General features: G+C 30.0%; 49 protein-coding genes and 2 pseudogenes. 13 read left to right on the top strand and 38 right to left on the bottom strand.

What is annotated here, in order from left to right; all coding sequences use genetic code 11:
• The 7 genes and pseudogenes from RSF37_RS07235 to RSF37_RS07265 all read right to left on the bottom strand — a co-directional run.
• Positions 1–295: pseudogene (locus RSF37_RS07235) on the bottom strand (bifunctional phosphoribosylaminoimidazolecarboxamide formyltransferase/IMP cyclohydrolase); the annotation flags it as partial.
• A gap of 15 nt (positions 296–310) precedes the next feature.
• Positions 311–922 carry a phosphoribosylglycinamide formyltransferase gene (gene purN, locus RSF37_RS07240; RefSeq protein ID WP_332563732.1) on the bottom strand — a complete coding sequence of 204 codons (612 nt, stop codon included), beginning with the start codon at positions 920–922 and terminating at the stop codon, positions 311–313.
• Positions 910–1,911, bottom strand: a complete 1,002-nt coding sequence (gene purM, locus RSF37_RS07245; RefSeq protein WP_332563733.1) for a phosphoribosylformylglycinamidine cyclo-ligase — start codon at positions 1,909–1,911, stop codon at positions 910–912. The genes purN and purM overlap by 13 nt, the downstream gene beginning before the upstream one ends.
• A 12-nt stretch (positions 1,912–1,923) precedes the next feature.
• Complete coding sequence (gene purF / locus RSF37_RS07250) at positions 1,924–3,360, bottom strand: amidophosphoribosyltransferase (protein WP_332563734.1); 1,437 nt, start codon at positions 3,358–3,360, stop codon at positions 1,924–1,926.
• Positions 3,361–3,364: 4 nt separating this feature from the next.
• Positions 3,365–4,078 (bottom strand): phosphoribosylaminoimidazolesuccinocarboxamide synthase, encoded by a 714-nt coding sequence (purC, locus tag RSF37_RS07255; RefSeq protein ID WP_332563735.1) that lies wholly within the window; start codon positions 4,076–4,078, stop codon positions 3,365–3,367.
• Positions 4,078–4,557 (bottom strand): 5-(carboxyamino)imidazole ribonucleotide mutase, encoded by a 480-nt coding sequence (gene purE, locus RSF37_RS07260; RefSeq protein ID WP_332563736.1) that lies wholly within the window; start codon positions 4,555–4,557, stop codon positions 4,078–4,080. Before purE ends, purC begins: the two co-directional genes overlap by 1 nt.
• A 14-nt stretch (positions 4,558–4,571) precedes the next feature.
• Entirely contained in the window at positions 4,572–8,330 is a 3,759-nt protein-coding gene (locus RSF37_RS07265) for a phosphoribosylformylglycinamidine synthase (RefSeq protein ID WP_332563737.1), read from the bottom strand.
• Positions 8,331–8,725: 395 nt separating this feature from the next.
• Between RSF37_RS07265 and RSF37_RS07270 the strand changes: the two genes are divergently transcribed.
• From RSF37_RS07270 to RSF37_RS07300, 7 genes are all read left to right on the top strand, one after another.
• Positions 8,726–9,643 (top strand): DUF5685 family protein, encoded by a 918-nt coding sequence (locus tag RSF37_RS07270; protein WP_332563738.1) that lies wholly within the window; start codon positions 8,726–8,728, stop codon positions 9,641–9,643.
• Entirely contained in the window at positions 9,630–10,238 is a 609-nt protein-coding gene (locus RSF37_RS07275; RefSeq protein ID WP_332563739.1) for a J domain-containing protein, read from the top strand. The genes RSF37_RS07270 and RSF37_RS07275 overlap by 14 nt, the downstream gene beginning before the upstream one ends.
• Before the next feature lie 22 nt (positions 10,239–10,260).
• A complete protein-coding gene (locus RSF37_RS07280; RefSeq protein ID WP_332563740.1) occupies positions 10,261–10,764 on the top strand; it encodes a hypothetical protein in 504 nt (167 codons plus the stop codon).
• Positions 10,765–10,873: 109 nt separating this feature from the next.
• Positions 10,874–11,998, top strand: a complete 1,125-nt coding sequence (locus RSF37_RS07285; protein WP_332563741.1) for an anaerobic sulfatase maturase — start codon at positions 10,874–10,876, stop codon at positions 11,996–11,998.
• A 169-nt stretch (positions 11,999–12,167) separates the two neighbouring features.
• Positions 12,168–12,485, top strand: coding sequence for a PadR family transcriptional regulator (locus tag RSF37_RS07290; protein WP_332563742.1), 318 nt, complete (start codon positions 12,168–12,170; stop codon positions 12,483–12,485).
• Positions 12,478–13,065 (top strand): DUF1700 domain-containing protein, encoded by a 588-nt coding sequence (locus RSF37_RS07295; RefSeq protein ID WP_332563743.1) that lies wholly within the window; start codon positions 12,478–12,480, stop codon positions 13,063–13,065. The genes RSF37_RS07290 and RSF37_RS07295 overlap by 8 nt, the downstream gene beginning before the upstream one ends.
• Entirely contained in the window at positions 13,062–13,265 is a 204-nt protein-coding gene (locus RSF37_RS07300; RefSeq protein WP_332563744.1) for a hypothetical protein, read from the top strand. Before RSF37_RS07295 ends, RSF37_RS07300 begins: the two co-directional genes overlap by 4 nt.
• Positions 13,266–13,345: 80 nt before the next feature.
• On the opposite strand, the gene RSF37_RS07305 is transcribed toward RSF37_RS07300, so the two are convergent.
• From RSF37_RS07305 to RSF37_RS07330, 6 genes are read right to left on the bottom strand one after another with little or no spacing between them, the layout of a single operon-like run.
• A complete protein-coding gene (locus tag RSF37_RS07305; RefSeq protein WP_332563745.1) occupies positions 13,346–14,083 on the bottom strand; it encodes an ABC transporter permease in 738 nt (245 codons plus the stop codon).
• A complete protein-coding gene (locus RSF37_RS07310; protein ID WP_332563746.1) occupies positions 14,083–14,841 on the bottom strand; it encodes an ATP-binding cassette domain-containing protein in 759 nt (252 codons plus the stop codon). The genes RSF37_RS07305 and RSF37_RS07310 overlap by 1 nt, the downstream gene beginning before the upstream one ends.
• 15 nt (positions 14,842–14,856) lie before the next feature.
• Positions 14,857–15,810 carry an ABC transporter substrate-binding protein gene (locus RSF37_RS07315; protein WP_332563747.1) on the bottom strand — a complete coding sequence of 318 codons (954 nt, stop codon included), beginning with the start codon at positions 15,808–15,810 and terminating at the stop codon, positions 14,857–14,859.
• Entirely contained in the window at positions 15,800–16,390 is a 591-nt protein-coding gene (locus RSF37_RS07320; protein ID WP_332563748.1) for a UbiX family flavin prenyltransferase, read from the bottom strand. The genes RSF37_RS07315 and RSF37_RS07320 overlap by 11 nt, the downstream gene beginning before the upstream one ends.
• 12 nt (positions 16,391–16,402) lie before the next feature.
• Positions 16,403–17,272, bottom strand: coding sequence for a UbiA-like polyprenyltransferase (locus RSF37_RS07325; protein WP_332563749.1), 870 nt, complete (start codon positions 17,270–17,272; stop codon positions 16,403–16,405).
• The gene (locus RSF37_RS07330) at positions 17,259–18,707 is read right to left on the bottom strand and encodes a menaquinone biosynthesis decarboxylase (protein ID WP_332563750.1); all 1,449 of its coding nucleotides are present in this window, start codon (positions 18,705–18,707) and stop codon (positions 17,259–17,261) included. Before RSF37_RS07330 ends, RSF37_RS07325 begins: the two co-directional genes overlap by 14 nt.
• Before the next feature lie 232 nt (positions 18,708–18,939).
• Between RSF37_RS07330 and RSF37_RS07335 the strand changes: the two genes are divergently transcribed.
• Positions 18,940–19,308 carry a prenylated flavin chaperone LpdD gene (locus RSF37_RS07335; RefSeq protein ID WP_332563751.1) on the top strand — a complete coding sequence of 123 codons (369 nt, stop codon included), beginning with the start codon at positions 18,940–18,942 and terminating at the stop codon, positions 19,306–19,308.
• A gap of 42 nt (positions 19,309–19,350) precedes the next feature.
• On the opposite strand, the gene RSF37_RS07340 is transcribed toward RSF37_RS07335, so the two are convergent.
• From RSF37_RS07340 to tyrP, 6 genes are all read right to left on the bottom strand, one after another.
• On the bottom strand, positions 19,351–20,625 hold the full coding sequence (locus tag RSF37_RS07340) for an aspartate aminotransferase family protein (RefSeq protein WP_332563752.1): 1,275 nt from the start codon (positions 20,623–20,625) through the stop codon (positions 19,351–19,353).
• A 15-nt stretch (positions 20,626–20,640) separates the two neighbouring features.
• The gene (locus RSF37_RS07345; RefSeq protein WP_332563753.1) at positions 20,641–22,566 is read right to left on the bottom strand and encodes a peptidase U32 family protein; all 1,926 of its coding nucleotides are present in this window, start codon (positions 22,564–22,566) and stop codon (positions 20,641–20,643) included.
• Positions 22,567–22,718: 152 nt separating this feature from the next.
• Complete coding sequence (locus RSF37_RS07350) at positions 22,719–23,540, bottom strand: pyridoxamine kinase (RefSeq protein WP_332563754.1); 822 nt, start codon at positions 23,538–23,540, stop codon at positions 22,719–22,721.
• Between the two features lie 21 nt (positions 23,541–23,561).
• A complete protein-coding gene (locus RSF37_RS07355; protein ID WP_332563755.1) occupies positions 23,562–24,089 on the bottom strand; it encodes an ECF transporter S component in 528 nt (175 codons plus the stop codon).
• A 131-nt stretch (positions 24,090–24,220) separates the two neighbouring features.
• Entirely contained in the window at positions 24,221–26,122 is a 1,902-nt protein-coding gene (tdc, locus tag RSF37_RS07360; protein ID WP_332563756.1) for a tyrosine decarboxylase, read from the bottom strand.
• 21 nt (positions 26,123–26,143) lie between these two features.
• Positions 26,144–27,547, bottom strand: coding sequence for a tyrosine-tyramine antiporter (gene tyrP / locus RSF37_RS07365; RefSeq protein WP_332563757.1), 1,404 nt, complete (start codon positions 27,545–27,547; stop codon positions 26,144–26,146).
• Positions 27,548–27,778: 231 nt separating this feature from the next.
• Between tyrP and RSF37_RS14780 the strand changes: the two are divergent.
• Both RSF37_RS14780 and RSF37_RS07370 read left to right on the top strand, forming a co-directional pair.
• A pseudogene (locus tag RSF37_RS14780) lies at positions 27,779–27,880 on the top strand (transposase-like zinc-binding domain-containing protein); the annotation flags it as partial.
• 387 nt (positions 27,881–28,267) lie between these two features.
• The gene (locus RSF37_RS07370) at positions 28,268–28,576 is read left to right on the top strand and encodes a hypothetical protein (protein WP_332563758.1); all 309 of its coding nucleotides are present in this window, start codon (positions 28,268–28,270) and stop codon (positions 28,574–28,576) included.
• Positions 28,577–28,843: 267 nt separating this feature from the next.
• Here the strand turns inward: RSF37_RS07370 and RSF37_RS07375 are convergent, their stop codons facing one another.
• Positions 28,844–30,220 (bottom strand): peptide MFS transporter, encoded by a 1,377-nt coding sequence (locus tag RSF37_RS07375; protein ID WP_332563759.1) that lies wholly within the window; start codon positions 30,218–30,220, stop codon positions 28,844–28,846.
• A gap of 566 nt (positions 30,221–30,786) precedes the next feature.
• Here RSF37_RS07375 and RSF37_RS07380 point away from each other — a divergent pair.
• Complete coding sequence (locus RSF37_RS07380) at positions 30,787–31,161, top strand: single-stranded DNA-binding protein (RefSeq protein WP_332563760.1); 375 nt, start codon at positions 30,787–30,789, stop codon at positions 31,159–31,161.
• 63 nt (positions 31,162–31,224) lie between these two features.
• Here the strand turns inward: RSF37_RS07380 and RSF37_RS07385 are convergent, their stop codons facing one another.
• The 11 genes from RSF37_RS07385 to RSF37_RS07435 all read right to left on the bottom strand — a co-directional run bounded on the left by RSF37_RS07385 (position 31,225) and on the right by RSF37_RS07435 (position 39,919).
• Entirely contained in the window at positions 31,225–32,001 is a 777-nt protein-coding gene (locus RSF37_RS07385; RefSeq protein WP_332563761.1) for a nuclease-related domain-containing protein, read from the bottom strand.
• Positions 32,002–32,086: 85 nt separating this feature from the next.
• A complete protein-coding gene (locus tag RSF37_RS07390) occupies positions 32,087–33,670 on the bottom strand; it encodes a ClC family H(+)/Cl(-) exchange transporter (RefSeq protein WP_332563762.1) in 1,584 nt (527 codons plus the stop codon).
• A gap of 124 nt (positions 33,671–33,794) precedes the next feature.
• Positions 33,795–34,400, bottom strand: a complete 606-nt coding sequence (locus RSF37_RS07395; RefSeq protein WP_332563763.1) for a DUF3793 family protein — start codon at positions 34,398–34,400, stop codon at positions 33,795–33,797.
• 23 nt (positions 34,401–34,423) lie between these two features.
• Positions 34,424–34,849, bottom strand: a complete 426-nt coding sequence (locus RSF37_RS07400; protein WP_332563764.1) for a flavodoxin — start codon at positions 34,847–34,849, stop codon at positions 34,424–34,426.
• Positions 34,850–35,024: 175 nt separating this feature from the next.
• Entirely contained in the window at positions 35,025–35,447 is a 423-nt protein-coding gene (locus RSF37_RS07405) for a flavodoxin (RefSeq protein ID WP_332563765.1), read from the bottom strand.
• Positions 35,448–35,681: 234 nt separating this feature from the next.
• A complete protein-coding gene (locus RSF37_RS07410) occupies positions 35,682–36,359 on the bottom strand; it encodes an amino acid ABC transporter ATP-binding protein (protein ID WP_332563766.1) in 678 nt (225 codons plus the stop codon).
• A gap of 11 nt (positions 36,360–36,370) precedes the next feature.
• Positions 36,371–37,012, bottom strand: coding sequence for an amino acid ABC transporter permease (locus tag RSF37_RS07415; RefSeq protein ID WP_332563767.1), 642 nt, complete (start codon positions 37,010–37,012; stop codon positions 36,371–36,373).
• Positions 37,012–37,821: an amino acid ABC transporter substrate-binding protein gene (locus RSF37_RS07420; protein ID WP_332563768.1), complete on the bottom strand. Its 810-nt coding sequence runs from the start codon at positions 37,819–37,821 to the stop codon at positions 37,012–37,014. Before RSF37_RS07420 ends, RSF37_RS07415 begins: the two co-directional genes overlap by 1 nt.
• Before the next feature lie 88 nt (positions 37,822–37,909).
• Positions 37,910–38,248, bottom strand: a complete 339-nt coding sequence (locus tag RSF37_RS07425) for a hypothetical protein (protein ID WP_332563769.1) — start codon at positions 38,246–38,248, stop codon at positions 37,910–37,912.
• A gap of 292 nt (positions 38,249–38,540) precedes the next feature.
• Complete coding sequence (locus tag RSF37_RS07430; RefSeq protein WP_332563770.1) at positions 38,541–39,482, bottom strand: SPFH domain-containing protein; 942 nt, start codon at positions 39,480–39,482, stop codon at positions 38,541–38,543.
• On the bottom strand, positions 39,482–39,919 hold the full coding sequence (locus RSF37_RS07435; RefSeq protein ID WP_332563771.1) for an NfeD family protein: 438 nt from the start codon (positions 39,917–39,919) through the stop codon (positions 39,482–39,484). Before RSF37_RS07435 ends, RSF37_RS07430 begins: the two co-directional genes overlap by 1 nt.
• Before the next feature lie 273 nt (positions 39,920–40,192).
• Between RSF37_RS07435 and RSF37_RS07440 the strand changes: the two genes are divergently transcribed.
• Positions 40,193–42,100, top strand: coding sequence for an NAD(+) synthase (locus tag RSF37_RS07440; protein WP_332563772.1), 1,908 nt, complete (start codon positions 40,193–40,195; stop codon positions 42,098–42,100).
• A 55-nt stretch (positions 42,101–42,155) separates the two neighbouring features.
• Here the strand turns inward: RSF37_RS07440 and RSF37_RS07445 are convergent, their stop codons facing one another.
• A complete protein-coding gene (locus RSF37_RS07445) occupies positions 42,156–42,815 on the bottom strand; it encodes a deoxynucleoside kinase (RefSeq protein ID WP_332563773.1) in 660 nt (219 codons plus the stop codon).
• Between the two features lie 276 nt (positions 42,816–43,091).
• On the opposite strand from RSF37_RS07445, the gene RSF37_RS07450 reads away from it, so the two are divergent.
• Complete coding sequence (locus tag RSF37_RS07450; protein ID WP_332563774.1) at positions 43,092–44,663, top strand: DEAD/DEAH box helicase; 1,572 nt, start codon at positions 43,092–43,094, stop codon at positions 44,661–44,663.
• Positions 44,664–44,685: 22 nt separating this feature from the next.
• On the opposite strand, the gene RSF37_RS07455 is transcribed toward RSF37_RS07450, so the two are convergent.
• The 6 genes from RSF37_RS07455 to RSF37_RS07480 form a co-directional block, all read right to left on the bottom strand.
• Positions 44,686–45,630 (bottom strand): alpha/beta hydrolase, encoded by a 945-nt coding sequence (locus RSF37_RS07455; RefSeq protein ID WP_332563775.1) that lies wholly within the window; start codon positions 45,628–45,630, stop codon positions 44,686–44,688.
• A gap of 112 nt (positions 45,631–45,742) precedes the next feature.
• Positions 45,743–45,877 (bottom strand): hypothetical protein, encoded by a 135-nt coding sequence (locus RSF37_RS07460; RefSeq protein ID WP_332563776.1) that lies wholly within the window; start codon positions 45,875–45,877, stop codon positions 45,743–45,745.
• Positions 45,878–45,976: 99 nt separating this feature from the next.
• Positions 45,977–46,828: an NAD(P)/FAD-dependent oxidoreductase gene (locus tag RSF37_RS07465; protein WP_332563777.1), complete on the bottom strand. Its 852-nt coding sequence runs from the start codon at positions 46,826–46,828 to the stop codon at positions 45,977–45,979.
• Between the two features lie 12 nt (positions 46,829–46,840).
• Positions 46,841–47,155, bottom strand: a complete 315-nt coding sequence (trxA, locus tag RSF37_RS07470; RefSeq protein WP_332563778.1) for a thioredoxin — start codon at positions 47,153–47,155, stop codon at positions 46,841–46,843.
• 178 nt (positions 47,156–47,333) lie between these two features.
• Positions 47,334–49,046 carry an ABC transporter ATP-binding protein gene (locus tag RSF37_RS07475; RefSeq protein WP_332563779.1) on the bottom strand — a complete coding sequence of 571 codons (1,713 nt, stop codon included), beginning with the start codon at positions 49,044–49,046 and terminating at the stop codon, positions 47,334–47,336.
• 9 nt (positions 49,047–49,055) lie between these two features.
• A partial coding sequence (locus RSF37_RS07480) for an ATP-binding cassette domain-containing protein (RefSeq protein WP_332563780.1) occupies positions 49,056–49,598 on the bottom strand: 543 nt, incomplete at its 5' end.

Below are 49,598 nucleotides of genomic sequence, written 5' to 3' on the forward strand. Positions count from 1 at the left end.
CTACGTAATCAATAGTATTTATGTCTCTTCCGCTTATTGTGTCCATATGTTCTTTATTATCTCTTATAGCTAATATACCTGCATGTATTATTGGATGAAGAGTCTTTACTCTTCCATCTAACATTTCTGGAAAGTCTGTTACTTCATTTACTTCTATTACAGGTACACCATTCTCCTTAAGGTGCTTATATGTTCCTCCAGTTGAAATTATTTCAACTCCTTTATTATTTAAGAAGCTAGCAAGTTCTAGTACTCCTTCTTTATCAAATACACTGATTAACGCTCTTTTTTTCATAAATTTTACCCTCCACTATTTTAAGATTTTAACTCTTCCATTAACTACTGATACTTTTTCTTCTATTAAATACTTAATTGCCTCTGGCAAAAGTTTATGTTCTTCTTTTAATATTCTCTTTTGAAGTGATACTGCATCATCTTCAAACTTAACTTCTACAGCTTTTTGAAGTATAATAGCTCCACCATCAACTTCATCATTTACAAAATGCACTGTACATCCTGACAGTTTAACTCCCTTTTTAATTGCGGCTTCATGTACTTTAATTCCGTACATGTTAGCGCCGCAAAATGATGGGATAAGTGATGGATGAATATTAATTATTTTATTTTTAAACTTCTTTAATATATCTCCACTTAAAATGGAAAGGTACCCTGCAAGTACAATTAAATCAACCTTTCCATAAGTAAGTTTTAATATTTCATCTGAAGTTTTATTGCCATACTCTTTTTTTGAAATTACGAAAGTTTCTATATTGGAATTTTTCGCTCTATCTAAAGCGTAAAGTCCTTCTTTACTTCCTATTACCATTTCAATTTTACAATTTAAATAATTACTTTCTATATTATCTATTATTGATTGCAGATTAGACCCTGAACCTGATGCAAGTACTGCTATTTTAAACAAATACCTTCACCTCCAGATGTAATATGTCCAATTTCATAAGCTACTTCTCCCATTTCTAGTAGATCTTTTAAAACTGAATTAACATCCTTATCCTTTACGCAAAGTACAAATCCTATTCCCATGTTGAAAGTGTTGTACATATGCTCTCTATCTACACCTAACGACTCCATCTCTTCAAATATCTCAGGTAATGGATAACTATCTTTTCTAATAACTGCTGTAAGATCTCTTCCATTAAACATTCTTGGAATGTTTTCTATAAATCCTCCACCTGTTATGTGAGCCATTCCTCTTATTTCATACTTATCTAAAAGTGATAACACTGGCTTTACATATATTTTTGTTGGTGTAAGTAATGTTTCCCATATAGCTTTTCCATTAAATTCTCTATCTAAATCTTCAAATACTTTTCTTACAAGTGAATATCCATTTGAATGTATTCCTGATGATTTAATTCCAATTAGCTTATCACCTTCTTCAATATCGCTTCCACTTATTATTTTATCTTTATCAACTATTCCAACTGCAAATCCTGCAATATCGTATTCTCCAACATTATAGAATCCTGGCATTTCAGCTGTTTCGCCTCCAATTAACGCACAACCTGAGTCTAAACATCCATTAGCTACTCCAAGTACAAGGTCAGCTGCAACTTCAGCTTCAAGCTTTCCACAAGCTATATAATCTAAGAAAAATAATGGTTTTGCACCATGACATAAAATATCATTTACACACATTGCAACGCAGTCTATTCCAACTGTATCAAACTTTTTCTTTTTACATGCAATATCAAGTTTAGTTCCTACCCCGTCCGTTCCTGAAACTAATACTGGCTTTTTGTATCCTTCTGGAAGTTCTACCATTCCTCCAAATGATCCAAGACCATTTAATACATATTCACTCATAGTCTTCTTTGCATATTGCTGTATAAGCTTTACTGATTTATAACCTTCTTCTATATTTACTCCTGATTCTTTGTACGTTAACATAATTTCTAACCCCTACCTTTCAAGATTCTCATTTAAAGCTTCCATTGGTGCTGATACTGGATACACTCCATTAAAGCAACCTACGCAGAAGTTTCTTCTCTTCTCTAAACTTTCATATATTCCCTCTAAGCTTAAATATCCTAAAGAGTCACAACCTATCTTCTCTCTTATTTCTTCTAAATTTTTATTTGCTCCAATTAATTCACTTCTATATGGAGTATCTATTCCAAAGTAACAAGGATATTTTACAACTGGTGATGCAACTAGAAAGTGTACTTCTTTAGCTCCAGCTCTTCTAAGTGATTCAATTAAATGCTTTGAAGTTGTTCCTCTAACTATTGAATCATCAATCATTATTACTCTCTTTCCATTTACGTTAACTTTAAGAGGATTTAACTTTACAGCAACTGCTCTCTCTCTTAGTTCTTGTGATGGTGATATAAATGTTCTTCCTACATATCTGTTTTTTACAAATCCAATATCATAAGGTATTCCTGAAGCTTTTGAATATCCAAGTGCTGCTGGAATTCCTGAGTCTGGAACTGCAATTACTACATCTGCTTCTATTGGGTACTCTTTAAAAAGCTGCTCCCCTTGTTTTACTCTAGCTGAATGTACATCTATTCCATCCATTACTGAGTCAGGTCTTGCAAAGTATATATATTCAAAAGAACATGTTCTGCAAGTTGTGTTTTCTGAATAGTCTACTGATTTTATACCATTTTCATCTATTATTACTATTTCTCCAGGTCTTATATCACGAATAAGCTCTCCACCAACTGCATCTATTGCACAGCTCTCTGATGATAATATATATCCTTCGTCTATTTTTCCAAGACATAAAGGTCTTATACCGTGAGGATCTCTTACTCCTATAAGTTTATCTTTGCTCATTATTACCATTGCAAATGAGCCTCTAACTGCTGAAACTGCATCTATTACTGCTCTTTCGATTCCCTTTTTTGCTCCCCTTGCAATAAGAGTTGTTATTACTTCTGAGTCCACTGTTGTATTGAATACATGTCCACCTTCTTCTAATAGTTCACGAATAACATCATAATTTACTAAGTTGCCATTATGAGCTGTTGCTATTTGACCTAGCTTTGTTGTACTTAAAAGAGGTTGTGAATTTTCAATAGTTTTTGCTCCTGCTGTTGAGTATCTTACATGTCCTATTGAAATATTCCCATTATGCTCTCTAAGAAAGTCTAAGTTTTCTTTTGTGAATGCCTCAGTTATAATACCAAGACCTTTATGAATTTTTACTTCTTCTCTATTTGAAACTGCGATTCCTGTACTTTCTTGTCCTCTGTGTTGAAGTGCATATAATCCGTAGTAGTTTATTGAAGCAACATCTACTGATTCATTTGCATATACTCCAAATACCCCACACTCATCTTTGAACTTATCATTTTCGGGATCCATAATATCGAAATTTGCATGTATCATACAATTATTCTCCTTTAATTCTCTTTAATATCTCAATGTAGGCATCTTCTACGCCACCCATGTCTCTTCTAAATCTATCTTTATCTAGCTTTTCTTTAGTGTTACTATCCCAGAATCTGCATGTATCTGGTGATATTTCATCAGCTAGTATAACTTCCCCGTTTTCATCTCTTCCAAATTCTATTTTGAAATCTATTAAATCTATATTTTGCTTTTTAAAGAATTCTTTTAAAATATTATTTATTTTATCTGTCATTTCATAAATTTTATTTAATTCTTCAAAAGTTGTAGCTCCAATTCCAACTGCATGGTAATCATTTATAAGTGGATCTCCTAGTGAATCATCTTTGTATGATAATTCAAATACTGTTGTATTTAACTTAAATCCTTCTTCAAGTCCAAGTCTTTTTGCCATACTTCCAGCTGCAACGTTTCTTACTATAACTTCTAAAGGAACTATTGAAACTTTCTTACATAGTTGATCTCTCTCATTAAGTTTTTCTATAAAGTGAGTCTTTATGCCTTCTTTGTTTAGCATCTCAAAAATCATTGTTGTTATAGCATTATTTAAAACACCTTTATTATCTATTTGGGATTTCTTTTCTCCATTAAATGCTGTTGCATCATCTTTATAATGAACTATTACCTCATTTTCATTTTCTGTTCTAAATATTTGTTTTGCCTTTCCCTCATATAACATCTCAAATCTTTTAACCATTATAAATCCACTCCTTCTGCATTTTCTTCTATGAATCTTTTCTTCATTCTGATTCTAAAGTTTATTAAATCTTCTTTTATTTCAGGATACTTTATTGAAAGCATCTCTACAGCTAACATTCCTGCATTGTAACTATTGTTTATTCCAACTGTTGCAACTGGTATTCCTTTTGGCATTTGAACTATTGAAAGTAATGAATCCATTCCTTCAAGTGCTGCCTTTACTGGAACTCCAATTACAGGAATAGTAGTTTGGCTTGCTATTACTCCTGGAAGATGTGCTGCAAGTCCAGCTCCTGCGATTATTACTTCACAGCCCTTTTCTTCTACTTCATTTAAAGTTTCTGTAAGTTTTTCTGGAACTCTATGGGCTGATAGTACATATGCTTTATATTCAACATTAAACTCTTTTAATGCATTTGCAGCACCTCTCATAACTTCTACATCTGATTTACTTCCAAAAAATATTGCTACTTTCATAATGAACACCTCTCCTAATCTCTAAAATAATTTACTCCTGATTTAAATATTTTCTGATCAAAGTTTCCTATAATATTTTTATAAAGATTTTCACCAATTCTTTCTGAGTGACCCATCTTTCCAAGAACTCTTCCATCTATACTTGTAATTCCTTCTATTCCAAGCATTGAACCATTTGGGTTATATGGCATATCCATTGAAACATTGCCATTTAAGTCAACATATTGTGTTGCTACCTGTCCATTTTCTATTAATTGTTCTAATAACTCTTTTGGAGCAACAAATCTTCCTTCTCCATGTGATATTGGAATTGTATGAATATCTGAAATATTAACTTCATCAAACCAAGGTGATTTTTTTGATACAACCTTTGTTCTTATAATTGATGACATATGTCTATTTATATTGTTATAAGTAAGTGTTGGCATATTATCATCTATATCACATATCTTTCCATAAGGAAGAAGTCCAAGTTTTATTAGCGCTTGGAAGCCGTTACAAATTCCAAGTACAAGTCCATCTCTATTATCTAAAAGATCTGTTACTGCATCTTTTATCATTTCATTTCTAAATATTGTAGCTATAAATTTAGCTGAACCGTCTGGCTCGTCCCCTGCTGAGAATCCACCTGGAATCATTATTATTTGAGCTTCATTTATTGCCTCTTTAAGTTCCTTTATTGATTCTAAAAGCATTTCTTTATTAAGGTTTCTAATAAGAACTTCTATTACTTCTGCACCTTCACGTCTAAATGCTCTCCCTGAATCTGTCTCGCAGTTTGTTCCAGGGAATACTGGTATTACAACCTTTGGCTTATCTGTTTTAAACTTAGATTTTCTTATTTCTGTATTACATTTTAAAACTTCTTCTACTTTTTCTTCTGTATTTGAAGTTTTTGATTTAAATACTCCTTCAAGCTTTTCTTCATAAACCTCTTGAAGTTTATCTATACTGAAATTTAAGTCGTATTCTTTTGAAGTTATTTCGCCTTTATTGTTTGTTTTTCCTATAACTTTAAAGTTTAATCCTTTTAATTCTTCATCTATATTTACATCTTCATTAACTTCTAAAATTAATGATCCATAATTAAATCCAAATAATTCTTCTTTAGAAAGACCTTCAAACTCTAGCCCAATTTTATTTCCAAGAGTCATCTTAGTTAATCCTTCAGCTACTCCCCCAAACTTAACTGAGTATGCTGATAATATTTTCCCTTCTAATATAAGAGTGTGAGTTTTATCTAAATTATTTTTAAATCCATCCATTTCAATAGTTCCATCTTCTAGCTCTATAGCTTTAAGTAAAACTATATTTGAATTCTCTTTTTTGAATTCTGGTGAAATAATATTTTTAGCCTTTGTAACTCCTACTGCAAATGATACTAATGTTGGTGGAACATCTATGTCGTAAAAGCTTCCGCTCATTGAATCTTTTCCGCCTATTGCTGGTATTTGTAAATCCATTTGAGCTTTATATGCCCCAAGCAATGCTCCAAATGGTTTTCCCCATCTCTTCTCATCTTTAGAAAGTTTCTCAAAGTACTCTTGGAAAGTAAGTCTAGCCTTTTTATAATCACATCCTATAGCAACAAGTTTTGTTACTGACTCTATTACGGAGTAGAATGCCATATGGAAGGGACTCCACATTCCAAGGTCTGGATTAAATCCATAAGTCATTACTGATGCATCCACGCTTTCATTTCCTTGTACTGGAATCTTTGCTGCCATTCCTTCTGCTGGTGTTTTTTGATACTTTCCACCAAGTGGCATTAGAACAGTATTGCATCCAATAGTTGAATCGAATCTTTCTATTAGTCCTTGCTTGCTACAAACATTTAACTTTTGAAGGTTTTCTATCCACGCTTTCTTAACATCAATATCATTAACTTCATATGGATAGTCTAAAGGTGCTGTAACTTTAACATTAGTTTCTTGCTCTGCCCCATTTGTATCTAAGAAACTTCTCTTTAAGTCAACTATCTTCTTACCTCTCCAAGTCATTGTTAGTCTTTCATCATCAGTAACTGTCGCTACAACTGTTGCTTCTAAATTTTCTTTCTCTGATAATTTAATAAACTTATCTGCGTTTTCTTTAGTTACAACTACAGCCATTCTCTCTTGAGATTCTGATACTGCAAGCTCTGTTCCATCAAGTCCATCGTACTTTTTAGTAACTTTATCTAAATCTATATTAAGCCCCCTGCATAATTCGCCAATTGCAACTGATACTCCACCAGCTCCAAAGTCATTACACCTTTTTATCATTATTGCTACTTCTTTCTTTCTAAAAAGTCTTTGAATCTTTCTCTCTGTTGGTGGGTTACCTTTTTGAACTTCCGCACTACAATTTTCTATTGATGCTTCTGTATGTTCCTTTGATGAACCAGTTGCACCACCAACACCATCTCTTCCTGTTCTTCCACCAAGTAAAATTATTACATCCCCAAAGCTCGGCTCTTCTCTTACTACATTTTCTTTTGGTGCTGCTGCAATTACTGCCCCAACTTCCATTCTTTTTGCAACATAATTTTTATGATAAACTTCATCAACTTGTCCTGTTGCAAGTCCTATTTGATTACCGTATGAACTATATCCGTGTGCTGCCCCAAGTGTTATAGTTCTTTGTGGTAATTTACCTTTTAAAGTATCTTCAATTTCTACTGTTGGATCTGAAGCTCCTGTTACTCTCATTGCTTGATATACATAAGTTCTTCCTGATAGTGGATCTCTTATTGCACCACCTAAACAAGTTGCTGCTCCTCCAAATGGTTCTATTTCTGTTGGGTGGTTATGAGTTTCATTTTTAAACATTAGAAGATATTCTTCTATACTTCCATCTTCCATTTCAACATTTATATTTATAGAACATGCATTTATTTCATCTGAAATATCTAAGTCTTCTAAAAGCCCTCTAAGTCTTAATTCTTTCATTGTTATAACTGCAAGATCCATTAATTTTACTTTTCTATCTGTATCTTTTCCGTATACAAATTCTCTTGATTTTAAGTAAGCTTCATAAGCTTTCTTTACTGGTACATTGTATTTACTTTCTTCTATCTTTACTTCTTTTATGGATGTTTCAAATGTTGTATGTCTACAGTGATCTGACCAGTAAGTATCAATAACTTTAATTTCTGTTATTGTTGGATTTCTCTTTTCCTCAAGCTTAAAGTAATCTCTAATCATATTTAAATCTTCAATACTCATAGCTAGTCCAAGTTCCTTATGGAAGCTTGTAAGTTCCTCTTTATTCTTACTTATGAAATCATGTAGCACTTCTACATCTTTAGGTGTGTTAAAATCGTTAGATATCTTTTTAGAATATATATCTACTTCTCTTGAATCGACTGGATTTATATAATAGTTCTTTATCTTTTTAAGATCTTTTTCTGAAAGGTTTCCTTGTAATATAATGATTTTGGACCATTTTACATCTAATTTTTTATCTGCTGTTAAAAGCATTATGCACTCTGATGCCGAATCAGCTCTTTGATCATACTGTCCTGGTAGAAATTCTACTCCAAAAGCATAATCATCCTCATTTATATTAATCTTTTCTTCATATACCTTATCTACTGGTAATTCTGAGAAAATAGTATGTAGTGCCTTATTGTAGTATTCATCTGATATATCTTTAATAAGATACTTATTTATTACTCTTACTCCTTCTAATGTTCTTATTCCTAAGTTAGTTTTAAAATCCTCTAATAAAATCTTTCCTTCAACATTGAAGCCCTCTTTTTTCTCAACGAATACCATTCTAATATTAACCATATATTCCCCTCCACCAATTTGAATTTTGCCATTTCCATTATTTGTTTTGGTAAATTCAGAATATCACCCACCTTATAAAAAGTCAACATTAATCGCTTAAATAATTTTATCATTCGTATATATACGAACTATAAAGTATAATTATAATTTAATATTACGTATATTAAGCTTCCACTGTTATTTTTTAACATAATTTAGCCATAATTTAATTTCCAATTTCTACACAAAAAAAGGCTGGCGAGTTACCACCAGCAAATTCAAACCTACGCAACCCTTACTTTGAAAGGTCTTTCTTATTTTATGTAAAGTTTTGTTATTTATGCATCTAATACTGTTTTAAATAACAAACTTATTGTATAATGTCCTTATACTAAAAGTTTAAAGGAGTGTTTTTATTGTTTGGTTATGTAACTCCTCTAAAACCTGAACTAAAGATTAGAGAATATAATCAATTTCAAAGTTATTACTGCGGTGTTTGCCTTGGTATTAAGAAACTTTATGGGGAACTTCCAAGAATGACTTTAAATTATGATATGACTTTTCTATCATTATTAATTGATGGTTTATCTTCTGATGAGGAGCTTAATTTAGAAATGAAGCGATGCATGGCGCATCCTAACAAAAAGAAGCCAATCTTACTTAATAACACAGCAATAAATTACGCTGCAACTATGAATGTATCTCTTACTTATTATAAACTTCTAGATGATGTTTATGATGATAATACATTAAAGAGTAAATTCTTATTAAATGTTATTAAGCCTTATAAGAAGAAGTTTCCATCTTCGATCATTGAAATAAATTCCTTAATTGAAGAAAAGCTTAAAGACCTTAGTAATTTAGAAAAGAATAAAAATTTCAATTACATAGATGAAATATGTGATCCTTTTAGTGTCATTGTAGGTGTTATTTTAGAAAAATACCCACATAAATTTAAAGAGGATTCAAAAGAGCTTAGAGAAAAACTTTATAAATTTGGTTATTCTCTTGGTAAATGGATTTATCTAATGGATGCATTAGATGATTTAGAAGAAGATATGAAAGATAATAAATTTAATCCTATTAATTTTCTTTATAATAAGGATAATCTTCCTTATGAAAAGTTTTTGGGAGAAATTAAAGGAAGAATGGAATTTAGTATATTCAACTTAGCATATACATGCAAAGAAATACTTAATGAACTTCCACTTGAAAGAAATAGAGAAATACTCGAAAACATCATCGACCTTGGTATGATGGACAAATACGTAAACATAACTAATAATTGTAATTGTAAAAAGAAAGGCAGGAAACATAAACATGAATCCATATGAAGTACTTGGAATAAAAGAAGGCGCATCACAAGAAGAAATTAAAAGCGCATATAGAAAACTTGTAAAACAATATCACCCAGATCAATATGGTGATAATCCACTTAAAGATTTAGCACAAGAAAAATTAACTGAGATTAATGCAGCTTATGATAGTTTAACTAAAGGAAATGCTGGAAGTTCAAATTCTTCTAGTAATGGTAGCTACAGCAATACTAGTTCAAGTTCAAGCGATCAATACGCTTTCCAAGAAGTTAGAAGACTTCTTCAAAGCAGAAATATAAATGCAGCTGAAGTAAAGCTTAATGCTATTTCAACTAGAAATGCTGAATGGAATTTCTTAATGGGAATATGTCACGTTAATAAAGGATGGTACGATTCAGGATTAAACCATCTTCAAACAGCTGTTAATATGGACCCAAATAATTTTGAATATAAACAAGCACTAAATCAATTAAATTCAAGAGCAACTAATTACGGTAACCCATACAGAACTGCTCCAGGTGGCGGAGCTAATACTTGTAGCTGCTGCATGGACCTTTGGTGTTTAGATTCACTATGTGAATGTTTTGGTTGCGACTTAATCGGTTGTTGTTAATTTCTTAGGGAGATGATTATTTATGCGAGAGTCAAAAGCTAAAGATATGGCACTTGGAGGTATATTAGTTGCATTAACACTTGTGACTTTATACTTAAGTTTAATAATACCAGTAAACACTTTTGCTATTCTTACAATTTCATCAATTTTCCCAGCTATAGCAATAATGAGAAGTAACGTAAAGCTTGGAATATTTGTTTATGTGGCTTCTTCTATAATTGGATTTTTTATAATTCCTTTTGATAAAATACTTACGTTTATACTGTATTTTGGCGTATACGGAATAGTAAAATTCTTTATAGAGAAACTTAGAAACATTCCACTTGAAATATTCTTAAAACTATTATTTTCAAATATAATGTTTTTCATAGGATTATACGTGCTTAAATCATTTATGGGTAACATTAATGTGGATCTTCCACTATGGATTGTAATAATAGGAGCTCAAGTAATGTTCTTAGTTTATGATTATGCATTAACACTAATCATAACTTTCTACATTACAAGAATCCATAAAAGAATTTAATATTATTAAAATAATTAAAGTCTAAAAATATAGCCAAACATTACACGTTTTGGTCATTATTTTTAGACTTTTCTATATAAAATTTTATAACTTAGGGGGTACCATATATATGGGTAAAAATCTTAACTTAATGCTTAAACCTTCATCAAGCAAATGTAATTTAAAATGCAAATATTGTTTTTATAATTGTATAGCCGAATCTCGTGAAATTAAAGACTATGGATTTATGGATGAATCCGTACTAGAAGAGATTATTAAAAAAGCTATTGATTACTCCGAAGATGGTACTTGCACTATTGGATTCCAAGGTGGTGAACCTACTTTAATTGGATTAGACTTTTATAAGAATTTAATAGAAATTGTCCATAAGTATAATAAAAACACTAAATTTAATTATGTTATTCAAACTAATGGCTTACTACTTGATGATAATTTTGCAAAGTTTCTAAAAGAGAATAATTTTCTTGTTGGATTATCTTTAGATGGTAATAAAGATGTACATAATCTAAATCGGGTTGACTCATTAAATAAGGATACTTTCAATTCAGTTATTAAGGCTAGTAACATACTAAAAAAGTACAAAGTTGATTTCAACATTTTAACTGTAGTAACTCCAAATCTTATTAAAAAGATAGATAGTACTTATAAGTTTTATAAAAAAAATGATTTTAAATATCTTCAATTTATCCCTTGCTTAGAACCTTTAGAAAAAAGTCTTAGTGAATCAGACTCTTATTCTATTAAAGTTTCTAATTACTCAAAGTTTTTAAATAGACTTTTTGACTTATGGTATGATGATATGATTAATTCAGAATTTGTAAGTATTAGATTATTTGATAATATTTTAAGTAGTTTCTTAGGCTATGATTATGAGTCTTGTGATATGAAAGGTTACTGTTCTTGTCAAAATATTATTGAAAGTGATGGTAGCGTATACCCTTGTGACTTTTATACTTACGAAAAATATTCTGTAGGTAATATTTTAGAAGAAAGCTTTGCTGATATTCATAACAAAGATAAAACATTAACTTTTATTAAAGATTCATTTAATATAAGTTCTAAATGCTTAAACTGTAAGTTTAAACATCTTTGTAGAGGCGGTTGCAGAAGGCATAGAAATATTAATAATGATAATTTAAATTTCTTATGCGATGCTTATTATGACTTTTTCTCTAAATCATTAAGTCGTTTTGAAGAGCTTGCTTTTATAATAAGAAATAATAATTTAAGGTAGTACTAAATCCATTTTGAGGTGTAAAACAACACAATGGTATATAAAATAACACTAAACCAGTAATTTATTTACTGGTTTTTATATTTAAGATATTATTGTTAAATTTTCCAAATATTTCTTGACGCATTATACTATGTAATGTATAGTATGATATATAGGGAGGTGTGATATGGATATACAGCTTAAAAAAGGACTGTTGGAATTCTGTGTTTTGGCGGTACTAAATAAATCAGATTCTTACGGGTATCAAATAATTAAAGATATTCCAAGTTATATTGAAATATCTGAATCTACATTATATCCAATATTGAAAAGACTAGAATCTAATGACTATCTTGAGACATATTCTATTGAACATAATAGCCGTTTGAGAAAATATTATAAAATTACATCCAAAGGAAAAAATCATATAAAAGAGTTTTTAGCAGATTGGGAAGATGTTATGAAAGTTTACTATTTTATAAAAGGAGAGAATTTATATGAATAAATCAGACTTTATAAATACTTTGAGGGAGCTATTGTATCCTATCAGTAAAGTAGAGCGTGATAAATTTATAGCCTACTACGAAGAAATTATCGAGGATTACAAAGAAGGTGGATTAACAGAACAAGAGGTTGTTGGTAAAATTGGAAGTCCACAATCTATTGCAAATCATATTCTAAGTGAGCAAGATACGGTTGATATTAGAATGCCTTCATTTAATAGTAAAATATTAAATATAATATTATTAATTCTAGGATTTCCATTATGGGGTAGTTTACTATTAGCTGCAATATTAGTTATTTTATCTGTATATATTGTTATTTGGTGTGCACCTTTCATAACAGGGGTTAGTTCAATTTCCTTACTAATTGTATCTTTATTTAGTATAATTGGCTCTCCATTTATGATTGCAGATACTCTTGCTATTGGAACCGTACAATTAGGTTTAGGTATTTCCTTAGTCGGAATTGCAATTTTATTTGCATTTGCAACTATATTTTTATCTAAAAAAATTATATTTATCACAAAATATATTAACTTTCAAATAGCAAAAGTATTTAGAAAGAAAGCGGTGAAATTATGATAATACGAAACTTCAGAAAAAAGTTTATTACTTCAAGTATTGCTTTGATAATAATAGGATTAATAATAATTCTATTAGGCTTTGGTTTGAGCGGATTTAATTTGAAAGTTTTTAAAGAAGATAATACTCCGAAATGGTATAAGACATTCTATGTAGATGATAATTGGTTTTCAATTGGGTTTAAATTTCTTGAAAAATAATAAAAACTCATCACAGATAAAAATGTGATGAGTTTAATATCTACTTTAAATAAATTGAATTATCTTCTTTCTGTTTTATACTAAGCCTTCCATTTGCATAGTAAATCTTCAATTAAATCTATTAATATAAATATAAATAATCCAAGTAAACTTAAAACTACAATTCCTGAATACATATCAGTATAATTAATTCTAGTCCAAGCATCTTGAATAAAATATCCAAGACCAACTTTTGTTCCATAAGCTTCTGCAAAGAACAAAACAGAGAAAGCTGTTCCTACAGATAATCTTATATTAGTTAGTATCTCTCCAAGTATTGCAGGAAAGGTTACATGATAAAATAACTGCACTCTTGAAGCTCCAAGGCTAATTAATGGATTGTATATTTTAGGATCTATGTTAATAACAGAATCTCTTACAGATACTATTACTTGGAATACTGTAATTAAAACAATAATCGCAATTTTAGAACCATCCCCAAGTCCATAAAGAGTCATTATAACTGGTAATAACGCAGTCTTTGGTATAGGATATGTGAAATATATTAACGGATTTAAAATCCTATTTGCCTTCTTTGAATAACCCATAAGCAATCCAAATAAAGTACCGATTATAAATGAAATTAAAAGTCCTATTAATATTCTATATAAACTCGCAACTATATGAACATAAAACCCATCTTCAAATAGCTTTGGTAAGTGCATATATATTTTATCTGGAGTTGGCATTATCCTTGAATTCATAATTATAGCACCTATATACCAAAGTACATTAAGTACTATAAAACCTTTAATAAAGCTCATTATTTTCTTAAACATTACTTATTATCCCATCCTTCTTTTATGAGATTTTTTATATGTGAAAATAATTTTGAATATTTAGGACTCTCTTTATATTCTTTATTATTAAAAAGATCATTATTTATAACTTCTTTAATCTGCCCTTTTTCATTGGACATTATAATAATTTTCTTTCCCATATAAATTGCTTCATCTATACTGTGAGTAACAAAAAAGGTATTAATTTTATTGCTTGTCCACATATCTAAAAATAACTCTTCAGCCTCTTCTTTTATGATGGCATCTAGCGCTGAAAAACCTTCATCTATTAAAAGTAAATCAGGTTCCATAAGGAATGCTCTAACTATAGAAATCCTTTGCCTCTGCCCTCCACTTAGCTTGTTTGGATATTTTTTCTTTAACTCTTCTATATTTAATTTTTTAAGTATTGAATCAAACTTAAGTAATATATCTTTAGTTATCTCTTCTCCTCTTATCTTAAAAGGCAATAAACAATTTTCTTCAACTGTTTTCCATGGTAAAAGTCCAAAATCTTGTGGAATAAACCCTATCTTATGAGTATGAGGGTTAAGTTTCTCTGAATTTAGAAAAACTTCACCCTCATAATTTTTATTAACTCCTGAGAGTATATTTAATAATGTTGTTTTACCACAACCTGATGGACCTATTATTGCGCATATATCATCATCTTCACAATTGAAATCAATAGGTCCAACGGCTTTTATTTTTACATTTTTACTTTCATAGAAACCAGATATTTTTTTTATCTGTATCATATATACTCCTAAAAATTAATATATCCCTACATTATTAATTATATCTTTAGCCTTAAGGCTCTCAGTTATTATTCCATTCTCTTTTGACCAATCAAATACCTTTTGAACATTCTCTTCATTTGGCAGGTAATTCTTCTTTAATTCTGGAAGTGTTATATTACCTCTCATATCTTCTGAATATCCAACTGTTTTTATAATTGTATCTTCATACTCACTTATATCATTATTTTGAATATACTCTATAGCTCTATCATAAGCTTTGTAAAAACCTTTAATTGCATCAGGATTTTTTGAAATAACATCTTGTAAGAAACCTGTTACAGATATCATAATATCTTTATTAAATACTTTAATTATTTCTGTTCCACCATCAGCTATAGCTGTATCATTAAATGGTGCTGGTAATATCGCTGCATCTATTTGCTTATTTCTAAGTGCTTCTAATCTTGCTGGCATTGCTGGTATTCCAACTTTCTCTATATCTGCTGCCTTAAGACCTTTTGAAGTTACAATGTAATCAGCTAAATAATCCATCATTGTACGCTCAGATATTCCTATCTTTTTGCCTTTTAAATCTTCTATTTTTTTAACTCCAGAATCTTTTCCTGAAACTAAAGTAAAGTATCCATTAGTTGATCCTGTTATTTTCATATCTATTCCAGAGTTTTGATATATTGATATAGCAACATCATCACATAATACTCCATCTAATTCATTAGCTTGAAGTGCTGCATCTCTATCCTTTGCTGCTTTAAATATTTGTAAATCTAAATCTACACCCTCTTCTTTAAAGAATCCTTTTTCTTGTGCAATTACAAGTGGAACTGCATCAATTGATCCCATTACACCAACTCTTAGTTTAGTTTCACCTTTATTTTCTACACCTTCTTCAGTTTTTCCACTACAAGCTACCATTGAACCTGCCATAATTAAAGTAGCCCCCATAGCTATTATCTTTTTAAATTTCATTATTTGTACCCTCCCATTTTTTGAACATGTTATTATCTATATTAAGATAATCTAATATTTTCCCAATTAGAAAATCTACAATGTCATCAATTGTTTTTGGATGATGATAAAACCCTGGCATAGCAGGAATTATAGCTGCTCCCATCTTTGATAATCTACACATATTTTCTAAGTGTATAGTATTAAAAGGCGTTTCTCTTGGAACTATTATTAGTTTTCTGCCCTCTTTTAGTGCAACATCTGCTGTTCTATTTAATAAGTTCTTTGCTAACCCATAACTTATTTCTGCTAAAGTTCCCATAGAACAAGGTAACACTATTACTGCATCATACTTATTAGATCCACTTGCTACTCCTGAAAATAAATTATCATTATTTTCTGAAGTTATTTTTTCATAACCTTTTTTAATATCTTCTATCCAATTATCTAAATCTAAAGAAAGCTCGTACTTAAATACTTGTTTTCCTTTTTCTGTGGCTATAACGTTAATATAAATATCTGCTTTAACTAACTCTTCAATTAACCTTTTAGCATATATACTCCCACTAGCACCTGTTATTCCAACTACTATCTTCTTCATTTGTAATCCCCCTTACATTAAACAATCTATTACTCCAAAAACTAAAAATACTACACTTATAACTTGGTTTACATTATAAGATGCCAATTTAACATTACTTAAATTATCTGGTTTTACTAAACTATGTTGTATTACAAATAGTACTGATATTAAAATAAGCCCAGAATAATAAACAAATCCTAATTCTTTTGATAATAAACCCACTAAAAACAAACAACTAAGTGCTATAAAATGGAATACCCTTGATATTAATAACGCATTCTTAACCCCAAACTGCTTAGGTATTGAATGAATTCCATTTTCAGTGTCAAATTCATAATCTTGTGCTCCATAAATAATGTCAAAGCCCGCAACCCATAAAGTATTTGCAGCTCCCATTACTAATGGCAGTAATGATATCTTTCCTGTTACAGCTATCCACGCTCCAACTGGTGCAGCTGCTGATGTTATACCAAGTACTAAATGACATGCCCACGTAAATCTTTTTGTATACGAATAAATTATCATTAAAAATAATGCAATTGGTGAAAGTAATAAACAAATAGTATTAAGTTTCCATGCTGCAAATACCATTACACCAAAGCAAATTGCTACAAATATTAAAACTTCTTTCTTTTTCATTTCACCTTTAGGAATTTGTCTTGTTGCAGTTCTTGGATTTTTCTTATCTATTTCTGCATCAATAACTCTATTTAGAGCATTGGCTCCTGTTCTCGCACCTAAAAATGCTACTATTATCCAAAATATCTTAGTAAAATTTAATCTTCCATCGCCAGCTAATAGCATTGAAATTAAAGCAAAGGATAATGAAAATATAGTATGAGAAAACATAACTAAAGTCCCATAATCAAAAACTTTATTTTTAACTTTAGTCAATACCATATTCTGACCACCTTTTATCCACATTAGCTTTAATATCTTCTGACATTTCTATATCCTTTGGCCATTCTCTTTCATGACCTTCGCTTGGCCACTTTCTTGTTGCATCAATTCCTAGTCTACTTCCATAGAAAGGAATGTTAGCTGCATGGTCTAAGGCATCTAAAGGTCCTTCTGATATTTCTAAATCTCTTTTAGCATCTATATTATTAAATACTTTCCATGCTACAGTTGATATATCTTGTGGGTCTACTTCTTCATCCACTATAATAATCATCTTTGTATACATCATCTGTCCCATTCCCCATAATGAATTCATTATTTTTCTTGCATGTCCTGGGAACTTTTTCTTAATAGATACAATTACACAACTGTGGAACACTCCTTCTAACGGGAAATTAATATCCACAATTTCAGGATTCATCATTTTTAATAATGGTAAAAATATTCTTTCAGTCGCTTTCCCCATATAACAATCTTCCATAGGTGGTTTACCAACAATAGTTGTTGGATAAACTGGAGATTTCTTATGTGTTATACAAGTTACATGAAATACTGGATAATCATCTGCTAATGAATAATATCCTGTATGGTCTCCAAAAGGACCTTCAAGTTTTAAATCTTCTGTAACATCAACATATCCTTCAATTACAAACTCTGCATCTGATGGCACATATATATCATTTGTAATTGACTTTACCATCTTAATTGGCACTTTTCTTAAAAATCCTGCAAACATCATCTCATCAACCATTTTAGGAAGTGGTGCTGTTGCTGCATATGTAATTGCTGGATCACAACCTAATACAACAGAAATAGGCATCTTTCCACCAAGCTCTTTGTACTGCTCATATATTTCTCTTCCATCTTTATGCCAATGCCAATGCATACCTGTTGTATTTTTATCATATACTTGCATTCTGTACATGCCCATATTTTGTATACCAGTCTCTGGGTCTTTAGTCATTACTAATGGAAGTGTTATAAATTTTCCACCATCTTCAGGCCAACACTTAAGTATTGGTAATTCATTTAAATCTGGATCATTATTTATCACTTCTTGACATGCACCCCTGCCTGGTAATTTTATTGGGAACACTGTAGCCATTCTGCTTAATCTTGGTAAAGATTTAAACTTGTTCATAAGGCCCATATAGTTTGCCATGTCCATAAATTCTTCTATATCATTTCCAATATCATTTATATCATTTACGCCTAATGCCATTGCCATTCTTTCATATGAACCCATTGCATTAATTAATAATGGATATTTAGACCCTTTAACATTTTCAAATAATAAAGCTGGTCCATTATTCTTCGATACTCTATCTGTAATCTCACTTATTTCTAATTCTGGATTAACTTCTACTGCTATTCTCTTTAATTCACCATTATTATCTAATTCTTTAATAAAGGTTTGTAAATCTTTAAAAGACATAAATATCCTCCTAGTACTATAATATTATGTTAATTGTAAATTTTTTCTTTTATTTTTGAATTTTTTATTAACTTTTTGTTAAGGCTAGTTTTTATATTACTACATTTTATTTTCCATTTCAACAATTAATCTCACAATATATATATTTTTCCTACTTAAAATATTATAATTATAAAAAACGTATTAAAAACGATGATTTTTTACTATTCTACTAAAATGGAGGTTATCTTATATGATTAACATAACAAGAAAATATAAAGATTATAATATTAATTACACTGCTGTAAATATGGGCATGGATTGGAACATAAGCATTTTTGGAGGTGATACCCCACACATCGGTGCTGTAGCTATTGGAATACCTCGTATGAGCTTAAGTGACCCTTCAGTAATAAGTTCTACTGTTTCTTTAATAACTGTAACTGGTCATAAAGAAGATGTTATCGTTCAGCCACTTGCTAAGTTACTTTCTAAAAAGTTAAATTCTACTGTTGTTATTTCTTGTGGAATACATATAGATAATATTTCTCTACAAGATATTCTTGAAATTAATAAAATTATCGATACTCTTGTTGAAGAGTTCTTATTAGAAGTTAAATAAATATGAGCCAATGGATTTTATACCATTGGCTCATTTCTATTTCTAACTAATTTCATTTAAGATAGTGTCTAATTGTTCTAATAATGTATTGATATCCTCTTCTGATATTACTAGTGGAGGTTGAAATGCTAGTACATTTCTATTAATTCCATTTTTACCTACAAGTATTCCTCTATCTTTTAGCTTTTCTAATATTAAATCTGTTTCTATAGTTCCAGGCTTACCATCTTCGCATACAAGTTCTGCTCCAATCATAAGTCCGATTCCTCTAACATCTTTAATAATCTTATGCTTATCTTTTAATTTCTCTAATCCATCTTTTAAAATGTTTCCTAGTTGATCCGCTCTACCACATAAATTATTATCTTCTATATAATCAAGAACTGCCATTGCTGTACTACAAGCTACCGGATTCCCCCCAAGAGTTGATGCAGATGGTTTGTTAAAAGCTTTTGCAATTTCATCATTTGTACAAAATGCTGATATTGGCATACCATTTCCTAAAGCCTTTGCAACTGTCATTATATCTGGAACTACGTTATAATTTTCTATTGCAAACATCTTTCCTGTTCGTCCAAATCCCGTTTGAACTTCATCAATTATTAAAAGTATTTCGTTTTTCTCAAGTAAAGCTTTAAGCTTCTCAAAATACCATAATGGCGGTGTTATAATTCCACCATTTCCTTGTATTGGTTCTGCTATTAAAGCTGCAATATTACTTGCACCTCTACTATTTATTATATCTTCTACACTTTTTAACGATTCAGCTGCAGCTTCTTCTAATGAAAGCTCTTCATCCCATGCATTTTTAGCAAAATGTATAGAATTATCTAAAGCCGGATCTGCTCTCCACATTGGAATTGCAGTTGCACTCATAGTTAAATATGTTCTTCCATGAAGTCCGTTATTTAATGCTATAAATTCACTTTTCCCTGTATATAATCTAGCTAATAACATAGCTCCTTCATTTGCTTCTGAACCAGTACAACAGAAGAATGAACGTCTTAAATTCCCAGGAAGTACTGTCTCAAGCCTTTCTGCTAAATTAACCATTTCCTCTGTTAAATACAATATTGTAGTATGCTGCAAAGTTTTTAATTGATTAATTGTAGCTTCAAGTATTTTTTCATTACAATGTCCACAGTTCATTACTGAAACTCCAGCAAAAAAGTCTATATATTTATTTCCTTTTTCATCGTATAAATATTGCATGTCCCCCCTTACTATTTGAGGTGGTTTTTTATAAAAATGATTTCCATGAGAAGATGGAAGTAAGTACTCTTTTTTCTTATTTATAATATTTTCTACGCCTATCATATTTAATTTTCCTCCTTAGTTAAATTGCATCGCTCCTAATGTAAATCCTAAATTATTATAATTAAATTGTTTAAATACATTTTGACAACTTTCTAAATTATCTATCGCTTCCTTATAACTTCTTATTACTGTTTTTAAAGTGTCATTATCATAATGGCATCCTTCTATTCTAAATCCTTCAGCATTAAGTTTTGATAGCTCATTTAATATTGGCATATAACATAATTCTTTTGATAATAACATATGATTTTTCCCTGAATTATCTCTGTATACTGGATGTTCATTGCCTTTATCATCAACTAATATTAATACACCTTTATCATTATATTTTCTAATGCCTTTATCTGATGGCGTTAATACTTTAGTATTTTCATATAAATCATGGTGCATATACATCACAACTGGAGAACCTTGTACAATTATTTCAAGTGGCATGCTTGAATTTAATAACGCTTCCTTTGTATTTGTTGCATTTGACTCACAAGAAAGTGCTGATAAACTAACTCCACTTTCTTTATAAAACTCAGCTGATAAATTGTTATATACATTTAAAGAATAATCCCCAATAAGTTCTAACCCTAAATCTCTAAATCTACTAATTGCACCAAGATTACTTAAAAGCAACCCATCTAGCATTAGGTTGTTATTTCTTAATAAATGATCATACTTTGAAAAATCTTCTTCAAACATCATTCTTGGCATACCTAAATATATTTTTGAACTCTTCTTATTTTTAGTAATATTTAATATTTCTTCTTTAGAAAAAGGTTTGTTTGGTTCAAATACATCCCCAGATAAATAAATTCTATCAACACCTTCTTCAATTGCAATAAGTGCAGCCTCATAACTATTTACTTTAACACTTAAACTTGGCTTACTACTATTAGATAGATTACAATTTAATATAGTTTTAAGTTCTTCTATTCTTTTATCTTCTAACTCAATTTCATCTACTGGATTACTAAATACCTTGCCTGTACTATAAAATTTCCCTGTACCTTCGTATCTTTCATTTATATTAGAAAGACCTGGATTTCCAAAGGCATATGCAGTTGAAAAATCTCTCTTCCTGTTTTCCTGTAATTTATCTGTATGCTTCTTTCTATCATATCTAATTGGATCATCTATATATCTATCAATTGCATCACTATAATAATTAATTAAATCAACTAAATATTCTGCATCTCTCATTCTTCCTTCTATTTTAAATGACACTACACCAGCTTGTATAAGTTCTGGTATATTTTCATACATATACATATCTTTAACTGCCATTGGGAAAGTTGTATCATATACCTTTTCTTCTTTATTAATCTTAAACGACCAGCGGCAAGGCTTCATGCAAAGTCCTCTATTACTGCTTTTACCAAAAAGCATTCCACTATAAAGACATTGAGCTCCATTTGTTACACACATATCACCATGCACGAAATATTCAAATTCCATATCTGTCTGATTTTTAAATTGCTCTATTGTTTTTAAATCTAATTCTCTTGATGTAACAACTCTTGTTATACCAATTTTTCTTAATTCTTTTACAGTCTCAAGGTTATGGACATTCATCATAACTGATGAGTGTATATTTAAATTTAAATTCATCTTTTTAATTAGTTGAATTATACTCATATCTTGTACTATTAAAGCATCTGGTTTTATTTTTTCTAAAAATAATAAATATTCTTCTGCTTGCTCTAAATCTTCAAAGCTCAAAAGATTATTTACTGTAATATATAACTTCTTATTAAGTGAATGTGCTATATTTATTGCTTCTTCAAGTTGTTCATTTGAAAAATTAAAATCTTTTCTATGCATTCTCATATTAAATATTTTTCCACCTAAATAAACAGCATCTGCACCACTTTTTATAACATCCTTAAAAATTTCAAAGTTTCCACATGGAGCTAGTAACTCCACCTCTTGATTATTAAAATATCTTGCCATATAATTATTCCCTCATTCCTTCTATCTTTAGTTTTAAAAAATTTATTGTTAATTATATCATATTAATTAACTTTGTTAAATTTTTTCAAATCTTTTGTAACATTTTTGTACATAAAAAAACTATTCCACTTTATAAGTGAAATAGTCTTCTATTATAATAATCTATATAGTTGTCTTTCAAGTAATACACCTTCACGTATAGGATAATCATACTCCATACTACCTCTTATACACTCTTCAACAAAGGTTGATGAACTTTCTACAGCCTCTATTAATGTATTTCCCTTTAACATTTCAGTACATAATACAGCTGTAAAAATATCTCCTGTTCCAGGATAAGATTTATGAAGTTTCTCATGATGAATAATTGAAAAATCTTTTCCATCATATAATGCAATCCCAATAGTTCCTTCTTCTGATGGAACAGATGTAATAATAATATTACTAGCCCCAATTTTCTTTAGATCATTTACTATATCTCGTATATCATCTTCACTATAGGAATCTTTAAATTCCCTATTAGTTAAATAAATAGCTTCTGTGAAATTTGGAGTAATAACATCACTTAACTTAATTAACTTTCTTAATTCTTTAACATATTCTAAATCAAACCCATTATATAATTTATAATTGTCTCCAAATATCGTGTCTACTATAGTTACTCCCTTAGTTTCTTCCTCTAAGTATTCTATTGTCTCTTTTACTTTTTCTCTTGTTCCCAAATAACCAATAAAATTCAAATCAAAGTCTATTCCATTTTCATTTAAACTATCTGTTGCTTTTTTAATAAAATTTTCACTATCAACTTTAGCTATATCTTTAAATCCGCCAGTATGGCTTGATAGTATAACAGATGGTATAGGACAAACTTCAATTCCTCTAATACTCATAATAGGCATTATATTTGTTAAAGAAGCCTTGCCAACAGTGCAAAGACTGTGTATAACTAGTGCTCTCGTAACTGGTTTACTCAATTTCTTATCTCCGTTTCTCTTTTAGTTCATTTTTTGTAATAAGCCTCTAGCGCTAGCTTTAATAGCCATTGATAATGGTATTGCTATTACTATTCCAATTACAGTTGTAACTATTGATGTTGCAAGTGATGCTACAGCACCTTCCCATCCTTGGAAAATAATCCAATTAACTAGGAAATAACCAAATAATGATACTAATCCACCACATATAAATGCAATTATATTAATGATTGTACTATTACCTTCTTTACCATTCATATATGCAACCTTACCAGCTACATATCCTGTTAATCCTTTAATTATAAATGTAGGAATAACCCATAGTGCAAATGCTGGAGTTAGTGCATCCATAAGGGCGCTTCCAATTGCTGCAGGTAAAGCAGCCTTTTCACCAATTAATACTGCAACTATAAATATTACTGTTGTCCCTAAGTGAACCATAGATACTCCTCCACCTATTGGGATTTCAATATGAATATATGTTCCTAAAAATATTAATGCAGCGAACATTGAATACATAACAAGTTTTTGAGTTTTCATCTGCTTCATTATACTTCCCCCTCCTATATTGATTTTCTTTTTATTAATATTATTACTTACAGATAACCCTTGTCAAATGTATCGATACATTATAAGTATGAAATATAGAGTGCCCACAAAAATGTGACACTCTATTAAAATTATTTTACAGGCTTTTCTTCTCCAAGTATCTTTTCAAGCTTTTCTACTATAGCTTTATCCATCTTAGCCATATACTCATTAAATACTTTTTCATTATTTAAGAATGGTGATAGCACACAAGCTCTAAGTATTGTTACTTTTTGAACTCTATCCCATTCTTTTAATGGTATTCCACAACCTTCAACAAATTGAGTTGGTGAATCCCCATAATCACCTTCTGTAAAATCAGTATGAGATGTTAAAAAATCATTTACATATAAAGGTTCTTTAACATAAGATGCCTCTTCATAAAAATTATGATTTAAGTCATTCATAACTTTTAAGTCAGTATTTCCTCTAACATTAAATGAAAAGTCTACCATATTAAAATCTGGCTCAACTAATGGATATACGTCAACAATTTTACTTCCAACTTGATATGACTTTTGCATTTTCAGTTTATTATAAAGTTTATAAGCTCCTTCATTTCCTGCTCCAATTAACTTACCATAACCTGTTATATTAAGCGGCATAACTTTATGTGCTGTCCAAACTGATGCAGCTGTAGCACCCGCTTTTGAACCTTCAAGCATGAAAGCTCCAAGAAGGGATGGAATATCCGCTCCTTTTTCAAATACATAAGTTGCAAAGTATGAAATTGAATCTCTCATCCTCTTATCTTTTACAATAATCCCACCTGCTGAATAAGGTATGTATCCCATTTTATGTGGATCTATTGTAATTGTATCTGCCTTTTCCATAGCTTTAAATGCATTATATACATCTGTTGATGGCCATGCTGTATTCTTATCTAAAATAGCTCCATGTTCTAACATTTTTTCTTTAAACTTATCTTCAGGGATAAATGAATAATCATCATCTAAGAAAATAGATCTTGCATATCCACCATAAGCTGCATCAACATGCAAATAAAAATTTATACCCTTCTTTGAGTATTCCTCTCTTATTTCTGCAATTTTATCAATATGGTCTACAGCACCTTCCTCTGTTGAACCAACAACTCCAACAACTCCAAGTATAGGAATCTCTTTACTTGTGTATTCTTCTATTGTCTTTCTAAGTTCATCCATATCCATTCTGTAATTATGGTCTACTTTTACTGGAATAACAGCATCAACTCCAAGTCCAAGTATATCCCCAGCTTTAAGCCATGAATAATGTTTTGTTTGAGGTATTAACCACTTTCCAAGCTTAGCTATTTTATCACCTGCACCTCTTGCTGAATGTTCTTTTATCTCATCTAATTTTTCTCCACACTTATCCATTAAGTCTAATATTTCACTAACACTCATATTTAAAAGTTCCCACTCTGACTTTCCTTCAACCAATTGCGGAACTATCTCTTTAATTGCAAGTGGAATTGATTTAATATTTCTTGCATACCATAACCCTTCATAGTTAGCTATTGAACCATCTGCACAAATGTGTCCCCAGCCGTTATCATTGTAACTAACTAATTTGCAGAAATCTTCCCCAACTTCTTCTTCCATTTCTGATGTTGCAGGTGATGATTCATATGCAACATTATTTCCGTTATATAGCATTGCTGCAAAGTATCCAAGTATTGCAGGCATAAGAGTTTCTGAATTCATATGTCCTAAAAATCTTGGAGAATGCCAAGGAACTGATCCAGCTCTTAACTTTGATGATAACTCTATTAATACTTCTTCAAGTCTATCTTTACTTACTATAAAGCTTTCTTTTCTTTCATCTGCAACCTTTATTATTGTTTGATCTTCAGGATGGTAATTCTTCCTCCATTCTGCATGATCATTAAAAAGTCTAAGTAAGTTTTCCTCAAAAAAATCTTCATTTTCTGACTTTGGTCCTAAAAACATAGCTTTCAGATTAATATCTTCGTTGTTTTCTATAGTATCTGTACCTTTTTTTATATCATCCATATTGTAAACTCTCCTTATCTTTTATTTCTTTTTCCATGACTCTTTTTTAAATGCATATATGATTAATGGTGAAATAAAGCAAATTAATGTACCAATTACTTGGAACCCAATATACATAGTTCTTCCTGATTCAGGTATTGAACTTGGAGGTATAAGGCTTACTGCAATTGTTAAAAACACACCGATAAATGCTAGAATACAAGCTATCCACATTCCACTTTTTCCTCCTGGAATTGTAAATGCTCTCTTTACGTCTGGCTGCTTATATTTTAAAATAATTTCTGCAAGTATTATAAATATGTAAACTACGCTGTATAAAATAGTTGTTAAAATAAGTACCATGAAAAAACTATTATTAACATCTGGTACAACAACATATAAAACTGCAACTAGTGATACTACTATTGCTTGAATTAGAACAAACGTTATTGGAACATTACGCTTAGTTCTCTTTTGGAACATTGGAGGTAAGTTTCCTTCTTCTGCAACTTTTATCATTGATTTTGAAGGACCTAAAACCCATGCACTTAATTGTGCTAATACTCCTATTGCTATCATGGCTGCAATTACATTTGTAAGCCATGGCATCCCAAGTTCATTGAAATATAATTGAAATGGTTGAGTTATGTTTGATAATTCTATTTTATCTGATGGTATAGCATTTGCTTCTGTAAGACCTGCTATTAAATTGAATATTATAAGCAATCCCATTGATACGAAAACTGATATTGGATAATTCCTTTTTGGATTTTCAATATTATTTGCATGAACTGATGCTATTTCAAGTCCTGAAAATATAAATATTATTCCTGAAAAAAATGAAAGTTTATCATATGATGATAAGCTAGGTATTGCTGTTTGCATATTAAATGGTCCTAAATGAACGTTTCCATGTTTAAGTGTCCACCATATTCCTAAAACAACTAATGCTACAAAAGGAATATATATACCAACTACAGCTCCAATACTTCCTACTATTTTACCCATATCAAATTTAAAGTTTAGTAATGTTACTGTCCAATAAGAAATAACTATTACAATGAATATAAATTTGTTATTCTGTGCAAGTTCAGGCATTCCTACTGCATAAGCTAGCATTACACCAACTGTTGAACTTACCATAACCATACCAAAGAATAGTTGAACCCATAAAAGCCAAGCAGTTACAAATCCCCATCTTTCACCAAGTGCTTCTTTAACCCACACTTGTGATCCTCCTTCTTTAGTCCATCCTGTTGCAAGTTCTGCTGAAATTAGTGAAATTGGTATTGCAAATAGTACTGCAGCACCTATCATAAAGAATATCTGTTGCCATCCAACAATGGCAAGCGTCGGTACACTTCTTACGCTTCCATAGAAAGCAATACTTATTCCTATAAGTTGGAATAGCGTAAGCTTATTAGTTCCTTTTTTCATCTCTTCCATGTTGTTACACATCCTTTTCTTAGTTTCTACATTAAATTTTTGTAACTAAGGTTATTATGTGTAAAATATAAATCTTAAATACTGACAATATGCACCATAATATTACACGATAACTCTTTTTATCTATACTAGTGCTGTATGTAAATTCCACTCTTATTCTAATGTTCCAATTATATGTTGGTAGTTTAAATATCATTTTCTTTGTCAATAATGTAATGAGGTGAATTTTATATGTATAATTATAACAATTGTCCATTTTGCTCAAGCGAATCTTTTATAAAATATGGTCGATACAAAAATATACAGCGATACAAATGCAAAAATTGTGATAGAACATTTTCTGATTGCACAAATTCCGTATGGTATAACTCAAAAAAGCCATCAAACTGCTGGTATGACTACTGTAAACTCATGTTTGCCGGTAATAGTATTCGAAAATGTGCAGCTATTTTGCACATAAGTATAAATACGTCCTTTGAATGGAGGCATAAGATTTTGAATAAACTTCCTAATTGCAATAACAATATTTTTCTATATAACTATATAGGCTTAAAACATTTGCAGTTTCCTGAAAGTTTTAAAGGTCAAAAAGTTCCTCCGATAAGTATAAATAACGAAAGACGCCAAAAAGTTTTTGTATCTGTAATTCTTAATGAAAAAAGCATGTCCTTTTCAAAAATCGTATCTAAAGGCATACTATTTCAATCAATGTGTATTGACATGTTAAAGAAAAAATTAAAGTTTAATTCTAATATTATAGGTTTTTGTGATAGATATTCTACTGCGATTGCTAGAAGATTAAATAAGGACCTTAGACGATTTAAAGAATGTCCTTTAGATAGCCAATTGAATTTAAAAGATTTGCTCCAAAACTTTTCTTCTCTTTTAAGAGTCTGGCTTGGTATTTTTAGAGGGGTTGCAACTAAATATTTAGATGCTTATTTAGATTGGTTTATTCATGTGTTCGAAAATTCTTTTAATAATAAAGTTATGACTTCAAATCTAATAAACGCTATATTTTGTAATTAATTTTTTTATATAAAACTATCCTTTTTTATATATTCTACTTAAGTTTGTACAAGCATTGTTCTTTAATAATTATGTATTTTTTATTCATTTTACGTTCTTCCTATTTCTATCTTTTTCTTTCTTTTATTACAATTCACACTATTTTTCTACATTATCATATTTCAATTACCAATATTAAATTAGAACATTGCAATATAGTGTTTTTTAACACTGAACAACACAATTACATAAAAAAATAAGGCCGTCATAAAAACGGCCCTATTTAATCTATTCCATCATACTTTTAATTTTTTTACTAAATATTAATAATATTGCACCTAATGTCATTACAACAGCTGCTATTAATGCGAATATCTCTCCGGCTCCTAACTTTTCAATATTTGATGCTAAGAATCCTCCAAGAATATTTGCAATACCATTACTTGCAAGCCATAATCCCATTAGAAGTGCTGCATACTTAAGCGGTGCAAGTTTTGATACCATTGATAATCCTATTGGTGATAAACATAACTCACCTACAGTATTACAGAAGTATGTTATTACAAGCCACCACATACTAGCTTTTACAGTTGGATTTTCTGCTCCACCAATTGAGTAAACTGCAATTACCATGAATAAGAATCCTACTCCTAGTATGATCATACCTAATCCCATTTTTACAGGAATACTTAAATCACCCTTCTTTCTATTTGAAAGTTTAAGCCATAATTTAGCCATTATTGGTGAAAGTAGTAATACAAATACTGGGTTAATTGACTGGAACCATGAAACTGGTACTGTCATTCCCATTAAATCTCTGTTTGTTAGCTTTTCAGCGAACATTGTTAATGAACTACCTGCTTGTTCAAAGCCTGTCCAGAAGAAAATAACGAATGTTGTTAATATTAATATTGAAGCAACTCTCTTCTTTTCTTTCTTAGTTAATGGTTCGTTTTTATATGATACATTACTCTTTTTATCTATCATTTTAGCTGCTGGTTTTTCTCCTAAATGACCTAAGTACTTAGGTGAGAACACTATGTATATAATTTCTCCAATTACCATACCGATAGCTGCTGCTAAGAATCCGTATTTAAATCCGTATGTCATTTGACCGTTAATTGTACTTGCGAATAAATCTTCCGCTAAGAATCCGCAAATTAATGGTGCTATGAATGATCCTAAATTAATTCCCATATAGAAAATTGTAAATGCTGAATCTTTTCTTTTATCATCTGGTTTGTAAAGTTGTCCAACAATTGTTGAAATATTTGGTTTAAAGAAACCATTACCTATTATTAATAATGTTAAACCAGCAAAAAGTCCTATTCTACTGCTGAACATAAATAATGTTAAGTTTCCAAGGAACATTATTCCTCCACCAATTATAACTGATTTCTTTTGACCTAAGTAATTATCTGCTAAATATCCACCAACAATTGGTGTAAAATATGTAAATCCAGTATATGTTCCGTATATTAAAGCTGCTGTACTAATACTAAATCCTAAACCACCTTGTATAAAACTAGTAGTTAAATATAGCATTAATAATGCTCTTAATCCATAATAACTAAATCTTTCCCACATTTCTGTTAAAAATAAAAGGTACAATCCTGGCGGATGTTTAAGTCTATTACCTTTTACAGCGTCGTTTGCCATTTCCATAATAATTCCTCTTTTCATAAGTTTGTATTTATTTATTCATTTTTTATTTTTGCAATTATTCAATTTTGAAATTTCTTTTTTTGTCCTTTTCACTACACTAAAAACTATATCACTCTGCTAAAGTGTTTTCAATATTTTTTCCCTTTCTTTTAATTAAATTTACATTTTGCTATAAAATCATATATTTTAACCTATTTCTAATTATCAATTTATCAAAAATAGGCTGTTTTTTTGCTCATTGTTTATCAACTCAACAAAATTGTTATGTATTTCCGAATAATACATTTGCTCTCCCTAAGCGTACACTTGCAAGTTTTATTGCATCAACGTTCCATTTCAAGCCGTTTACAGGAAGTCTCTGTGAAAATTTTTATGAATTATTATGAAACACGTTCCATTTTCGTTAACATTTTATTTACATTTAACAGCCTTTTAACAAGCAAACTTCCTATAAAATAGCCATTTGTCATAAATTAGCACTTTAAGACGAACGTTTGTTCGTATACTTTTCTAATTAATGTCAATACTGTTTAGTGAACAAACAAATATTTAAGGAGTGATTTTACATGAACAAAGTATTATTAGTAGGAAATTTAACTAGAGATCCAGAAATTAATTATTCAAAGGATAAGGGTATTCCATACAGTAAATGTACATTAGCTGTTGATAACAAAATATCAAAAACAACATATTTCATACCTTTCATAATTTTTGATAAAGCTGCAGAAGCTCTTTGTGAGTATGGAAAGAAAGGAAACAAGATAGGAATTTCAGGATATATCTCAACTAGTACATTTTCAAAAGAAGATTCAACAATATATAGTACAGATGTAGTTGCTGAATCTTTCGAGTTTATAAACTTCATAAAAAAATCTACCTCTTCAGCTGATAATCAAGTTGAAGATTTAGATATGGCTTCAAATGAAACTTTACCTTTTTAATATTCAAAAGGGATGTATCAAAATAAACTTTAACGTTATTTTGATACATCCCTTATTTTTTTACTATTTACTTACTTTAATAATTATATCCAGTACCCCTTCGAAATCTACATCCATTTTACCTTTATAACTATTTATATAATTAACTAAATCGTTTGCAGTATCTTCGTTAAAGATACTAACATTATTTACATCATACTTAACGTTAAAGCTTACATCATTATTAGCGTAATAAACTATAGACTTTACATCGATTATAAAACCTTCTTTTCTTAAGTACTCCTCAAGTCTAAGCTCCTGCTTTTTAACTTTACTTATAGGATTATCAACCTTTTTCTCAATTCCTTCAAAGTCAACAGTCCACTTATTATCATTAGCGCTACCACTAACTTCACCTCTATCATTTCGTATATATATAATAAATAAAGCATCTTTATTTATAACTGCAGTATGTATGTAATTAATTCCACTTGGACTTTTAAAACTTAAATTTTTAAGTATGTAGTTACTATCATTTAAAATACATAGTTCCTCTGGAATAATACTATTATGAATATTAGCTTCACTATCCTTTACGAGTTTAATAAATCCTTTATCAGTATGTTCCTTCCTTAAATATTTTCTCTTTAAGTATGCATATGTAAGTATTAACCCTGCTACTATAATAAACAAGTCCTCAAAATTACCAAATAAACTTCCTACACTAAATATAACAAGTACAAGCTTTACTATAAATATACTTATTATAAATGCTATTACAGCAGAAATTTTGTCTAATTTAAACTTTTCTTTTTCCTTGTTCAAGCTCTTAACCTCATCCATTTTTACTAGTATGGCCATAAAATCACATCCAATGCTTAAATTTAAAGGGTTAGAAACATTCTAACCCTTTTAGTATATACCAAATTTTATATTATAATCCCTTTTAAGCTTCTACTACTGTAGATAATCTTTGAAGTTCTTCCATTGAACTTGCTGCCTTATCATCATCAACAAGTACAACTAGGAAATCACCTGATAGAATTTCTGTATCTCCATTAGGAATTATTTCCTTTCCTCCTCTTTTTATACCTACTAATAAACACTCTTCTGGCCATTCTATATCTTTTATATAATTACCTTCAACTGCACTACCCATAAATACTGATATTTCTAATATAGTCTTTTTAGGATATGCTTTGTGGTCAACTTCATCATCTTTACCATACTTCTTTAAACTTCTTTCAAGTAAACTTTCATAAATAGGTTCTGATTTTAGAATATCTGAAGTTACATATGCAAATATAACTACTATAGTTAATGCTAATAAATGTTCAAATGATCCTGACATTTCTGTAATTAATACTATTCCTGTAATAGGTGCCTTAACTATTGAAGCAAAATGTCCTGCCATTGCAAAAATAACAAAATTTATTATATACATTGTAGGAATGTGTGTTGCTTTACAAACCATTATTCCAAATATATTACCAACTATTGCTCCAAGCACTAGTAATGGGAAGAAAATACCTCCTGGTGTACCTGAACCAAAACTGATAAATGTAAATACATATTTCACTAATAAAAATAAAAATAACATTGCGATTGTAAACTTACCATTTCCAAGACTCATTATAAGTGAATGTCCTCCACCTAATAAAATAGGTGCTGTAAGACCAACTATTCCTGCAAATAAGAAAGGAACCATTACTTTAACCTGAACTGGAACTTTCTTAAAGAATGCATATGCATCTTGTGTTTTAAGTATACCCTTACTAAATAAAACTCCTGTAAATCCAAGAACAATACCAAGAAGGCCTAAAGTCCAGTAATATTTAAGTGGTAATGCTGAAACATTTGAAAATCCTAGTGCTGGTTTAAGCCCTAAGAAATTTTTACACATAAAATCAGCGGCAATTGATGCTGACATTGCTGATAATAAAACTAGTGGTGAAAAATTCTTATGTACTTCCTCTAATGCAAATATAACTCCTGATAATGGAGCATTAAAAGCTCCTGACAGACCTGCACTAGCACCACTTGTAATTAGAAATTTATCTTCTATATTTATTCTTTTGCATACCTTTGAGAAACCTTGCCCAATAGCTGCTCCCATTTGTACTGAAGGACCTTCACGTCCTACAGAAAGTCCCGCAACTAATGCTGCCGTACCTCCAATAAATTTGAAAATTAAAACTCTAAGCCAATTAACTTCAAGCCTTTTCATAAGTATGCCTTCAACTTGTGGTATACCACTCCCTGAAATCATAGGATCTTTTTTTACTAAACATCCAACAAAAAAACCCATTAAACCAAGTATTACAAATACTAATATTATAGTTAATGGATGACCCTTTGAATAAGTATAAAATTTAATAAGTAGTGGAGATAATTTTTCAACTAACACCCTGTTTGCTACAATTACTAGTCCTGTAAGTAGCCCTATAAGTGCTGATTCCCATATTAATCTAATCTTTAAATTATTTCTATGGGGAAAAATATCACTTACTCCATCTTTGCTTTTTTCCATCGTCTTCTCCCCTTAATTAATTTCTATCTATATTCTTTCGATATATAGACCACATATTATTATATAACTTTATTACATGTAATTTGTAAACTTTCTATAAATTCACACATAAAAAAAATAATATCTAAAACATAGATATTATTTTTTCTGTTTCATATTCAGCTATTAAATAATCTAACATAGTTTCTTTTGATTCATCATATTTCTTAAATGTAGATGTAGCATTTTCAAAGTTATTGTATACTTTCCAATAACCGCATAATAAACATTTTTTATTACTGCACTCCATAAAGTCAATAACATCTTTTAATGGTATTCCTAAAAATATCCCAAGCTCGTGAGGACAATGATATATGTTATATCTCTCTACAAGCTTATTTAAGAACTCTTCTATTTGCCAGTCCATATTATATCCTAACTTATATAAAAAGCTTCTAACATCTATATTTTCAACAAATTTACTAAGTCTTTTACTAGAGTAGATTAAAACTATTACTGCCCTATCATCTTCTCTTAATATTTTGTAATCCAAATTAATCTTATTTAAAAATACTTCCTTATGATTATTCCAAATAAAATATTCCTTACTATCCTTTTTAAGAGTAATTGTTGAAGATGGTTTAAATCCACTTACAACTGGTGCTAATAAAAACAGCATATATTTTTCAAAATATTCAACACCACTCATTCCCTTTAATATGCTCATAAATTCTTTTAGTTTCTTTTCCATCTTCAACTCACTACTCCTATCCTCTAAATTTTAGCTATTTTTTCTCCAATTTCAATTAATCTGTTTGCTTCATTACCTTCTGGAGCTTCGTTTGCGATTACATCTCTTTCTAGAAGCTCTGCTCCTAAACTTTCCATTCTATCTTCCCATAAAGTCATCCATTCACCGGTTCCCCATCCATATGATCCAAATAAAATCATTTTCTTACCTGAAACTTCACTTTCAATTGATTCAACAAATGGTTCCATCTCGCCTTCTTCTATAACTTCAGCACCCATTGCTGGAGATCCTAGAAGAACAATATCACAGTTTTTAATATCTTCTATTGATGCTTCTGCTACATTTTTAATTGTAACTTCACCGCCACCTTTTATTATTCCATTTTCTAAAAGGTTTGCCATTGCTTCAGTATTCCCTGATCCTGTCCAGTATATTATATTTGCTTTCATACAACCTCTCCTTAATTGATATTGATTATCATTATTTATTAATACTATATTATTTATTTCATTTTTTGTCAATAATTATTTAAGCAAAAAAATAGTAAGCTAATTAAAAATCAGCTTACTATTTATATAAAACTAGAGGGATTGTTTTGTAGAGAGCAATCCTTTTGTTAGTTCACTATTTTGCTATTTTCTTTCCTAGTTCAACTAGTTTGTCTGCATTGTCACCTGATGGTGCTTCTTGAACAACAACAGCTCTTTCTAAAAGTTCTGCTCCGTTCTCTTCCATTCTATCTTCCCATTCTGTCATGTAGGCACCGCCACCCCATCCAAATGATCCAAATAGAACCATCTTCTTACCTGAAACTTCACCTTCGATTGATTCAACAAAAGGTTCAACTTCTGATTCTTCTAAATTTTCAGCTCCCATAGCTGGTCCACCTAATAGAAGGATATCACAATTTTTAACATCATCTACTGATGCTTCTCCCATTCCTATTAAATTAACTTCTGCGCCTTCTTGTTTTGCTCCATTTGCAATTAAGTTAGCCATCTCTTCTGTATTTCCTGTGCTTGAATAGTATATTATATTAATTTTCATATTAATCTATCTCCTTTTTTTCCTAACGGATAATTATTATTTGTTAATAATATACCTTGTTTTCTTTTTAGTGTCAATACTTTTTCAGAAAATATTCCGAGTGTTTTAGTATGATTTATTTTTCTAGTACATTTTACACTAAAAAAATAAAGAAGATGGTCCTCCATCCTCTTCATTTCGTAAATTTACATATTTTATTAATAACACATAAAGTATACTAACCACACTATAATTTTATGATGGCTCCTCCACCTTAAGCTTCCCATCTTCTAATTTCATGACTCTATCTGCAACATTATTTGCAAAGGAAATATCGTGGGTAATTATCATAATAGAAATCCCTTTAGCCCCTAAATCTTTTATTATTTCAGAAACCTCTATAGTTGTTTTGGGATCTAATGCAGATGTTGGCTCATCAAAACATAACACTCTAGGTTCCATAGCTAACGCTCTTGCAATCGCAACTCTTTGCTTCTGACCTCCTGATAATTCATTTGGATAATTATCCTTCTTATCTTCCATAGATAAACTTTTTAATATTAAAAGTCCTCTTCTTCTAGCTTCATCCTTTTGAAGTTTTAGTACTTTAATTGGAGCTTCAATTATGTTTTCTAAAACAGTCATATGAGGAAATAGATTAAAGTTTTGAAATACTACTCCAATATTCCTTCGTATTTCTTTAAGTTCGCGTCCTTCTTTATATATACCTTCTTTACATAGTTCCTCATTATTTATCTTTATAGTTCCATAATCACATCTTTCTAATGCGGCTATACACCTTAAAAGAGTTGTTTTGCCTTCCCCAGATCTTCCAACAACTACTGTTATTTCACCTTTATCTATAGTTAAATTTAAGTTTTCAAATACATTATTATCGCCAAATTTCTTTTTTAATCCTATAACCTCTAACATAATCTCTCCTCCTATTTATAATAACTATACTTTTTCTCAATCTTTTTAAACATAAATGTAAGTACTACTATAATTAGTAAATACATAAGCCCAACTAAAAGTAATGGCACTAATGATGCATCTCTATTTGTAGCTATTTTACCAACCATAAGTATATCTTGAAGTCCTAGTATATATACTAATGCAGTATCTTTTACTAAACTTATAACTTCATTTCCAATCGGAGGAATTACATTCTTTATAGCTTGTGGTAGTACTACTTTAATATAAACATCCCATTCTGATAATCCAAGCATTTCACAAGCTTCAAATTGACCCTCATCAACGGATTCTATACCACCTCTAAATATTTCTGCAAAGTAAGCTCCATAATTTAATACAAATGCAACTATCGCCGCTGAAAATCTACCAAATCTAATTCCAACTAGTGGTAACCCGAAAAATATAAATATTATTTGTAATAATAGCGGAGTTCCTCTCATCACTAAAATATAAAAATCGATTATTGTTTTCGTTAGTTTGTTTCCTTTTATTCTTCCTATAGCAACCATCATTCCAAGTGGAATTGAAATTAATAGTGTTAATAAGAATACTGAAAGTGTTATTTTTAGCCCTCCTAGTAACTGAGGTATTATAACTTGCATATTGTCCATTATTTTTCCTCCTTTATTATAATATCGTCTCCAAACCATTTCTTTGAAATACTTTTTGCTGTACCATCATTAATTACTTCTTGTAATCCTCTATTAATTTCATCTTTTAATTCCTTATCACCTTTTCTCATTCCTATTGCAAAGTTTTCACTTCCAAAATCCTCTTTAAGTACTCTATACTTATCGTTCCCTCTTTTATTCATATAGTATCTTGCAAGAACTTCATCTGAAACAACACCATCAATTCTCCCTGAATCTAAATCCATTAATGCATCATTATTAGATTGATATTGTATTAATCCACCCGCTTTAAGGTTATCAATAAATTTTGTATCTTTCATAACTGCATCTGATGCACTTGAGGCTGCTTGAACTCCTACTTTTTTATTTTTGAAATCATTTTTACTTTCTATATGTGAATTATTTTTAACTATAATTACTTGTCTATCACTTATATAAGGATTAGAAAAATCTACTTGCTTCTTTCTTTCATCAGTAACTGAATATCCATTCCAGATTAAATCTATATTTCCATTTCTAAGTTCTGTTTCTTTCATAGTCCAATCTATTGATCTAAATTCAATCTTTCTTTTTATTTTTTCTGAAACAGCTTTTGCTAGATCAATATCAAATCCAACAACTTGTCCATCATCATTCACAAATCCCATTGGGACAAATGTGTCATCATACCCAACAATAATTACATTTTTATCTTTTTCTTTATTATTTTCATTTAGCAAATGCACTATACCAGCACCTACTATAATTACTAAAAACCAAATTAAAATATTTATAATTGACTTTTTCATTCTAACCCCTCCTCACTTCATTACTTTATCACGCTAAAGTAATGAAGTCAAGAAAAAAAGCTCCAAGTTTTTTCTTGAAGCTAACAAACTATTTATTCAATATTTCTTTTAAACTGCCTGTAATCTTATCGGCATGACCTTCAACAGTGCTTCTATCTTTCTTTATAACACTATCTATACTTTCTTTATCTTCAGTTAAATCATCTTTTAATTCCTTATATTCTTTAACTAGTCCGCCAATATCGCTTGAACTGTCTTTTATATCTTTATCATTGATTTCAGGTAACTTATAATTCACTGAAATACTATTGTCTTTTGAATCACTTGACTCATTATTCTCTTGTTTTATTACAGTATCCGATGCACACCCAATTAAACCCATAGTAAATATACCCACTAATGTAATGATTAATACCTTTTTTTTCATATGTACCTCCTTACAATGAGATATACTTATCTTACGATTTTATTTCCCAACATTTCAACCGCTTTTAGGAACTTTTACACATTGTTAATATAAACAACCTACGTAAATTACATATTTAGGTGATTACCCTAATATTTTCTACTGAAAATAATTTCCCTATCACTTTCAAATATTAACCATTAATTCAACATTTTATTATTTTTTCGCCTATTTTTCGACATTTATTTTTACTGTAAATTTAAGAGGATAAGCCTTATAAATTCTAAGACTTACCCTCTATATTATCTACCTATTATTTATTTCCTTTAAGCATTTCTCCAATTGCCGCTATACTACCAAGAGATGATAATGTTTCATTTGGTAATATAAGTTTGTTAGCTGGATTTTTAGCCATTTCTTTCAATGCCTCAACTTGTTTTAATGCGATTACAGCCTCATTTGTACCTGATTCTATAATAGCTTCATTTACTTTTCTTATAGCTTCTGCCTCAGCTTCTGCAATTTTAGCTATAGCTTTAGCCTTACCTTCTGCTTCAAGTAATTGAGACTCTTTAAGACCTTCTGCTCTTCTAATATTAGCTTCTTTTTCAGCTTCTGCTGTTAAAATTTGTGATTGCTTTTCACCTTCGGCTTTTTCTATTTGTGATTGTCTTCCACCTTCTGCTTGAAGGATCATTGCTCTCTTATCTCTTTCAGCCTTCATTTGTTTTTCCATAGCATTTTGTATTTCTGATGGAGGTATAATATTTTTAATTTCTACTGATAATATTTTAATTCCATATGCATCAGTAATTTCATCAATTATTATAAGTAATTCTTGATTAATCTTATCTCTTCCTGATAAAACTTCATCTAAAGACATATTACCAATTATATTTCTTATGTTTGTTGTTGCTGAATATACTATACCAGATCTATAATCTTCAATGTTATAAACTGCATCTTGTGCATTTAGTAACTTGTAGAATATAACATTATCTACTGATATATTAACATTATCCTTTGTAATTACTGTTTGTGGCGGTACATCTATAATTTGTTGCTTTGTTGAAACTTTCTTTCTAACAAAATCAGCAAATGGAATTATAACATGCCATCCTGGTTCTAAAACCCTATTAAATTGACCAAATCTTTCTACTACACATAAATATCCTGTATTTACGATTTTTATTGATGATACGATAATGATTAAAACTAATAGTACAACTACTATACCAATAATTAATCCTGCCATTATTCTTCATCCCCCTTATATTTTTTTATTTTTAATTTACTTCCTACAATACCAGTTATAATAAGTTTGTCTCCTTTTCTTATGTCTTCCCCCTCATTAATTGCGGCCCAATATATTCCGGATACTTTAATTCTGCCTTCTTTTCTTATATCTTCTTCGCAATTTAAAACTCTTCCTATGTACGTTTCTTCCATTAGCGGCTTTGATTTTATACTTGTTTTAAATTTCTTTCTAGCCCAAGGTACTCCAATAGAAATTGCTATAACACTTACTACACCTGCAATAATAACTTGTAAGATCAAACTTAAACTTGCTAAGTTAGCAATCATCCCAGCAATTGCACCTATTGCTATAAAACAAAATAAGAATGCACTAGTTGCTAGATCTACTACAATTAATACCACTGCAAGTACAATCCAAAATATAGTTAAGAACATATTAATACCTCCTTTTTTTCTACTTATTACCATTATATCATTTATTTATTTTTTTATCCCATCTGACTATGATTTAATTATAATTACTATTAATCCTTTTTACAATATTTGTTTTATCCTTTTATACGGTATCTAATACCATTTAAAGTGTATTTAATAATCTTTTCTTCCATTTCCATTGATTTTCTAATATTTTCATTTTATTATTGTTATATATAGGATAGAAAGTTGTAATACTAAATACAACAACATTACGTACTGGAGATGATAATTATGGATTTTATTAAAGTAGCATCAGCCTGCCCTAAAACAAAAGTTTCTGATGTTAAGTATAATGTAGGCGAAATTATAAATTGTATAAATGAAGCAAGTTCAAAAGGCGCAAAAGCTATTGCCTTTCCAGAGCTTTGTGTAACTTCTTATACTTGTGGAGATTTATTTCTTCAAAGTAGATTATTAGATGACGCATTAAAAGGTATTGTATCGATAGCTTTAGAATCATCTAATACAGATATGTTGATAATGATTGGAGCACCTTTACTTAAAGGATGTACTCTTTATAATTGTTCATTTGTAATATTTAAAGGTAAAATACTTGGAATAGTTCCAAAATCATATATCCCAAATTATAGCGAATTTTATGAAAAAAGATGGTTTGCTGAAGGTGCAAGAATAGTTGATGAAAAAGTTGATCTTCCATTCCAACAAGATATACCCTTTGGAACAAATTTAATATTTAAATGTGATAACTTCACTTTTGGATGTGAAATATGTGAAGACCTCTGGGTTACAATCCCACCTAGCTCATACCTTTCTTTAGAAGGAGCAAATATAATTTTCAACCTTTCAGCATCAAACGAATTAGTATCTAAAGCTGATTACAGAAGAAGCTTAGTTTCTAATCAAAGTGCACGTTCAATTTGTGCTTATATTTACTCTTCTGCTGGAGTTCATGAATCAAGCACGGACCTACTTTTCAGTGGACACTTACTTATAAGTGAAAATGGAACAATGCTTAAAGAAAATGAAAGATTCCAAAGAGAAAATGAAATAATATATGCCGATATAGATGTATTTAGATTAAATTCTGAAAGACTTAAAAACTTAAGTTTTAGGGACTCTCAAAGATTATCACCTTTTACAGCTAAGTTTATAGATTTTAACTTCGATTCTTTAGTATTAGAGAATTTTGACAGACATGTTGATAAACATCCTTTCGTTCCTTCAAGAAAAGAAGAAATGGCTCTTAGATGCAAAGAAATCTTCAACATTCAAGCTGCTGCATTAGCTAAAAGACTAGAACATGTTGGACTTAAAAAAGCTGTCATTGGAATATCTGGTGGCCTTGATTCAACTTTAGCACTACTTGTTATAGTTAAAACATTTAAGCTGCTTAATATAGATAATAAAAATATTGTTACTATAACAATGCCTGGCTTTGGAACAACTGATAGAACTTATAATAATGCATTAACTCTTTGTAGAGAACTAAATTGTGACTTAAGAGAAATTAATATAGTTAAAGCTGCCCTTCAACATTTTGAAGATATAGGCCACGATAAAAATATTCATGATGTAACTTATGAAAATGTTCAAGCAAGAGAAAGAACTCAAATCCTTATGGATCTTGCAAATAAAGAAGGTGGTTTATTAATTGGTACTGGTGACCTATCTGAGCTTGCCCTTGGTTGGTGTACATACAATGGAGATCATATGTCAATGTACTCTGTTAATCCATCAATACCAAAGACTTTAGTTAGATATTTGGTTCATTACGTTGCTGTTAATGAATCTTCTAAAGCTGCTTGTGACACTTTACTTGATATACTAGATACTCCTGTAAGTCCAGAACTTTTACCTAAAGACGAAAAGACTGGGGAAATTTCACAAAAGACAGAAGATATAGTAGGTCCTTATGAATTACATGATTTCTTCTTATATCATTTTATTAAACATGGTTCATCTAAAGAAAGAATATTATTCTTAGCTGAAGAAGCTTTTAAAGATGATTATTCAAAAGAAACAATTGAAAAATGGCTTAATAAATTCTTATGGAGATTTTTCTCACAACAATTTAAGAGAAGCGCTCTTCCAGATGGTCCAAAAGTTGGAACAATATCTTTAAGTCCTCGTGGTGACTTTAGAATGCCATCTGATGCATCGGTAAATTCATTTAGATAAATATTAAAACAAAAAAAGCCTAGCGAAATCGCTAGGCTTTTTTTTATAAAGTAATTTAGAATTCTATTCCTCTTACTTCTGTAACTTTCTCTTTAACTAATCTTACTAATTCTTCTTCGTCTACTTTATTATTTACAACGTCCATCTTATCCATATCAATTATTAATACTTCTGAAGCATCATAATGATTTTCTACCCAATCATCATAATCTTTCCATAAGAATTCATAATACTCTTTTAAATCATCATCAACTTCAAAATCTCTTCCTCTTAGTCTTATTCTCTCTAAAACTGTTTCAAAAGATCCTTTTAAATATATCATTACATCTGGTGCTTTCTTTGGAAGCTCTTCAAGTTCTTCCATCATATTCTTTAAAAGATTTTCATATATAGACATTTCAAGTTCTGATATTCTTCCAAGTTCCATATTCTTCTTTGCAAAATACCAATCTTCATATATTGACCTATCTAAAATATTATCATTATGAACTAACGCTTCCTTAATACTTTTAAATCTTGTATTTAAAAAGTATAACTGTAATAAAAATGGATATCTATTTTTATTAATTTCTTCCTCTGTTTCACTATAAAATAAAGGAAGTATTGGATTATCATCAACACTCTCATAAAATACATCTGAATTTAAATGTTCCCCCAAAATCTTTGCAACTGAGCTCTTGCCAAGTCCAATCATACCACCAACAACTATCACCATATCTCACCTATCCTCTTAACTTCTTTTCTATTTTGTACAATTTTTAAGAAAATTGTCTATTAATAAGAATACAAATTATCTCTTTTTTAGTCAATACTCTCTTTAATTTTACATAAAAAAATTTTTTTCTCTAATATTGCATTTAATGTAATAGATTACTTTATTAAATATGTGAATCTGCCTTTACAATTACCCCAAAGATACTATATACTTAATAAGTTGATAAAAATTTTTATAGATTGTACGGTACAAATATAAACACGAAGGGAAATTTGAATGAATAATATAAAATTTGAAAATTTAAACTTAAGAGAAAATATCTTAAAAGCTATAATGGATTTAGGATATGAAGAGCCATCAGCTATACAAGCAGAGGCAATACCACTAGCTACTGAGGGATACGATATAATAGGGCAAGCACAAACAGGAACAGGAAAAACTGCTGCTTTTGGTTGTTCTATTCTTAATACATTTGAAAAATCTAAGCATGTTGGAGCATTAATACTTACACCAACTAGAGAACTTGCAATACAAGTTTACGAAGAATTTAAGAAACTTACTAAATATGAAAAGTTATCTGTTCTTCCTGTATACGGTGGAGATCCAATAAGCAAACAAATTAGAGCTTTAGATGCTCACGTTGATATAGTTGTTGGTACTCCAGGAAGAGTTCTTGACTTAATCAGAAGAAAGAAACTTAAATTAAGCGGAGCCAACTATTTAGTTTTAGATGAAGCCGATGAAATGCTTAATATGGGATTCATCGATGATATAGAGAGCGTTATAAATGAATTACCAGAAGATCGTCAAACACTTCTATTCTCAGCTACAATGCCACCTCAAATAAAGAAGTTAGCTCAAAAGTACATGAAACCAGACCTTAAGCACATCCAAATCAAAAAGGTTGCTATGACAGTTTCAAAGATCGAACAAAAGTACTTTGATGTTAATCACAGAAACAAATTTGAAGCATTATGCAGAGTTTTAGATTACGATACACCAGAAATAGCTATAGTTTTCTGTAGAACTAAAAAAGGTGTTGACGAATTAGTAGAACAAATGCAAGGTAAGAACTATGTTGTTGAAGGAATGCACGGAGATATGTCACAACAACACAGAATGAAGACTTTAAAGAGATTTAAAGAAGGTTCATTAAACTTCTTAGTTGCTACTGATGTTGCTGCTAGAGGAATCGACGTTGAAGGCGTTACTCACGTTATAAACTATGATTTAACTCAAGATGTAGAAAGCTACGTTCATAGAATCGGAAGAACTGGTAGAGCTAACAAAGAAGGTACAGCGTACTCATTCGTTACTCCTAGAGAAAATGCTATGATGAGAGATATCAAGAGAGTTACTAAGGGAAATATTGAGAGAGCTCAATTACCTACAGTTAACGAAATACTTGATAAAAAGCTTAAAGATAAGTATTCAAGCATAGAAACTGTTTTAGAAGAAAAAGCTTACAAGAAATACTTACCATTAGCTCAAGAAATATTAGACAACTTTGAGACAGTTGATGCATTAGCTGCACTTTTAAAGATGCAATTTGATAACGAAATATCATTTGATTACAAGCAAGACTCATTAGGAGCTCCTAAGTCAGATGACGTTAGATTATTCTTCTCAATCGGTAAGAGAGAACAATTATCACCAAAGAAATTTGTTGAGTTCATTACTGAAAGAGCTAAAGTTAAGGGATCAAAGATCAACAAGATCGATATCCTTGAAAACTTCTCATTCGTTTCAGTAGATCCTGATATAACAGAAAAAGTTATAACTAGCTGTTCAGGTATCAAACTTAACGGTAGAAGAGTTAACGTAGAAGTTGCTACAAAAAGAAGATAATTTTAAAAGAGCATTAAAGTGATTAAATCACTTTAATGCTCTTTTTTAATTTATAACATTGTTCTAAAAATTCATGAAGTACATTTTTATAATTTTCTTTATCCATCGCATAACATACCATATGTCCTGCGCCACTCACTTTAAGGAATCTATCAAAATCCTTGCCTCTATTTAAGAACATTTCTTCACTCATCCTACAGGGTACTGTTATATCAGCAGTTCCATGAATAAATAATATTGGTATATCCAAGTTTTTTATATCTTCTATAGGTGATATCTCATTGAAATTAAATTTACAAACTCTCTCAACTTTTTTATTTAATAAATAAAATATCGGTTTAAACGGAGCTTTAGCCTTCTCCTGTATTTGATATTTCAAAATATCTTTACCATTAGAATATCCACAATCTGATACTATAAAGTCCAAATTATTTTGATACCCACCATACATTAATGATGTTGCAGCTCCCATCGACTGTCCATGAAGTCCAATAAATGCATTTTCTTTTAATCTATCCTTTAATATTTTATACCAAATATGTAAATCTTCCTTTTCATGCCTTCCATAAGTTGCATACTTCCCTTCACTATTTCCATGACTTCTCATGTCTATTAAAAGAACATTGAACCCTTCATCTAAAAATAGTTGTATAAATGGACTTTGGATTATGTGGTTTGCAGTATATCCATGTACTAATATAACACCCTTATCGCCTCTTTTATACTTCTCATAATAATATCCCTTAAGCTTTAATCCATCCTTTGATATGCAGTCTATTTCTTCATAATTTGATGTATCTAGCACTTTTTTAAGGTCGTCATCATATAACTTTCTATTTTTTAAGACTTCTATTGCTTTCTCTTCTGACTTTCTTTCACTCATAATTGAATTTTTAAATGTGTATTCAATTACAAATATTACTGCTGCTATTATTATTATTAAAGCAATTATACAAATTAATATCATCTATACCTCCTAAAGTATTATATTTATATAAAACAAAAAGAGTAGCTTAATAATTATAACATTCGCTACTCTTTCTAATTAAACTCTTCTACAAGCATATTTTATTCCTTTCTTACTTTGAAGTTAACTCTTCTGATAACCTTTTAAGTTCTTCAAAAGTTAATACTGAAAGATTTTCCCTTGTATATTCTTTTTTGTTTGAAGCCTCTTTTATTCTTGAAATAAGTAATTCTCTGTGATCTTTCACCTATTCTCCCCCCCTTCCTATTTATACGTTTAAACCTATATTATACTCTCCATTATATACTTGTCAACAAAAAAAGTGCCAGAAATTCTGACACTTTTTTTAACCTAAATATGATGCTGCACTAAGAGCTGCAATATTACCTTCTCCAGCTGATTTTATATACTGGTATGGTTTACCTACACAGTCTCCCGCTGCAAAACATCCTTTAATATTTGTCTTCATTAATCTATCAACTTTAATATGTCCATCCTCTATTTCAAGACCTGGGACTAATTGTGTTGGAGGTACTGCGTTTTTAAGTAAGAATACTCCATCTGTCTCTAATTCACTCTCTTGGAATATTACTTTCTCTACTTTCTTATCTCCAACTATTTCTAAAGGTCTATCATTAACAACCTTTATACTATCATTCAATTGGTAATCGCCTTTATAAAGTGGAACATAAAAAACTTCTCCTGCAAGTTCACTTACAAAATTAGCTTCTTCTTCACCCTCTTTAGTATAACTAATAATAGTTACCCTCTTACCTTTATAAAGAGGTGCATCACATGTTGCACAATATCCTACACCTTTTCCAACGAATTCTTCTTCTCCTTTTAATGGCTTAGTGTACTCAATACCTGTTGTTAATATAACAGATCTTGCTTCATACATCTTTTGGTTAACCATTAAAGCGAAATAATCTCCCATAGAATAAATATTATTTATTCTTTCGTTAGTTATTTCTATACCCATTTTATTTATGTGCTCTTTAAAATTTTCTGAAAGATCTTTCCCTGTACCTCCAGCGAAACCTAAGTAATTGTTAATCTTTGGAGCTCTATCTAGCTTATCACTAAAATTATCACTTCCAAAAATAACGAATGACTTATTTCTTATTTTTGCATTAAGCGCTGCAGATAACCCCGCCGGTCCACTACCTACTATTGCAATATCATATCTTTCACTCATAAAATCATCCTCTTAAATATTCTTTTGGATTAAAGCTTTAATTTGCTCCTTAGGTAAGAATCCAACTACTGTATCAACAACTTTTCCACCTTTAAATACTTTTAATGTTGGAATACTTTGAATTCCGTATGTTGTAGCAACTTCTGGGCTTTCATCAACGTCAACTTTTACAAATTTAACATCTCCCATTTCAGTTTCTAATTCTTCTAATATTGGAGCGATCATTTTACATGGTCCACACCAAGTTGCGAAAAAGTCAACTAAAACTACTTCCTTATTTTCTAGAACTTCTGTATTAAAATTATTATCACCTATATGTCTTGGCATAATAAATTCCTCCTTTTTATACCCCTTAGGGGTATCTCTCTTTTTTATTAATTTTAATACTTTTTATATTAATAGTCAATACTATTTTTAACTATTATTTATTAATTATTCTTTTCCAATTATAAAAAGGACAAAAAGTAGTATTACTTTTTGTCCTTTTGTATAATTTTTTTTTAAATTAGCTTAATTTCATTGAAGAATCATAGAGATTTTTATAAACTCCATCTTTTTTCATAAGTTCATTATGGCTTCCCATTTCTTCAATACCATTATCAGTTAATACAACTATCTCATCAGCATTTCTTATTGTTGATAATCTATGAGCTACAACAATAGTAGTTCTTCCCTTACATAAAGTTTCTAAAGATTTTTGTATCATATATTCTGTTGTGTTATCTAAAGCCGATGTTGCCTCGTCTAATATTAATATTCTAGGGTTCTTTAAAAACACTCTAGCTATTGATATTCTTTGCTTTTGACCACCTGAAAGCTTAACTCCTCTTTCGCCTATAAAAGTATCATACCCATCTTTTTGTTCCATTATGAAATCATGGATATTGGCATTTTTACAAGCTTCAATAACTTCTTCATCTGAAGCCTTCATATTACCATATAAAACATTTTCCTTTATAGTTCCAGTAAATAAAAATACTTCTTGTTGGACTATTCCAATATTTTCTCTTAATGAATCTACTTTAATATCGTATATACTTTCACCATCAATTGCGATATCTCCACTTTCAATATCGTAAAATCTTGGTATAAGGTTACAGAAGGTTGTCTTACCACCACCTGATGGCCCAACTAATGCAAACATTTTACCTGCATTAATTTCAAGTGATATTCCTTCTAATATCTTTTTATCTTCATAACTAAAATGCACATCCTTAAATTCAATGTTACCTTTAACATTATTTAAATCTATAGCATTTTCTTTATCTTCTTCTACTTGAATATCAAGAGTATCTACAAATCTATGGAATCCACTCATTCCATTTTGGTATTGTTCCATAAAGTTTATAAGCTTCTTTATAGGATCTGTAAACATTTTTATATAAAGTACATATGCCATAAAATCTCCAATAGAGATTTTATCATATAATGTGAATATTCCCCCGGCAATTAAAGCGACATAATTTAATATATCTACAGCAAAGTTTGCTCCTGAGAAATATTGCGCCATAACTTTATACGCCTTTTCTCTTGCACCTTTAAATCTACTGTTACCTACTTCAAATTTTTCTACTTCATATTCTTCTGTAACAAAAGCTTTTGAAACTTTTATTCCTGAAATACTATTTTGAAGTGTTGCATTTACAAAACCAGTTTCTTCTCTTGTCTTTAAGAAAGCGTTATGCATTCTCTTTCTTTGAATAAATGTAAATATAACAATTACAGGTATAAAAGCAAATATAATAAGTGTAAGTGGCACGTTAATATTTATAAGTATTAAAAATGATCCAAGTAACATTATTATAGAAATAAATAAATCTTCAGGTCCATGATGGGCAAGTTCTGAAATATCATTTAAATCATTAACGATTCTTGACATTATATCTCCAGTTTTATTGTTATCAAAATAACTGTTTGGAAGCTTTTGCAAGTGTGTAAATAAATCTCTTCTCATATCACCTTGCATTCTTACTCCAACAACATGTCCCCAATACTGCATAAAGTAACCACATACTGCCTTTACAACAAATATTCCAACTAAAACAATTCCAAATATGACTATCATTCTCATATTCTTATTAGGAATAGAGATGTTTATAAGTTCTTTAGTCATATATGGATATACTAAATCACATCCTGCTGCTATTAGCGCAACGAAAATATCTAAGAAAAATAATTTCTTATAGGGTTTATAATAGTTAATAAATTTTTTTATCATGTTTTCTCCTTACAATAAATCAATAATTTTTTCTTTATGTTTATAAAGTTCTGAGTCAAATACTCCCTTTATTTCTAAAGGACTACCTGATACAACAATAACTTTCCCCATAAAATACACACACTCATCTACGTCGTGAGTAACAAACACTACTATCCTCTTATCTTCTTCGAAAATTTTCTTAAATTCTTTCATTATTGAATACTTTGTTTTATAGTCTAAAGACTTAAAAGGTTCATCCATAAGAATTATCTTTGATGGCTTTCCTAAGGCTCTTGCTATATTAACTCTCTGCCTCATTCCCCCACTTAACTTATTTGGATAAATATCCTTCCACTCTTTGCCATTAACTTTTTCAAGTACATCATCTATTTTTCTATTAAGCTCTTCTCCATCATAGTACTTAATAAGTGCAAGCTTTATATTATCATATACAGTAAGCCAAGGTAGTAATCTATCTTCTTGAAAAATATAGCTCACACTCTCTTTACTTGCTCCTATTATATCTCCACTATCTATTTTAGAAAGTCCACATATTAAATTTAAAATAGT

The organism is Clostridium sp. (genome assembly GCF_036643715.1).
In the GTDB taxonomy this organism is placed as follows: Bacteria; Bacillota; Clostridia; order Clostridiales; family Clostridiaceae; genus Clostridium.

Excerpts from the sequence above, each read along its gene's own strand:
- RSF37_RS07410 (WP_332563766.1), bottom strand. The coding sequence starts at position 36,359 with ATGTTAGAGGTTATAGGATTAAAAAAGAAATTTGGCGATAATAATGTA.
- RSF37_RS07345 (WP_332563753.1), bottom strand. The coding sequence starts at position 22,566 with ATGGCAAGATATTTTAATAATCAAGAGGTGGAGTTACTAGCTCCATGT.
- tyrP (WP_332563757.1), bottom strand. The coding sequence starts at position 27,547 with ATGGAAGAGATGAAAAAAGGAACTAATAAGCTTACGCTATTCCAACTT.
- RSF37_RS07305 (WP_332563745.1), bottom strand. The coding sequence starts at position 14,083 with ATGTTTAAGAAAATAATGAGCTTTATTAAAGGTTTTATAGTACTTAAT.
- RSF37_RS07370 (WP_332563758.1), top strand. The coding sequence starts at position 28,268 with ATGTTAAAGAAAAAATTAAAGTTTAATTCTAATATTATAGGTTTTTGT.
- RSF37_RS07450 (WP_332563774.1), top strand. The coding sequence starts at position 43,092 with ATGAATAATATAAAATTTGAAAATTTAAACTTAAGAGAAAATATCTTA.
- purE (WP_332563736.1), bottom strand. The coding sequence starts at position 4,557 with ATGAAAGTAGCAATATTTTTTGGAAGTAAATCAGATGTAGAAGTTATG.
- RSF37_RS07280 (WP_332563740.1), top strand. The coding sequence starts at position 10,261 with ATGCGAGAGTCAAAAGCTAAAGATATGGCACTTGGAGGTATATTAGTT.
- RSF37_RS07400 (WP_332563764.1), bottom strand. The coding sequence starts at position 34,849 with ATGAAAGCAAATATAATATACTGGACAGGATCAGGGAATACTGAAGCA.
- RSF37_RS07265 (WP_332563737.1), bottom strand. The coding sequence starts at position 8,330 with ATGGTTAATATTAGAATGGTATTCGTTGAGAAAAAAGAGGGCTTCAAT.
- RSF37_RS07300 (WP_332563744.1), top strand. The coding sequence starts at position 13,062 with ATGATAATACGAAACTTCAGAAAAAAGTTTATTACTTCAAGTATTGCT.
- RSF37_RS07315 (WP_332563747.1), bottom strand. The coding sequence starts at position 15,810 with ATGAAATTTAAAAAGATAATAGCTATGGGGGCTACTTTAATTATGGCA.
- RSF37_RS07375 (WP_332563759.1), bottom strand. The coding sequence starts at position 30,220 with ATGGAAATGGCAAACGACGCTGTAAAAGGTAATAGACTTAAACATCCG.
- RSF37_RS07405 (WP_332563765.1), bottom strand. The coding sequence starts at position 35,447 with ATGAAAATTAATATAATATACTATTCAAGCACAGGAAATACAGAAGAG.
- RSF37_RS07445 (WP_332563773.1), bottom strand. The coding sequence starts at position 42,815 with ATGGTGATAGTTGTTGGTGGTATGATTGGACTTGGCAAGAGCTCAGTT.
- trxA (WP_332563778.1), bottom strand. The coding sequence starts at position 47,155 with ATGCCAAGACATATAGGTGATAATAATTTTAATACAGAAGTTCTAGAA.
- RSF37_RS07395 (WP_332563763.1), bottom strand. The coding sequence starts at position 34,400 with ATGGAAAAGAAACTAAAAGAATTTATGAGCATATTAAAGGGAATGAGT.
- RSF37_RS07440 (WP_332563772.1), top strand. The coding sequence starts at position 40,193 with ATGGATTTTATTAAAGTAGCATCAGCCTGCCCTAAAACAAAAGTTTCT.
- RSF37_RS07390 (WP_332563762.1), bottom strand. The coding sequence starts at position 33,670 with ATGGAAAAAAGCAAAGATGGAGTAAGTGATATTTTTCCCCATAGAAAT.
- RSF37_RS07290 (WP_332563742.1), top strand. The coding sequence starts at position 12,168 with ATGGATATACAGCTTAAAAAAGGACTGTTGGAATTCTGTGTTTTGGCG.
- tdc (WP_332563756.1), bottom strand. The coding sequence starts at position 26,122 with ATGGATGATATAAAAAAAGGTACAGATACTATAGAAAACAACGAAGAT.
- RSF37_RS07340 (WP_332563752.1), bottom strand. The coding sequence starts at position 20,625 with ATGATAGGCGTAGAAAATATTATAAATAAGAAAAAAGAGTACTTACTT.
- RSF37_RS07285 (WP_332563741.1), top strand. The coding sequence starts at position 10,874 with ATGGGTAAAAATCTTAACTTAATGCTTAAACCTTCATCAAGCAAATGT.
- RSF37_RS07415 (WP_332563767.1), bottom strand. The coding sequence starts at position 37,012 with ATGGACAATATGCAAGTTATAATACCTCAGTTACTAGGAGGGCTAAAA.
- RSF37_RS07380 (WP_332563760.1), top strand. The coding sequence starts at position 30,787 with ATGAACAAAGTATTATTAGTAGGAAATTTAACTAGAGATCCAGAAATT.
- RSF37_RS07335 (WP_332563751.1), top strand. The coding sequence starts at position 18,940 with ATGATTAACATAACAAGAAAATATAAAGATTATAATATTAATTACACT.
- RSF37_RS07420 (WP_332563768.1), bottom strand. The coding sequence starts at position 37,821 with ATGAAAAAGTCAATTATAAATATTTTAATTTGGTTTTTAGTAATTATA.
- RSF37_RS07355 (WP_332563755.1), bottom strand. The coding sequence starts at position 24,089 with ATGAAGCAGATGAAAACTCAAAAACTTGTTATGTATTCAATGTTCGCT.
- RSF37_RS07325 (WP_332563749.1), bottom strand. The coding sequence starts at position 17,272 with ATGGTATTGACTAAAGTTAAAAATAAAGTTTTTGATTATGGGACTTTA.
- RSF37_RS07310 (WP_332563746.1), bottom strand. The coding sequence starts at position 14,841 with ATGATACAGATAAAAAAAATATCTGGTTTCTATGAAAGTAAAAATGTA.
- RSF37_RS07425 (WP_332563769.1), bottom strand. The coding sequence starts at position 38,248 with ATGAAAAAAAAGGTATTAATCATTACATTAGTGGGTATATTTACTATG.
- RSF37_RS07295 (WP_332563743.1), top strand. The coding sequence starts at position 12,478 with ATGAATAAATCAGACTTTATAAATACTTTGAGGGAGCTATTGTATCCT.
- RSF37_RS07430 (WP_332563770.1), bottom strand. The coding sequence starts at position 39,482 with ATGGCAGGATTAATTATTGGTATAGTAGTTGTACTATTAGTTTTAATC.
- RSF37_RS07435 (WP_332563771.1), bottom strand. The coding sequence starts at position 39,919 with ATGTTCTTAACTATATTTTGGATTGTACTTGCAGTGGTATTAATTGTA.
- RSF37_RS07385 (WP_332563761.1), bottom strand. The coding sequence starts at position 32,001 with ATGGCCATACTAGTAAAAATGGATGAGGTTAAGAGCTTGAACAAGGAA.
- RSF37_RS07465 (WP_332563777.1), bottom strand. The coding sequence starts at position 46,828 with ATGAGTGAAAGATATGATATTGCAATAGTAGGTAGTGGACCGGCGGGG.
- RSF37_RS07475 (WP_332563779.1), bottom strand. The coding sequence starts at position 49,046 with ATGATAAAAAAATTTATTAACTATTATAAACCCTATAAGAAATTATTT.
- purF (WP_332563734.1), bottom strand. The coding sequence starts at position 3,360 with ATGATACATGCAAATTTCGATATTATGGATCCCGAAAATGATAAGTTC.
- purM (WP_332563733.1), bottom strand. The coding sequence starts at position 1,911 with ATGTTAACGTACAAAGAATCAGGAGTAAATATAGAAGAAGGTTATAAA.
- RSF37_RS07320 (WP_332563748.1), bottom strand. The coding sequence starts at position 16,390 with ATGAAGAAGATAGTAGTTGGAATAACAGGTGCTAGTGGGAGTATATAT.
- RSF37_RS07330 (WP_332563750.1), bottom strand. The coding sequence starts at position 18,707 with ATGTCTTTTAAAGATTTACAAACCTTTATTAAAGAATTAGATAATAAT.
- RSF37_RS07455 (WP_332563775.1), bottom strand. The coding sequence starts at position 45,630 with ATGATATTAATTTGTATAATTGCTTTAATAATAATAATAGCAGCAGTA.
- RSF37_RS07275 (WP_332563739.1), top strand. The coding sequence starts at position 9,630 with ATGAATCCATATGAAGTACTTGGAATAAAAGAAGGCGCATCACAAGAA.
- purC (WP_332563735.1), bottom strand. The coding sequence starts at position 4,078 with ATGGTTAAAAGATTTGAGATGTTATATGAGGGAAAGGCAAAACAAATA.